At 40.6% G+C, this 57,671-nt stretch carries 39 protein-coding genes and 2 riboswitches; of the genes, 7 read left to right on the forward strand and 32 right to left on the reverse strand.

Going from position 1 to position 57,671, the window contains the following annotated elements; all coding sequences use genetic code 11:
- Positions 1-337 precede the first annotated feature (337 nt).
- From ptsG to J7I96_RS16385, 14 genes are all read right to left on the reverse strand, one after another.
- Positions 338-2,407 (reverse strand): glucose-specific PTS transporter subunit IIBC, encoded by a 2,070-nt coding sequence (gene ptsG / locus J7I96_RS16320; protein ID WP_214923962.1) that lies wholly within the window; start codon positions 2,405-2,407, stop codon positions 338-340.
- A gap of 213 nt (positions 2,408-2,620) precedes the next feature.
- Positions 2,621-3,463 (reverse strand): glucose PTS transporter transcription antiterminator GlcT, encoded by an 843-nt coding sequence (gene glcT / locus J7I96_RS16325; protein WP_034306152.1) that lies wholly within the window; start codon positions 3,461-3,463, stop codon positions 2,621-2,623.
- A 153-nt stretch (positions 3,464-3,616) separates the two neighbouring features.
- Positions 3,617-4,948, reverse strand: coding sequence for an NCS2 family permease (locus tag J7I96_RS16330; RefSeq protein ID WP_034306155.1), 1,332 nt, complete (start codon positions 4,946-4,948; stop codon positions 3,617-3,619).
- 106 nt (positions 4,949-5,054) lie between these two features.
- Positions 5,055-5,156: riboswitch (purine riboswitch) on the reverse strand.
- 224 nt (positions 5,157-5,380) lie between these two features.
- Positions 5,381-6,901, reverse strand: coding sequence for a glutamine-hydrolyzing GMP synthase (gene guaA / locus J7I96_RS16335; protein ID WP_164468792.1), 1,521 nt, complete (start codon positions 6,899-6,901; stop codon positions 5,381-5,383).
- A 177-nt stretch (positions 6,902-7,078) separates the two neighbouring features.
- Positions 7,079-7,180, reverse strand: a riboswitch (purine riboswitch).
- 36 nt (positions 7,181-7,216) lie between these two features.
- Positions 7,217-9,418: a DUF4129 domain-containing transglutaminase family protein gene (locus J7I96_RS16340; RefSeq protein ID WP_214771603.1), complete on the reverse strand. Its 2,202-nt coding sequence runs from the start codon at positions 9,416-9,418 to the stop codon at positions 7,217-7,219.
- Positions 9,415-10,575 (reverse strand): DUF58 domain-containing protein, encoded by a 1,161-nt coding sequence (locus tag J7I96_RS16345; RefSeq protein WP_214771600.1) that lies wholly within the window; start codon positions 10,573-10,575, stop codon positions 9,415-9,417. Before J7I96_RS16345 ends, J7I96_RS16340 begins: the two co-directional genes overlap by 4 nt.
- A 32-nt stretch (positions 10,576-10,607) precedes the next feature.
- Entirely contained in the window at positions 10,608-11,564 is a 957-nt protein-coding gene (locus J7I96_RS16350) for an AAA family ATPase (RefSeq protein ID WP_214771597.1), read from the reverse strand.
- 569 nt (positions 11,565-12,133) lie between these two features.
- Positions 12,134-12,616, reverse strand: coding sequence for a type VII secretion protein EssA (gene essA / locus J7I96_RS16355; protein WP_214771594.1), 483 nt, complete (start codon positions 12,614-12,616; stop codon positions 12,134-12,136).
- Positions 12,603-15,530, reverse strand: a complete 2,928-nt coding sequence (gene esaA / locus J7I96_RS16360; RefSeq protein WP_214771591.1) for a type VII secretion protein EsaA — start codon at positions 15,528-15,530, stop codon at positions 12,603-12,605. Before esaA ends, essA begins: the two co-directional genes overlap by 14 nt.
- Positions 15,523-20,004, reverse strand: a complete 4,482-nt coding sequence (essC, locus tag J7I96_RS16365; RefSeq protein ID WP_214923965.1) for a type VII secretion protein EssC — start codon at positions 20,002-20,004, stop codon at positions 15,523-15,525. The genes esaA and essC overlap by 8 nt, the downstream gene beginning before the upstream one ends.
- A 30-nt stretch (positions 20,005-20,034) precedes the next feature.
- A complete protein-coding gene (gene essB, locus J7I96_RS16370; RefSeq protein ID WP_214771586.1) occupies positions 20,035-21,378 on the reverse strand; it encodes a type VII secretion protein EssB in 1,344 nt (447 codons plus the stop codon).
- Positions 21,379-21,448: 70 nt separating this feature from the next.
- The gene (gene yukD / locus J7I96_RS16375; RefSeq protein WP_053537134.1) at positions 21,449-21,688 is read right to left on the reverse strand and encodes an ESX secretion system protein YukD; all 240 of its coding nucleotides are present in this window, start codon (positions 21,686-21,688) and stop codon (positions 21,449-21,451) included.
- Between the two features lie 95 nt (positions 21,689-21,783).
- Positions 21,784-22,074: a WXG100 family type VII secretion target gene (locus J7I96_RS16380; protein WP_034306171.1), complete on the reverse strand. Its 291-nt coding sequence runs from the start codon at positions 22,072-22,074 to the stop codon at positions 21,784-21,786.
- A gap of 523 nt (positions 22,075-22,597) precedes the next feature.
- On the reverse strand, positions 22,598-23,512 hold the full coding sequence (locus tag J7I96_RS16385) for a nucleoside hydrolase (protein ID WP_214771616.1): 915 nt from the start codon (positions 23,510-23,512) through the stop codon (positions 22,598-22,600).
- Positions 23,513-23,823: 311 nt separating this feature from the next.
- Here J7I96_RS16385 and J7I96_RS16390 point away from each other — a divergent pair, with 311 nt between their 5' ends.
- Positions 23,824-24,006 carry a hypothetical protein gene (locus tag J7I96_RS16390; RefSeq protein ID WP_034306173.1) on the forward strand — a complete coding sequence of 61 codons (183 nt, stop codon included), beginning with the start codon at positions 23,824-23,826 and terminating at the stop codon, positions 24,004-24,006.
- 82 nt (positions 24,007-24,088) lie between these two features.
- Here J7I96_RS16390 and J7I96_RS28445 read toward each other — a convergent pair whose 3' ends face one another.
- The 7 genes from J7I96_RS28445 to J7I96_RS16425 all read right to left on the reverse strand — a co-directional run bounded on the left by J7I96_RS28445 (position 24,089) and on the right by J7I96_RS16425 (position 32,526).
- On the reverse strand, positions 24,089-25,816 hold the full coding sequence (locus J7I96_RS28445; RefSeq protein WP_214771584.1) for a glycine betaine ABC transporter substrate-binding protein: 1,728 nt from the start codon (positions 25,814-25,816) through the stop codon (positions 24,089-24,091).
- Between the two features lie 4 nt (positions 25,817-25,820).
- Positions 25,821-27,026 carry a quaternary amine ABC transporter ATP-binding protein gene (locus J7I96_RS16400; RefSeq protein WP_214771582.1) on the reverse strand — a complete coding sequence of 402 codons (1,206 nt, stop codon included), beginning with the start codon at positions 27,024-27,026 and terminating at the stop codon, positions 25,821-25,823.
- A 1,023-nt stretch (positions 27,027-28,049) separates the two neighbouring features.
- Positions 28,050-29,447 (reverse strand): amino acid permease, encoded by a 1,398-nt coding sequence (locus tag J7I96_RS16405; RefSeq protein ID WP_096340890.1) that lies wholly within the window; start codon positions 29,445-29,447, stop codon positions 28,050-28,052.
- 325 nt (positions 29,448-29,772) lie between these two features.
- A complete protein-coding gene (hutH, locus tag J7I96_RS16410) occupies positions 29,773-31,290 on the reverse strand; it encodes a histidine ammonia-lyase (protein WP_214771580.1) in 1,518 nt (505 codons plus the stop codon).
- A 114-nt stretch (positions 31,291-31,404) separates the two neighbouring features.
- The gene (gene hutP, locus J7I96_RS16415) at positions 31,405-31,854 is read right to left on the reverse strand and encodes a histidine utilization transcription antiterminator HutP (protein WP_214771578.1); all 450 of its coding nucleotides are present in this window, start codon (positions 31,852-31,854) and stop codon (positions 31,405-31,407) included.
- 227 nt (positions 31,855-32,081) lie between these two features.
- The gene (locus J7I96_RS28865) at positions 32,082-32,168 is read right to left on the reverse strand and encodes an iron chelate uptake ABC transporter family permease subunit (RefSeq protein WP_214771613.1); all 87 of its coding nucleotides are present in this window, start codon (positions 32,166-32,168) and stop codon (positions 32,082-32,084) included.
- Between the two features lie 49 nt (positions 32,169-32,217).
- On the reverse strand, positions 32,218-32,526 hold the full coding sequence (locus tag J7I96_RS16425) for an iron chelate uptake ABC transporter family permease subunit (protein WP_214923966.1): 309 nt from the start codon (positions 32,524-32,526) through the stop codon (positions 32,218-32,220).
- Between the two features lie 24 nt (positions 32,527-32,550).
- Between J7I96_RS16425 and J7I96_RS16430 the strand changes: the two genes are divergently transcribed.
- Positions 32,551-32,733 carry a hypothetical protein gene (locus J7I96_RS16430; RefSeq protein ID WP_214771575.1) on the forward strand — a complete coding sequence of 61 codons (183 nt, stop codon included), beginning with the start codon at positions 32,551-32,553 and terminating at the stop codon, positions 32,731-32,733.
- A 22-nt stretch (positions 32,734-32,755) separates the two neighbouring features.
- On the opposite strand, the gene pbp4b is transcribed toward J7I96_RS16430, so the two are convergent.
- Positions 32,756-34,129 (reverse strand): penicillin binding protein PBP4B, encoded by a 1,374-nt coding sequence (gene pbp4b, locus J7I96_RS16435; RefSeq protein ID WP_214771609.1) that lies wholly within the window; start codon positions 34,127-34,129, stop codon positions 32,756-32,758.
- Between the two features lie 647 nt (positions 34,130-34,776).
- Here pbp4b and J7I96_RS16440 point away from each other — a divergent pair.
- The 3 genes from J7I96_RS16440 to J7I96_RS16450 are packed head-to-tail and all read left to right on the forward strand — an operon-like array spanning position 34,777 to position 38,673.
- Positions 34,777-36,342 (forward strand): spore germination protein, encoded by a 1,566-nt coding sequence (locus tag J7I96_RS16440; RefSeq protein WP_396020113.1) that lies wholly within the window; start codon positions 34,777-34,779, stop codon positions 36,340-36,342.
- A 26-nt stretch (positions 36,343-36,368) separates the two neighbouring features.
- On the forward strand, positions 36,369-37,475 hold the full coding sequence (locus J7I96_RS16445; protein WP_214771569.1) for a spore germination protein: 1,107 nt from the start codon (positions 36,369-36,371) through the stop codon (positions 37,473-37,475).
- Positions 37,459-38,673 (forward strand): Ger(x)C family spore germination protein, encoded by a 1,215-nt coding sequence (locus J7I96_RS16450; protein ID WP_214771567.1) that lies wholly within the window; start codon positions 37,459-37,461, stop codon positions 38,671-38,673. The genes J7I96_RS16445 and J7I96_RS16450 overlap by 17 nt, the downstream gene beginning before the upstream one ends.
- A gap of 95 nt (positions 38,674-38,768) precedes the next feature.
- Here J7I96_RS16450 and J7I96_RS16455 read toward each other — a convergent pair whose 3' ends face one another.
- The 6 genes from J7I96_RS16455 to J7I96_RS16480 form a co-directional block, all read right to left on the reverse strand.
- Positions 38,769-41,954: a biotin/lipoyl-containing protein gene (locus J7I96_RS16455; RefSeq protein WP_214771565.1), complete on the reverse strand. Its 3,186-nt coding sequence runs from the start codon at positions 41,952-41,954 to the stop codon at positions 38,769-38,771.
- Positions 41,955-41,991: 37 nt separating this feature from the next.
- Complete coding sequence (locus tag J7I96_RS16460) at positions 41,992-42,684, reverse strand: hypothetical protein (RefSeq protein ID WP_214771563.1); 693 nt, start codon at positions 42,682-42,684, stop codon at positions 41,992-41,994.
- 1,327 nt (positions 42,685-44,011) lie between these two features.
- On the reverse strand, positions 44,012-45,415 hold the full coding sequence (gene gnd / locus J7I96_RS16465; protein WP_214923968.1) for a decarboxylating NADP(+)-dependent phosphogluconate dehydrogenase: 1,404 nt from the start codon (positions 45,413-45,415) through the stop codon (positions 44,012-44,014).
- Between the two features lie 77 nt (positions 45,416-45,492).
- Positions 45,493-46,839, reverse strand: a complete 1,347-nt coding sequence (locus J7I96_RS16470) for a GntP family permease (RefSeq protein WP_214771559.1) — start codon at positions 46,837-46,839, stop codon at positions 45,493-45,495.
- An 18-nt stretch (positions 46,840-46,857) separates the two neighbouring features.
- Positions 46,858-48,402 (reverse strand): gluconokinase, encoded by a 1,545-nt coding sequence (gntK, locus tag J7I96_RS16475; protein WP_214771557.1) that lies wholly within the window; start codon positions 48,400-48,402, stop codon positions 46,858-46,860.
- A complete protein-coding gene (locus J7I96_RS16480; RefSeq protein ID WP_048687535.1) occupies positions 48,395-49,126 on the reverse strand; it encodes a GntR family transcriptional regulator in 732 nt (243 codons plus the stop codon). Before J7I96_RS16480 ends, gntK begins: the two co-directional genes overlap by 8 nt.
- Before the next feature lie 1,275 nt (positions 49,127-50,401).
- Between J7I96_RS16480 and J7I96_RS16485 the strand changes: the two genes are divergently transcribed.
- Complete coding sequence (locus J7I96_RS16485; RefSeq protein ID WP_214771555.1) at positions 50,402-51,328, forward strand: cation diffusion facilitator family transporter; 927 nt, start codon at positions 50,402-50,404, stop codon at positions 51,326-51,328.
- 795 nt (positions 51,329-52,123) lie between these two features.
- Here J7I96_RS16485 and J7I96_RS16490 read toward each other — a convergent pair.
- Together J7I96_RS16490 and J7I96_RS16495 are read right to left on the reverse strand one after the other, a co-directional pair.
- Complete coding sequence (locus J7I96_RS16490) at positions 52,124-52,273, reverse strand: hypothetical protein (protein ID WP_048680414.1); 150 nt, start codon at positions 52,271-52,273, stop codon at positions 52,124-52,126.
- 237 nt (positions 52,274-52,510) lie between these two features.
- On the reverse strand, positions 52,511-53,047 hold the full coding sequence (locus J7I96_RS16495; protein WP_214771549.1) for a TetR/AcrR family transcriptional regulator: 537 nt from the start codon (positions 53,045-53,047) through the stop codon (positions 52,511-52,513).
- Between the two features lie 241 nt (positions 53,048-53,288).
- On the opposite strand from J7I96_RS16495, the gene J7I96_RS16500 reads away from it, so the two are divergent.
- Positions 53,289-55,469: an MMPL family transporter gene (locus J7I96_RS16500; protein ID WP_214923970.1), complete on the forward strand. Its 2,181-nt coding sequence runs from the start codon at positions 53,289-53,291 to the stop codon at positions 55,467-55,469.
- 293 nt (positions 55,470-55,762) lie between these two features.
- Here the strand turns inward: J7I96_RS16500 and J7I96_RS16505 are convergent, their stop codons facing one another.
- Complete coding sequence (locus J7I96_RS16505) at positions 55,763-55,930, reverse strand: hypothetical protein (protein WP_214771545.1); 168 nt, start codon at positions 55,928-55,930, stop codon at positions 55,763-55,765.
- Positions 55,931-56,223: 293 nt separating this feature from the next.
- A complete protein-coding gene (locus tag J7I96_RS16510) occupies positions 56,224-57,234 on the reverse strand; it encodes a Vgb family protein (RefSeq protein ID WP_214771543.1) in 1,011 nt (336 codons plus the stop codon).
- Positions 57,235-57,671 lie beyond the last annotated feature (437 nt).

Below are 57,671 nucleotides of genomic sequence, written 5' to 3' on the forward strand. Positions count from 1 at the left end.
TGTGCTCACTTAAAATTTAACATTGGCGCTTTGTTTTGTTCAGTTTTCAAAGAGCAATATTTTTCATCGCTTCGTTTAGCGACCTTATCAGTGTAACACCCTCCAAACACAAAGTCAACAACAAGTTTCATTTACTTGTTTGTCTTGTTTGTCTCAAGCGGTGTATTTAATATACTAGCACTTGCATATAGATAAGTCAATTTAATCTTTTAAAATTAAACTTCATTTTTTTCGCTGAACCACTTTCCTTCTATTAGAAGCCGGTCCATGCCAAATAATCATCAAAAAAAACAGGAGGGCAGCTGATTATAGCCACCCTCCCGTTATTTATTAATGATTATTTATTGATGGAGATTACGTCCGCTTCTTCCCTATCTACATTTCCAGCCTTTTCAATCTTGACGCTTTCACCTTCGGAAAGGTTAGTAAAGACGATCGGCGTAATGATAGAGCTAGCATTGTTTTTGACATACTCTATATCAACTTTAAGCAATGGCTGCCCGCTTGTCACTTTATCTCCTTGAGCGACAAGTGCTTCGAAACCTTTGCCTTCCAATTTAACTGTATCGATCCCGACATGTATCAAGATTTCACGTCCAGCTTCGGAAACGATCCCTATTGCATGTTTAGTCGGGAATAAATTAACGATCGTACCGTCCACAGGAGAAACAACCAACCCTTCCTCGGGTACAATTGCAAATCCATCACCCATCATTTTTTCAGCAAAAACTGCATCAGGCACTTCCGTGATTGGTTTTAATTCCCCTTTAATAGGAGAAACAAAGCGCTCGGAAACTTCATCCGTCCTTAAAGGTTTCGGGACGACATCCTCGATTTGCTTTTCCACACCTACTTCAGGAGACACCTCTACTTTACGAGGCCTTTTTCCATCAATGATATCTTTCATTTGCCCCTTGATCGTTTCTGAACGAGGTCCGAAGATAGCCTGGATGTTATTGCCCACTTCCAGAACTCCAGCGGCACCAAGTTTCTTCAGCCTATTTTTATCAACGTTACCGATGTCATTAACCGATACACGAAGACGGGTAATGCAAGCATCCAAGTGAGAAATATTTTCTTTTCCGCCCATGGCATCCAAGATATCCCCAGGAAGACTTCCAGCTGTACTTGCAGATCCTTCCGCTTCCTCATCCTCTTCCACTTCACGACCAGGAGTTTTAAGGTTAAACTTCCTTATCGCAAATCGGAATCCAAAGTAATAGATAACCGCAAGGACTAAACCAACCGGAATAACAATCCATGCATTGGTTTGCGGATTGATTAAACCAAACAGTACGTAATCGATCAAACCACCCGAGAACGTCATCCCGATTTTCACGTCCAGTAAATGCATGGTCATGAATGATAGACCGGCAAACAGACAGTGAATCCCGAAAAGTACCGGTGCAACAAATAAGAATGCAAATTCAAGCGGCTCAGTAATCCCAGTCAGGAATGATGTAAGTGCTGCAGAAGCCATCAATCCTCCGACTATTTTCTTTCTTTCCGGTCTTGCTTCATGATAAATGGCCAAAGCTGCAGCTGGTAACCCGAACATCATGAATGGATATTTACCAGTCATGAAGGTACCGGCCGTTAAATTCTGTACGCCATCTTTAATTTGTGCCATGAAGATGGCCTGGTCTCCTCTGACTGGAGTTCCCCCTCCTTGAGGGATATAGCTACCAAATTCGAACCAGAATGGAGAATAGAAGATATGGTGCAATCCAAAAGGAATCAGCGCACGTTCTACAACCCCAAACACGAAAGCTCCAAGTGTCAGATTGGCACCCAACATATTTTCGGAAAATGAATTTAACCCCGATTGAATCGTCGGCCAAATCAAAATCATCAGCAACCCAAGAATAACTGCGCTTGCAGCTGTTACAATGGGTACAAAACGTTTACCTGCAAAGAATCCTAAATAAGAAGGCAGTTCAATTTCATAAAACTTATTATACATAACAGCAGCCATGACACCGACGATAATACCGCCGAACACACCTGTTCCCAACGTCGGGATTCCCAGAACATTGGTATACACCGCACTATTGTTCTCAATGTCGGCAGCGTCAATGCCAAGAACAGTTCCCATCGTTACATTCATAATCAAGAAACCGATAATCGCCGCAAGGCCGGCAACACCATCTCCACCAGCTAACCCAATTGCGACCCCCACAGCAAACAACAAAGGAAGATTCCCAAAAATAATATTTCCGGCATTCTCCATTACCGATGCGACCATTTCCACTCCGCCACTCGCAAGAAACGGGGCGATATCCAACAAAGTTTCGTTTTGCAACGCATTACCAAACGCAAGCAAAATTCCGGCCGCTGGTAAAATGGCTACAGGAAGCATCAAAGCTTTACCGATTTTTTGCAAAACACCAAACAACTTCTTAAACATAGGTTTTCCTCCTCTTTACTGTTTTTCCATGCTAATAAAACGGTTACATTTACGATGGTATTCATCTTCCCACGCATCAGAATTCAAACACAAAAAAGGCATAAGCAAAGATAGGATTGAAATGAAAATTCAGGTATATAATACCCTCTTTCATAACAATCATTCTCCTCACTTATGCCTGATCGAATCAGTAACACGTAAGTTAATGTATGTTTATTTAATTTTCTTTTGTAATCGTTGGATATGCATCGTTAGATAGACAGCTTCCGCATCACAAACCGGCTTGCCTAATTTCTGCTGCATAATTTTTATTAGCTTCCAAGAGATATTGTAACACAAAGGATATTCTTCTTTCAATAGCATTGCTATTTTTTCAGGTTCCTCTACTTTTTCCCCAGCAAGCACCCTGTCTATCATGAATCTTAAATGACGGACCAAACGTGAATAGTCTATGCTATCCTTATTAATTTTCACATTGAGCTGTTCTTCAACAACTTGGATAAGGTGATAGATTAACTGCGAATGCTGATTGACTTCCGATAAGTCTTTATTTGATATTGCGCTATGAATATGAAGCGTAATAAAACCGATTTCCCCTTGGGGCAGGCCTATGCCTGTCTTATCTTGAATTAATTCTACTACATCGACAGCAATATCATGTTCAAAAGGATAAAGGGTTATCGTTTCTTTCAGGAATGGGTTTTTAATAGTCATTCCTTGGGAAACACGCTGAAGGGCGAACAATAAATGATCTGTTAAACCGACATGTATATGTTCATTTAGCTTTCCAGTTACCCGGTCATTAATGAGATGAATGGATTCTATTATGGCAGCTTGAAGATTTTGATCGATTTGCGGCAAAAGTTTTTTGTAACTTTCCTGTTCCTTAACATTTTTCAGGACAAACGTTTTCTCCGCTAGTTCCGGACTCAACTCTTCGCCTTTCTTCCGGTTGAAGCCTAAGCCCTTTCCAATAGTAACGACTTCTCCATACGACGGATGCGTGGCAATCACCACATTATTGTTCAAAACCTTTTCAACGATAAAACCATTCATTTTTCTCCCTCTTTTTTTCTCAAAGTCATCCCTATGCCCCATACAGGATAAAGTACTTAGTACTTAGTACTTTTACTATACACGATATGAGCTTTCTCTTACAACATGAAAGAAGAGCCCTGAAATCAGGACTCTCCTTACTTACTTGCATTATTACTTCAAGAAAATGAAATATAGCAGGAAGACGACTCCAAGACCCCACATGATCGGATGAACCTCTTTTGCTCTTCCTTTCATCGACATAGTGATTGGATAGAAGATGAATCCGCAAGCGATACCTGTCGCAATTGAATATGTCATGGGCATCATGATGACCGTAAAGAAGGCCGGAACCGCAATTTCGAACTTTTGCCAGTCAATATTTTTAAGTGATGATGCCATTAATACTCCGACTATAACCAATGCCGGCGCAGTCACAGCAGATGTCACCACTGATAGAAGCGGGAAGAAGAAAAGGGATAGGACAAACAGCAACCCTGTCACTACAGCCGCAAATCCGCTTCGAGCTCCAGCAGCAACACCTGATGTGGACTCTACATAAGATGTCGTGGTGGATGTACCAAGAATTGCACCTGAAACGATGGATAATGAATCAGCCAGCAATCCTTTACCCACTCTAGGAAGAACATTATCCTTCATCAATCCAGCTTGTTGTGCGACAGCCACCAGCGTACCGGCTGTATCAAAGAATGCTACGAACAAGAAGGTCAGTATAACGATTAACATTTGACCAGTGAAGAGATCACCGGGATTTCCAAAGGCATCGAACGCAACCCCGAATGTTGGCGCTATGCTAGGAACGGCACCGATTATTTTATCCGGCACCGGAACTTGTCCAAAGATCATTCCTGCAATGGCTGTAATGACCATTCCTATGAACACGCCGCTTTTGACGCCTCTCGTCATCAAAATGACGGTAACGACAATTCCAAACACAGCCAATAAAGTATTTCCTGATGTCAAATCGCCCAGTCCAACAAGAACGCTGTCATCATTCGTGATGATTCCAGCATTCTGAAACCCTACAAAAGTAATGAATAAACCGATACCGGCTCCAACTGCGTATTTCAATTCGACTGGAATTGCATTAATGATTTTTTCACGTATTCCCGATAGGGAAAGCAAAACGAAGATAATACCTGAAATCAATACTCCTGTTAAAGCCGTCTGCCAAGGAATTCCAAAGCCAAGCACAACGGTAAAAGCGAAGAAAGCATTCAATCCCATACCCGGCGCGAGCGAGATTGGATATCTGGCTATGAGTCCCATTAATATCGAGCCGATTGCGGCTGACAATGCGGTTGCGGCAAAAACCGCTCCGTAGTCCATTCTTAATTCATCCGGATAGTCCTCGATGCTTTGTAAAGTCAGCATTACAGGGTTTACAACCAGGATATATGCCATTGAAAGGAAAGTAGTTAGTCCACCAAGTATTTCACGGCGATAATTAGTTCCCAGCTCGTTAAACCGAAAATAATTTTTCATTATGAGTCTCCCCCATCATAAAATCGTGCCAACAGAAAATGCCCCATTCGATTACGAACGGGGCTTGACTGCGGTCATGTAAAGAAGTGGCGGTTTATTTTATAACACGCCAATCCTTCCACATCGTAGTCAAGCCGTTCACGGCAGCTTGGTAGAAACTTTTGGGCCATATCCCCAATATTATACGACAATTATGTTTTTTTATTATTATAGGTATAGTGTATCAGTCACTAAAATAATCGTCAATATACCAAACGAATATTTTTTATGTAATTTTAGGCAATGTTCGCGTTTCGCTATATATTCCTTAATTATCATGGCTATATCTTCGCCAACATACGTAAATGTAAGTAATCTACATATTTAAATACTATTTCAACAAAAAAAATCAGTGAAGGTTAATTCCTTCACTGATTGGATGGTTTCAATCTACTATTCCCACTCGATCGTTGCAGGCGGCTTAGACGTAATGTCATAAACGACGCGGTTTACATGGTTTACTTCATTAACGATTCTCGTTGAGATGATTTCAAGTACATCCCATGGGATTCTTGCCCAATCGGATGTCATTCCGTCAATGGACGTAACCGCACGGATTCCGATTGTATAGTCATACGTACGTGCATCGCCCATTACCCCTACGCTACGAATGTTAGGAAGCACCGTAAAGTACTGCCAAATTTCGCGTTCCAAACCATTTTTTCTAATTTCCTCACGTAAAATATGGTCAGACTCACGAACGATTTCAAGTTTTTCATCTGAAATTTCGCCTAATACACGAATACCTAAACCTGGACCAGGGAATGGTTGACGCCAAACGATTTCGTCCGGAATGCCCATTTCACTTCCAAGTGCACGCACTTCATCCTTGAATAGAGTGTTCAAAGGCTCAATCAATTTAAATTGCATATCTTCCGGCAGACCGCCAACATTGTGATGCGATTTAATTGTTTGTGCAGTGGCCGTACCACTTTCAATAATGTCTGTGTAAAGCGTACCCTGTGCAAGGAAATCAATTCCTTCGAGCTTCGTTGCTTCGTCATCGAATACGTAGATGAACTCGTTACCGATGATTTTCCGTTTTTGTTCCGGATCTGAAACGCCAGCAAGCTTCGATAGGAAACGTTCTTTTGCATCGACCTTGATTACGTTCATATTGAAACCTTCCCTGAATGTTTCCATTACACCTTCGGCTTCGCCTTTACGAAGTAATCCATGATCAACGAAAATACATGTCAGCTGATCGCCAATCGCTTTATGGATCAATACAGCAACAACGGATGAATCCACTCCGCCGCTTAAAGCGCATAACACTTTTTTATCTCCGACTGTTTGGCGGATTTTCTCCATCTCGATTTCAATGAAGTTCTCCATTGACCAGTCACCTTTACAGCCACAAACTCCGAATACGAAATTTTTCAGAATGTCATTACCGTATACGGAATGACGGACTTCTGGATGGAATTGCACGGCATACAATTTACGTGACTCGTCACTCATAGCCGATATTGGGCAAGACGGGTTCGTCCCGTCAATTTGGAAACCTTCAGGCGTTTCCACCACTAAATCACCATGGCTCATCCAGACGATTTGTTCTTTTGGCAGGTCACTGAATAACTTGGACTCATTTTGGATGGCAAGTGTCGCTTTTCCGTATTCACGGTTTTTCGCTGGCTCCACCTTACCGCCAAAATGTTTGGTCATAAGCTGCATGCCATAACAAATACCGAAAATCGGAAGACCCATTTCGAATATACGTTCATCACAACCAAATGCATTTGCATCATAAACACTGTTCGGGCCCCCTGAGAAGATGATTCCCGTTGGGTTCATTTTCTCAATTTCTTCTACAGTAATTGTATGAGGATGAAGCTCACTGTACACACCAAATTCACGGATACGACGAGTGATCAATTGATTATATTGGCTTCCGAAATCAAGTACTACGATCATTTCCTGGTTTTTTTGCAATTCTGTTTTCCCCGGCACAAACGTCACCTCTATCAATGTAATTCACTCATAAAATCGAGTGATAATTCTTATAAAAAATATTATCATAAAAAAAGAAAAACTAAAAATCCACCCTCAAAAATACAGAAAAAGTACAGACGAAGGCAGATTTTCAGCTTTCCTGTTAAAATCCGCCTTCATAGTCAAATCATTTACGGTGATTCGGTAGAAACTTTCGATCCATATTATCGAGGATATATGAAGGATATATTTGTTTAAGTTAGTTTTTGTTATTGTATCAATATAATAAAAACCTGGTCAAGAGCTAGTTTTTCTCATTAAGCTTTCCCAACCCTTTTGAAAGTGTTTCCATTCCCCATCTTCCGCATCTCCGCGATATATCATTAACTCGTATCCAGCCGTCAATTCACTCATCTCATCTGTAGCGTACACTGCATCCACATAGGCGGCGTACTCCCTTAAGGTTTGCCCCTCCGGCCGAACTAAACCAGCCCGTTTTAATTGTTTCAATAATATTAAATAAGCTGTCGAGAAATGAGCACCGGTTTTCTTTCTATAACGAAGAATCTGCAGAAGAGGAATCCACTTCCTTCTGAGGAAATAACCGAGAGAAGCAAAAATCAATCCACTTGATAATGTGATTGCAGACCATTTTAAGAACCCTTCCATGTTCCCAAAACCCGTTTTCACGGAGGATTGAGTTTCCCTATCAGGTGTATCTTGGCGTTCCCTGGCCTCTTTCTTTGTTTGCTCTTCATTAGTCGGGGTTTCTTCCGAGTTCTTGATTGCTTCCTGTTTCAATTCCGAATCGTAAAATTCAACTTCCCCATCGAAACCCTTTGTCGGCTCGAAGGGAATCCAGCCTATCCCTGAAAAATAAACCTCGACCCAGGAATGTGCATTATTATTGGTCACCTTATAAACGGATTCACCATCAAGGATTGATTTTTCCCCTTCGGTATAGCCCTTTACCCATCTTGCAGGTATATTGGCGGCCCTTAGTAATACGACCATGGCAGTTGAAAAATTATCGCAATACCCTATCTGTGTCTCGAATAAAAATTGATCGACATAATCTTGATTGCTCTCTGGATACGGAATATCGTCCTTGGAGTAAATGAATTCAGCTCCGTCAAAATAATCCTCAATGGCTTTTGCTTTATCGTACCAATTCGTTTCATTCCTTGTAAGCCGGGAGGCCAATTCAAATATCCGGTTTGGCAACCCTTCTGGAAGCTGAGTGTTTTTTTCCATTAATAAATCCATGGAATCGTCGGGTTCCGTCACCTTCCTTAAACCAGCTATATCAAAACTCGGCATATCATAAACCAGTTCATACTCTTTCAAGGAAAGTCGTTCGCCATTACCCTGTTCGGAAATAAATTTGTCCATACCCTGATAATACTTGAAATCCTGCCCATTTTTGCCCTCAATCTTTTTTACATACCCGGACTGCGGATGAAGGATATGTGAATATGATTCCGTCATGGATACTTTTGCGGTCATTTCTTCAGTCCTCACCAATTCAGGAACGTCGTAAATATCTAACGTTGCCGTATCCTGCCCGTTGGAAAAAGTGTGAAATTCCGTTTCCGGTATGGAAACCCACCCTTTACCGGTATAAATATTCTTGTTCTCGACTTTCCAGTAATGTCCTGCAGGAGCATTATTATAAAAAACGATCGAGCTATCCGGCTCTATCGAACCGCCAAGATCCGAATCGTCTTCATCATATCCGACACTTTTACGCTTCGAATCACCGTCTTCTTTCACAGCTTTATCAGAATAGGAAGAAATATAAGGCACCGGGTCCGGCCACTGCGGAGAGAGCTTTGGGGCAGCAAAACCGACAAGGACACTTACCAATATCATGCCGGTCAGCATCAAGATCCACTTATTGATGGAAGCCATCGGAAAATCAATCCTCTCCTGTATCGTTAGCCGCAGCAGGGAAAGCAAGCCGAGCATCAAAAACCCGACGATGATGATTCTTATCATTGCACTATCCCCCGCATAAGGAGTGAATGTGTCGAGTACAGATATAAAAATCACCGTTAACATAAAAAAGAAAAAGATGCTTTGCCTCACCATCACCCAGTAATGGATCAAATATGTCACAAGCCAAAGAAGGATAAAAAATAGAAACGTTCGAAATGGATTCGTGATCAACTCCCAATTCCCATCATATATAAAACCAAGATTGCCCTTAAAATCCGCTAGAAACCCTTTCAGCCATGACAATTGATATAAAGCCTCTTTTGAATGGAGGAACTGTAATGAAATCATTATATATGCACTAATGAGAATAAATCGGATCGACCAATGTATGCGGAAATAATGCAGTAGCAGGGAGTAGAGCAAAAATAAGATAAAAATGATGATATTACCTGTATCGGTAAGTCTATCGACAGGCCTTAACCATTCAGTAATCAACAACAGACCAAATACATACATGAGGACGTGCATGAACTTTTCCAATTTTTCGGTAGTGACATTCACTTCGCCATCACCTCCGATCTGTCAAACTTTAGTTGGCCATGTTCAAAAAAGCTAACCTTTATCCCCCTCGAAACAGCTGTAGAAATTGAAAACCTTTCCTCATCAGTAAGATCTGCCTGTTTCTTCACGCATAACATCAATCCCTGATTAGGCCGGAAAGCACTCAATAAGTCCACCTTTTCTAAGGTTAAGTCTGAAACGATGAATATCACGGCAGCGTTTGCCGGAAGAATTCCCTTCCTGACATTTTCGTTCAACGCGTTTATAACACCCGGCTCTTCTTTAGCAAGCCGGTAAAAAATCTTTCGTTTCTGTTTGTTGCCTGCTGCTGCCGGTATGATTAACCTCGACCCCATACTCACATACCCAATTTCCATGCCTTTCTTTAACATGGCATGGGCAATGGAAGCTGCCATTTCAATAGATTCTTCGAATAAATCAGAAGGCCTTTCATCAAGCATGATGAATACATCCCGGTTTTTCTGCACCTCGAATTCCTTCGTCATGATTTCACTCGTCCTGGCAGTCGCCTTCCAGTTAATCCAAGACAATTGATCGCCTGGCTGATATTCCCTTACACCGGAGACCACAGAATGTTCCCGTTGTGTTTTCTTTGTTGAAACCACTGCCCCCTGATTGAACACTCGATCAAGATCACTGTAGGAAAGCTCGTGATATCGAGGAAAAACGGTTATTTTCAAAGGTGAACTATATATCGCTTCCTTTTCGACCAGCCCGAAAAAGTCCCCAATCCAAAAGCGGATCGATTGAAACGAATGCTCTCCCCGCTGCAAGTTTTCCAAGGTATATGACATGCTGAAGGTACGCTTGAATCCCGGAAAGATAATTATTTTCCTTTGTAGTCCCCTATCTTCCATCTCCTGAGGCAATTCCTCCTCTACCACCATAAATAATAGGGGCAGCCTGTTTTTACGCGTAAACGTCAATGCTATCTCAACGGATTCACCAACCTGGCATTCCCGTTTATTGACCTTTCTCTCAACCGTAAAATCATGGAGCGGATAAAACAGCAGGATCGAAGCGTACACAGAAAACGGCAAAAATGAATAAAAAATGAACCAACTGACAAAACCGCCTTGAAACATTGCATAGCAAAAGGAAACGGTCATGAGCAATACAAGTCCGATCACACTCATATTTCCCCTTAGAATATTGATGAATCTTCGCATTAGGTTACAGCCCGCTTCACAGGCACTTTTGTTGTCGCGACAATTTCATGTATCACCATTCCAGCATCGAAGCCCTCATAATTCGCTTCTGGCTTCAAAATAAGCCGATGGGAAAATACGAATGGCACTAAATATTGAACATCGTCAGGCAGGACATAGTCCCTGCCCTTGATCAGCGCGTAAGCCTGGGCTGCCTTCATCAATGCTATCGATCCACGGGGACTCACACCTAAGTAGACCCATTCATGTGAACGTGTTTGATTCGCCAATTCAACAATGTATCGTTTTATTGTGTCATCCACTATCACCGCTTTTATCTCAGCCTGTAATTCTATCAATTCATCCAAGGTGATGACGGATTCCAATTCCTCTAGCGGTGCCGTGTATTGGGCCCTATGAAGAACCTCTATCTCTTCTTCCACACCTGGATAGCCCATTTTCATTTTTAATAGGAATCTATCCAATTGAGCCTCCGGCAGCGGATATGTTCCCTCGTATTCGATTGGATTTTGTGTCGCCATTACGAAAAAGGGCTTCTCCAATCCTCTTGTGACACCATCAATCGTCACACTTGCCTCTTCCATCGCTTCAAGCAATGCAGACTGGGTTTTCGGCGAGGTCCGGTTTATTTCATCGGCTAAAATAATATGGCCCATTATCGGACCTGGCCTAAAGATGAATTCTTGTTCCTTAGGATTGAAGATCGAAACGCCAGTAACATCCGAAGGAAGTAAATCGGGCGTGAATTGAATTCGCTTGAAGCTTGCACCTATTGATTTTGCCAATGCCCTTACCATGACTGTCTTTCCCACACCCGGAACATCCTCCAATAAGACATGTCCGCCGGAAAGGAGTGCTACGATGCTTAGTTCTGCTATATCCCGTTTTCCGATAATCACCTTTTCGATATTCCCTAGAACCATTTCCAGTTTTTGATTGACCTGCTTATAAATCATTCTCTACCTCCCGGGATTCACATTATCACTATTATTTCATGTCTTCTCTATATCACGCATTTTACATTAAGACCCAATTGAACCTTACATTGTAAGTTTACTAGATAACCGGAAAACCATAAACGAATTTGTCTAAAAATATTATAGCGGCTTACTGAAAAAGGCAGGGTTAACTGTTTGCTTAGTGAATATGAACCTTGCAGAAAAAGGTCAGCCTTTCAGCTTAATAGGGATTTCGGTTTAATACCGAAGCTGTTGAACTCGCAGCAAAGACTGTTTATCCTGATTTGGTTAAATGACACGAAAGGGGGATTCCTCTTCCTTTTTCCCGCTCCTGTCATTGGCAATGAAGCCACGCCCTTCCGATCTGTATATTCTTAAGTAAACTTCTTTTCCGCCTTGTTTATGCTAAAATGAATGCAATCCACTCCTAAGATATAAGAGGTACTGATCATGTATAAAAAATTCTTCATTTTGATCTTCGCAGCCGCCCTTCTTTTAGGGCTTATTAAAACCGTTATGGATATGTAGTCAAAACAGCCCGATTCCTGAGGGGAATCGGGCTGTTTTCATTTTCGTTTAACCTCTCCATTCAGCTTCCCCATTTTCGGGATAAGGATAAAAAACAAACAACCGACCAAAAGTGCCAAAACGATGCCTAACAATACAGTCAGGTCAAAATTAAGCGAAGGCTCTGTTTCTTCTTCGTTTCTCGTTGGAATGCGGACCTCCGAGAATAATCCAAGCTGTTCTGATTTTGAAGCGATGGTATTATTTTGATTCTCCATTACAGGAGACTGAAACAGTGAGTCCTTCACCGAGTCAATGGCATCATATTTCCCTCTTTCAAAAGTGAGGTCCTTTTGTTCTTCAGGCAGTTTCCGCTTCTGTTCCAACAATCCTTCTTCATGGAAATACTCCGTTTGAATATCAATATCGTTTTCTTGATATTCATTGGGCTCCACGATCGGTTCCTCTTCCGCCCCGCCATGAGGTGCATGGCTGAAAAACAGGATGAGCAAGACAGGCATTACGTATTTATTCCACTTCATGGGCCATTGCTCTTCTTTCTGCAAGACGCTTCACTATATATGGAATGACCGTTGCGATAAGCGTCAGTACAATCAAGATGATACTAGCCGGAATGAATGCCGACTGATTACCGAATTGAATGGACATGTATACGTCCGCAACAGGGTGGTCTACATTGAAATTAGGCATGATTAAATCCAATAATGGAATGGTAAAGAAACTGATCAACCCAATCACCAGGATAGCACCGACAAACGGCCCAATCGAGAAGGCAAATCTGGTAAACGCTGAACAGAAGAATAAAAGCAGGACGGTGAAGACGGTCCATTTAATCTCCTGCATATCTCCCAGTGGATAGATCTTCAAGCCATACATGCTGATGATTAAACCTACGATCAGATTCAATAAGGTAAACAAGGCCGCATGGACCATCATTGGAATGGTTTCATAATGATGCAAGAAGAAACCGATCAATATCCCAGAAATGAGTATGATCACCAACATGACGATCGGCGGGATATTAACCTTTTCCTGATGAAGGACTTCCCCGCTGATCTGTACGGGATTCGCTAAATATTCGTATACATACCCGTTCTCCTGATCATCAACTAGGGTGTTGTTCAAGACGCTATATACGTCCGTCTTGATTTTTTCGGTTGAGTCTACATTTTGGGACCAATTATCATTAAGCTGATCGGCCCTTTCCTGCACGGATCCCACTTTCGCTTGCAGGTCTGCTGTATCCTTCGTGACCGTTTCCTGTCTTTCCGCTACAGAATTGACAAGCTCGGAAATGAAGCCGACAGTTGTTGCCGTATTGTCTTGAAGTGATACAAACATTTCTCCATCAAGGTTAACTGGCGGTTCGGCCTCCATCTCAGGAACTTCCATATCATCCGACAAATTGGCAGACACCTCTTGAGCCTTGCCGGTAATTGCCGCCAATTCAGCTAAAGTGGCTTTCTGCCCCTTTTCAACGTTAGCATCATATTCTTTCATATAACCCATAATGGATTCCGAGAACATCCCGAAGTTCTCATTGACTCCTGCTAAACTGGCTTTAACGAGTTTCGCTTCTTCATCTACATTTCCGGAAACCCCATTTTTCAAGTTTTCCAATTCTTTTATATTGGCTGCAAATATCTTATCTACATTTGCTTCGGTGACTCTTTCAGCCAATTCACCATAAGATGAGAGTGAACCGTAATAGGCAAGGAGGGTAGTTGAATCCCGATTGGTGATAGGATTCTCGAAGGCCTTCACAAGCACCGCTCGCCTTTCTCCCCCCACTTTTTCTAAAAGTGACTGTTCGAGAGTCTTGATTTCTGCGATGGCCTCTTCGATTGTCATACTCTGGATGTCCTGTAATTTTTGAATATCTTCCTGTGACTTTTTCCATTGGTCACCTAAATCCTTATAATTCGTGCCGAGTTCATTATAATCAGCTTGTAATTGCGTAAACTGCGCCAGCAGGTCATTATATGAATCTACCAGTGTATTAAACTCCGTTATCACTTGGTTATAATTACCCGTTCTGCCGCTTACAGTTCCGCTGAGATTATTGATTTCCGTTTGGAGTTCCGCTGTAAGGATGTTGACTTGTTCAGCAGCTCCTTCGCTTCCTTCTGCCGGCACCAAGCTTTCAAGTGCCGTGTTGATCCCATTGATTTGATCCAGCAGTACCTGGAGGGACAGTTCATCAATCGGGTCCTTCTTGTCAGGTGCAGCAGCTGATTCACCTTTTCCCGTTTCCGTTTCAATATCCTCTATAGGCGTCGTTCCTTCACCTATATCCTCCCCATCACCAGAGCTGCTTGCAAGATTTCCTCTTTGCATAAGCAAGGTTGACTGAAGGTTATCAAGACCCGCCTCTTCCGATTGTTTCAATTGTTCAATCGAGCTTTGTTGATCTTGAGTGATTTTCGTAATTTGTTCTACTTGTTTGTCTTTCATGCTTGTTGAAAATTGTTCCAATTCATTACTGCTGGAATCAAGTTTCTGCTGCATGATTCCAACATTTTCTCTAATGCTTTGATCATTAAGGCTGTATTTCGTATTCATCCCTTGCTGAATCTCTGGTATAGTTTGATTCCCCTCATTCAGCACCTTGTCGTATGACTGCACACTCTCCATGACAAGCTGCTGATTTTGGGCAGAGGCCTTCTCAAAAAGGATGCTTTGAGCTTTTTGATATTCCTCAAAAGAAACAACATCTTTCACAAATGAAGCCATTTGAGTCTTCGTGTTCCCTATTTCATCCATTGTTTCAGTACTTGTTTTGCCAGCATCTTTCGTCTCGGCAAAAATTCCTTCAAGCATGTCCTTATGCTGCTTGATTTCGCCTGCAAGACTTTCCGAGCTTGGAGTATAGAACTCATACATCGTGTTTTGAAAAGCGATTTCTTTAGCAAGGACATTATCGAACTTCTTACGGATGTCCTCGACCGATTGGGAAACATAGCTCCAATACTGTGTTGAAATATGCTTATTCATTTTGCTCTTTGTTTTCTCTAATTCCTTTTGTACCTTTTCCATGTTCTCTGCATTCAAACTAGGTTGTACCTTGTACTTTATCCCCGCCTTTACAGGCTGTTCATCATCAAACGTATAAATATTCTCTGAAAAATCGGATGGAAAATATATGACTGCATCGTACTTTTCATTTGCAAGTCCACTTTCCGCCGTACTTCTATTTACCACAAACCACTCATATTCAGAATCCTTGTCCAGTGTAGTAACAAGTTCTGAGCCCATGTAAATGGGGTTATTGTTAAATTCGGTCCCATTATCTTCATTTACAATGGCGATTTCACGGGAAGCCGTTTCTGTCTTTTTCATTGGATTTTGGCCAATATAAGAAAAAAACAAGATGGGCAGCGCTAAGATCACCAGTATTTTACCGATTAACAGCATCGGTTTTATTTTTTCAGACACTCTCTTGCACTCTCCTTCTTTCTTCACTTAGTGGAATTTGGATTTTACTCTCCTGGCCATTCAGCACAAAGTATCCGTAACCCGGCTGTATTTCTTCTTCTTTTCTGGAATAGGAGAGGGTGTACAAGCTTTGGTCCGATTTTTTAAGAAGTAAAACAGCCTGTCTGACTTGTTTCAGTTCGGTTGTCAACGAATCATACCCCTTCGTGAAGTCGTTGGCATTTCCAGCGACAATCAGACTAAACCCGAGATGGCTGTATTGTTTCATCAAACTGCTGATCCTGTCCTGAATCCTGCCGTCTATCGTTTGTTGGATTCTTGAAATGCTATCTATGACAAATATGACCGGTGGGAATTCCAGTTGCTTCATCGGTTTCGATTCCAATGCAGCAAGATAACTTCGCTCACGTTCTTCAAATATTCCAGTGATATGATCAAGCCATTCGGTTATCCGCTCTTTTGTTTCCACATAGCTCACCTTCTCCTCAAAAGCATAAGAAGATAGGCCGCGATCCACTCCGTCAAATAATCCAATTTCGCCGACCGCCTGTGTAAGCAACGATTCCAGCAGCACTTTAAGGACATTCGTTTTCCCTTTACGTGACTGTCCTACGACAAGCAGGAATGGATTGGCATTCAACTCCACGAATACAGGTGTAACGCTTTCCTCTGAAAGCCCGATTGGAATGGTATCCTTCTTAATGGTTTGTGGGCAGTAACTCTTGAAGCTGCTGGAATCAAGTCGTGCCGGTAACATCCTGATCGCCGGCGGTTTGTCCATTTCCTTATACTTAATCTTATGTTCTGCCACAGCTTGTTTCATTTCTTCCAAAACGGCTATATCATCCGCTCCATCGGCTGGTAAGTAAATCTGGGTGAGATAGGTTTGGTCCTTTTTCACCAACGCCCTGCCAGGAACAGGTTCATTTTCATAAGGGGTTCTCCCCAAAACAGAATATTTTTCCGAACTGTCCATTAAGTAATGGACGACCTTCGTCTTAAGGCTATTCATTAACGGCTGGCGAATCGCATTGATTCTCGTTGCCGTTAAAATCATGAAGATTCCAAGTGATTGTCCATCACGTGCAAACTGAACGAATTGGGCTTCCTGATCCTGCATCTCATCCTTCACTATGTCAAAATTGTCGACCACAATATAAATAATCGGCAATTTATCCTCCACTAATGCATTATAAAGCTTTATGTTACTAAGCTCCTTTTCTGAAAAAAGCTGCTTACGCCTTTCCATCTCCGCCTTCATGAATAACATGAATTTTTCGATTTTCCTTAACTCATCGAACCTAAAGTATTCCCCAGTATGAGGCAGCTGGCGCATTGGCAGTAAAGCGCTATTCCCGAAGTCGAAAATATAATAATGCAGTTCTTCAGGAGTGAATTGATCTGCAAAACTAAAGAGAAGTGTCAAAACGGTGGTTGACTTGCCGTACCCGGAAGAACCAAAAACCCCAATATTCCCATCTTCAATCCAGTTATAGACATAATTGGTCTGGCTTTGCAATTCGGGCTCATCCTTCATTCCCAGGTGGAATCGATTCATCGTCAGGCTTCTCTCAGGGTTTCTTGATAAACGATCTGAAAGAGGCGGCAGCCAGGGGCTTGCCAACTTCTTAATCTCCATTTCTTCCTGTATCGCCACAATTCGATCCGCCACGGCTTCAATTTCACTAATCTTTTCTTTCCTCTTATTAGTGACCTGTTCCGATACATTTGAGATTTGAACAAGACCGAGGTCCGTGACAAGTGCCACTTCATCCTCAGATCCAACCGTATCCTCTAAGTATGGGGCACCGCTCCACGCCGACTGGAACAATTCATAAACCTCGTTATTTCCTACCTGCAAATATCCCCGTCCGGTGACAGTAATATTTGCCGCATCGCTATTTTTAAGAATTTCCTTACTATCACTGGCATCCTGCACTTTCAAGGAAATTTTAAAACGAGCATTGCTCCAAATCTGGTTATCAATTACACCGCCCGGCTTTTGTGTAGCAAGAATTAAATGAACTCCCAAGCTCCGTCCAATTCGCGCCGTACTCACTAATTCGCGGATGAAATCGGGTTCTTCGTTTTTAAGTTCCGCAAACTCATCTGATATCAAAAATAGGTGCGGTAACGGTTCATCCGCTTTGCCTTCTTTGTATAAGTCCGTGTAATCGTTAATATGATTGACTTCGTATCGATCGAACATGCGCTGGCGTTTCTTCAATTCACTATTGATGGATGCTAGTGCCCTGGCACTGAAGTTCTTGCTTCCCTCAATATTCGTAATGACTCCCAGCAGATGCGGAATCTGCCTGAATGGCTGTGCCATTCCACCGCCTTTATAATCAATGAGCAAAAAGGCAACTTCATGTGGATGATAATGAACGGCTAATGATAGGATGTAAGTTTGCAGTAATTCACTTTTCCCCGATCCTGTCGTTCCGGCAACCAATCCATGGGGGCCATGCGCCTTTTCATGCAAGTTCAATTCAACCCTATCCGTTTTCCCTTTCAACCCAATCGGAACTGCCAAGGATTTGGAAGACGGATTGGTCCGCCAGTTTTGTCTGATAGGCAGATCTTCCACTTCACGAGCTTTCAATAATTCAAGGAATGAAACCGTTTCTGGTATGGAATTGTTCATGCCTTTTTGATGATCTAATGAACGGAGCGTACGTGCATAACGCTCATTTCCTTCTTTTGAATGTGCATCAAGTTTAAAAGGAGTATGAACGGCCTTCATTTGCTGGATGAGAATCTCACCTTCAAAATCATTGATATACTTAACAAGCGTATGGACATTTTCCGTCAAACTTTCTTTTGCATCCGCTGCAAAAATCGTCGAGATGCCTAAATCGTCCGTTTTGCCTTCTAAATATTCCAATATGACATGCTCTGCAATTAAATTACGATCCGTGACAATAAAGACAAAGTGGGGAGTGAATCTCACTTTCCCTTTGTTCTCATCCAAATCTCTTTCCCTCAATAACTGATAAATAGAGGTCAGCAGCTGATCACGTGATTGCTCATTATATATGAATCCTTTTGCATAGACATGCGGCAATTGAAAATGAGGGAGCCATTTCATCCATTCCCATTCCTGATAATCCTTTTCCGGAAAGATGGCGACAAATCGAACATCATGATAACTATGAAAAAAGGCCAGTTGCCCAATCAATTGCTGCAGCTCTCGTTTTACAATCGATTCCTTTCCGACCAGGCCCATCGATCCGCTTGATAAATCGATCGATAATGGAAGATCTTCCAGGTTTTTGTACACATCCACAAGTTCCTGCGACTGCTCAAGTAAATCATCTATATCCCGATTGGACATATCGCTGCTATTTACCGACACCTGATAACTTGAGGGTATGGTCGCCGTTCCGATCTTAAAGTGCAGAGCATCTTCACTTTCCAGAGTTCGTTCCCATATACGATCGCTAATACTATCAGTTAGAAGCTTCATCCTTTCAAAGGAAGGGTAATGATAGAACAGCACATACTTTTGTTTTTCAGACAGCTCTTGCAGTTCTTCCCTCTTCTGCTCTAGATACCTGGTATATACACGTTGGCGTTTTTCTTCTCTGAATTTTTGCTTCTTTTTGTCTTTAAAGTATTGTACCGTCGAGGTAACTAAAGTCGTCGTGAACATCACAATCGATATGATGATGAAAATGCCCCGCGGCTGAATGACCGTGATGACCCCCATGACGATCAGCATCATTAAAGGCGGCATAAGGATTAACCATAACCCTCTATTATTATCTTCCGCTTCTTGGCTCGGAAAAGAAATCGTCACTTTCTCATCCGGCAATTCGTAGATCATCCTTGGTGTCCGGCGATACTGTGGATAGTTTTTTTTCATTTCAGAGATTGGCTTCTTCATCTTAGCTAATGATGTTTCATAACTTTCGGCGCTATGAATCATCAATAAGTCGCCTTCAATCAACCTCAGCACCATATGCGGCCAGCAAACCAAATCACCATTTTGAATGGGAACAGCCTTCGTTACCCTTTCACCGTTCAGGAATATCCTGCTATTTCCCCCTGGCATGATGTGCCACTGCCCTTTATGCAGCACAAGGGAAAAGTCATTGCCGGAAACGGGTCCTTCTTTACGGATGGTCGCTCCCGCCTTGGCCGATAAAGTGATTTCTTTCAAGTTGCCTATATAATAGAGGCTTTCTTCCAATTCGTCTGACGTATAAAAAATTTCGACCGTTTCTTCTCCTTCTTGAAAGGTGAAGCCATGGAATGGCTTTACATCGCCAAGCTTCTTGTCCTCTCTAAACACCTCATATTCATCAAGTCCATCATTTTTTTTCAGCTTGATAGAACCTTGTTCAAAAGGAATGGAATAAACGGTGATTGTATCCTGTTTTGATGACCCAATCGAAATTGGACCGTTATGATTATCCTTGATCTTAAAGGATTGATAGGTCCCACTAGAATAAATCCATAATAAACTCATTAAATCTCACCTCCGCAAAAGGCCCATTGCTCACTCTTTGCTTTTCTCTTTTTCTTCAGTTGATTTTTTGGAGGAATCCTTACTTTCTTCTTTTCCCCCAGAAGCAGGTTCGCTTTCCGCTTCTTCTTTTACAGCAGGTTTTGCTTCCGCTGCGCCTTTATCCTCCATATTCGAATCTGTTGCAGCAGGGTTCTGATCTTGCTGTTCCTCCATTTGCTTATCCAATTCCTTTTTTTCCTTTTCATATTGGGACAGCTCAGTATCGACTTCTTTAATTTGCGTTTCCTTTTCTTCCCCAGATAGGCTATCGTCCAACTTAATCTGTTCTTTCTGGTTTACCAGCCCATACATAATCAATTCGCGATCCTCCATGATTCTCGCCAAATCGATTGCTTCCTCGCTCATGCCCCTGCCTATATAAATCCAATATAGGAGATACTGACTATCCGTTTGCAACGTGATTGCATTTTCCACATTCTTCCTGGCTATCCCCTCCAACGGTTCATAAGTGACGTAGGACTTCGCCAGTTCATATTGAACGACGTACGGCATCTTTTTCGGATCGTAGTTTTCCAACCGGTCAATGACTTCACTGTATTTTTGTTTTAAGAAGCTTTCACCGCTTTCTACATATGCATCCTGCTTAGGTTGAGAGAAAAATAGTGTGTAAATCGTAAACAATAGCAGTGGCACTAGAACGATCACCGTACCCCAAAGTGTATAACGGCCCGTTTTCCATTTCTTTTCAGGGATATGTACAAATGCTTTTTCTTCCTTCTCTAAAGCTTCTATCCGGTTTTGAATGACCGTGGAAAGTTCATCCCAAGTCCCCGATGACAATATACTTTGTGTTTCGTTCGATAGTTTCAGTGTTTTATGGTAAAGCAGATACTCTTCGTATGTATGCTGCCCATCCACAAGCGCCGAAATCGTTGCCTTCGTTTCTTTAAATAACTCATCTTGATTATGCTCATAAGGAGGCAAACTGTCTTTTACGCCATAATGCAGGAAATATGGGGTCAAGCTTGAATCAAAAACGATATTTTCCGGACAGACGACTAGTTGCAGGCGATTCAATTCATGATTCCTTATTTTCTTCAGGATTTGATAAGACGATAACCATTTACTCAATGGATTTTTATCTTTAGCTTTGGAAAAAACAAAAAAAGAGGCTGGTGGATTTACTCTGATCTTCACCTCGTCCTCTGTCACTTCTATATGTTTCTGAAGAACATCATCCGCTTCATGAATAAGCTGTAATTCCAGTGGGTCCTGCATCGATAGTTTTGCCCGTTGGAAAACGAACGAATGCCCCTTATCATCCTTCATAATTGCAGCTTCTGTTTTTTTCTCCAGATATGGTTTATTATCCATTTTATGTAACTCCTTTACCCCTGCTAAAGGGCTTTAGACTTTTTTCCTATAAAGAGTCCACACCTATCCATTAGAGGATCTCAAGGCGGTCCCCCGTCGTAATTCCGCTATCAAGCAGGGTTTCATAACCTGAACATACGAACTCTTTATTCTGGACCCGCACCCAATAGCCTTCTTTAGGTGCACTGGCAATATCCTTTACCTGCCATATTATCTCCACAACTTTCTTGATGGAGCGGTAATTCGACACTTGCAAATCAAATACTTCCCCTGTATACCTGTTTAAATCGATCGTTAGTTGAATATATATGGAAACCACCTCTTTTAAAGCAAAAAAGCACCACGATCTTCAAAAAGAGTCGCGGCGCTTTTTCCTAGAAATTCTTTTTCTCATTTACCTAATGATTATCCGCGAATTTGACTAGCAATCTGATTATCTGTGTCTTCAAGGATTTGAGCTGATTTATTCAATTGTTGAGAAACTTCATTCAACAAGCGAGCCATATCCATGAATGAGGGCTTTAATTCTTCGTACTGACCTACGAAAGCCTCACTGGAGGAACCTTCCCAAATACCAGTTAAATGATCTCTCATTCTATCTAAACGACCAATCATATCCGTTACTTGTTGGCTCTCATTATCATATTGTCTAGCTACATCTTTCAGTTCCGAAGGTGTTACGCGAATTTGTGACATAGAAAAAATCCTCCTTTTATCTTATATAGTACATTTTAATAGAACCATACATTTTCTGCCATATAAATAAGCGCAAAGTCGAAAAATGGTAAATTATAATTATGCAAAAAAACCTAAATATGGCATTACGAAAGTCTATGTACCTGTTTTCCCAAACCTTTAAACCCATTTTTAAATTAATTTTTAATATTTTACTTTTTTATGATAAAAAAAGTACCTTATACCCAATATTTCTGCACTGTTATCCGTTAATATAGTTTTCACCATAATAATAGTGACTTTCGACTTTCTTTTCTACGAAATTAATCAAACGTTTGATTAAAGTCTGATAAGCATTTTTATGATTGATCAATATAAACCATTTACAAAAGGACATCAGAATAAATGGAAGACCTTTTTTACCATGCTACTTTCAACTTTATTCTGACAGGTATCCTTGTCATATGGCGAGAATCGATATATCCAACAAAAACAGTCCAGCACTTCCCAATGTTTTTTTGGAAGAGTGGCAGCCTTCAGGTAGTCATATAACCCGTTCCAAAAAATGTTTTAAAAACCTCTCACTTTCCACATTCGTACAGACACGGATTCTAGGTTCACCATCCTTTTGGCCGATTGTCCTGCCTGCTTCTTCACCCTCGGTCACCACCTTGACGTTCATCCATTCTGTCCTGACAAAACTTGAATCAATCGCAACCCCGACTGCAAGCGGATCATGAAGAGCGCAACCACCCAAACCTGGATGGGAGTTTTCATATGCTTTCATATAATAATCGGTCATTTCCGCTAAAAATTCGGCGCTTTCCTTACCAGTGGCACGCCAATCATCAAGCTTCGATTTCAGTAGATATGTTTGCAGCGTCACATCAAGCCCCACTAGGGTGATTGGCAGTCCTGAAGTCAATACCTGATGTGCCGCTTCAGGATCTGATATTATGTTCGCTTCAGCATAAGGGGTTACATTTCCTGGTACGTTTACGGCACCGCCCATAATTACGACCTCGTTTACAAGCGACATGATCATCGGCGCTTTATTGATCGCCAAAGCGATGTTAGTCAATGGTCCAACTGCAATGATCGTAATTTCATGCGGTCGGCTTTGCACTTGATCGATAATGAAATCTGCTGCATTTCCTTGTGATGCTTTGATGGTTGGTTCAAACCGAAGGGTATTTCCTAACCCGTCTTCCCCATGAACATGCTTGGGATACCGCTTCTTCCTTCCGCGTACCAAAGTTTGGTCAGCACCTTCATATACCGGTATGCGGCTATTTAATTTCTCCAAGACGGCAAGTGTATTACGGGTCGAATCAACAACGGGCACGTTACCAAAGCAAGTGGTGAATCCGAGCACTTCCAACTCAGGGGAATTTAAAGCATATGCCATCGCCATGGCATCATCTATCCCCGTATCTACATCAAATATGATTGGTTTCAATATTTCCACACCTTCCAAAATCACTTTTTGCTTTATCAACTCATCGCTTCTCTTTTCTCTTTCTTTTGTATAAAGAAACACTGTTTTCCAACTGAATTTTAACATTCAACGATAGCCCAGTTCCACAGAAAGTTAGGAATACTCATAATTCACAAACAAATGGCAAGTACAGGCGGTACTTGTAACTACCAGTAAAAATAGTTGACCGCCCATAAATATCAATGATATAAAAAGTGAAAAGAAGAAGTTGTGCCACGAATTAGTTATGAGTACATGCGTTACGAATTTATGATATCCAAGGTGGAAAAAGGATGAAAATGTTTAAGTTGATTGAAGATGTTCCATCTGCGTATAAAAAAGGAACAAAATTCTTTTTAATCTCGCATTCTGAATTCATTGGTGTGAAAAGTTATGTATTACTGGCAGAAGATTTGAAAGGAAAGATCGAAGTAACGGAAGAGGAATTGAGGAGTAAATTCGTTACCATCCATTGATGTTAAGTATTTAAAAAGCTCATCACCCCATTAAAATAAAAAAAGCGGGAATTTCATTTCTGAAATTCCCGCTTTTTTCTTATTATTTTAAGTCTTCAATTGAATCAATATCGACGTAATCCGGTACGACCAGACCAAGTTTTGTTCCTTTTAAGTTTGGTCCAAGGTCAACCATGTCATCTTTATACTTATTATAGTATTCAAGATGTGTTCCCGGAAGCCATGCAGCCACCATTGCGTCCGCACTTCCGTTTGCAACGCCAGCAAACATTGGCCCCACTTCAACCTGGCTTAATGTTACATCATAACCATTCTGCTCCAGTACCTTGCTAATCACATTTGTACTGGCAATTTCAGTGTCCCAGGCAACATAAACCAGTTTGATCTTTTCACCATTTCCTGATTGTGCTCCTTGGGTCCATTTGGACACTTTGTCCTGATTTTTCTTTATCCATTCTTCTGCTGCTTCTGAAGGAGACATCCCATCAGCAACCTTGACCATTACATCTTCCATATCTTTTGTTTCCCAGTAGAATTGATCAAGAATTTTATAGGCACCTGGCGCATCCTGTTCAAGTCCTTTTCTGGCAATGGAATTGATGTTTTCAGCCTTGCCGAAGGATCCATTCGGATCTTCGAGATATTTCAAGTCATATGTCGAGAACATCCAATGCGGTGACCAGCCAGTAACGACGATTGGTTCTTCTTTATCAATTGCTTTTTTCAATTCTGCAACCATCGCTGCCGATGACCCTTCAACCACATTCCAATCATCTAGCTTATAATCATCTATAGCCGATTTAGTCAGCTTCATTATTCCTGCTCCAGGTTCAATTCCGATGATTTCAAAATTGGCTTTGGCAGCAAAACTGTTTTGATCCTCGTCCACGGCTTTTTCTTTTGTAAAAGTACCGAATAGTGCAGTACCCACAACTAGTAAGGCCAATATTGTAAAAATGATTTTCCTGCTAACGATATGCTCGTAAGCTGGTTTACGAAGGTTTTGAGTGATACGATCGAGTATGATTGCAATGATTACGATGGATAATCCTGCTTCAAATCCTTGCCCCACATTAATTTGGCTGACTGCCCTGTAGACATCCGCCCCAAGTCCGGGTGCTCCAACCAATGAAGCTGTAACTACCATGGATAGTGCCAGCATGATGCTTTGGTTAACTCCTGCCATAATCGTTGGAGTAGCCAACGGTATTTGTACTTTGAATAACTTTTGGCTGGTGGTTGAACCAAAAGCATCCGATGCTTCGATCAGATCATTAGGCACTTCCTGAATCCCAAGATTGGTCATACGGATTGTCGGTGCAATCGCGAAAATGAATGACGCGATGATTCCAGGCACTACCCCTATTCCAAAGAATAAAATCGAAGGAATCAAATAAACGAAGGCAGGCATCGTTTGCATGAAATCCAAGATCGGGGTAACGATATTGCGCACGGTTTTATTTTGGGCACACCATATTCCGATTGGTATCCCGATCAATATGGTGAGGAATCCTGACAAAATAACGATCGCCAGTGTTTGGATGCTTGATTCCCAATAACCAAGATTATTAATCAATAGTAAGCTGATTAATGTAAATAATCCCAATGTCCATTTGCTTGTATAGGTAACCAGAAGGGTCAGGACGATGATTAAAATTATCGAAGGTCCTGCACTCATTACATCGACCAGGATATCCAGTAGTCCCTCGATCACATTCGTAATAAGTGTAAATAATCCAGCAAATACAATGGTAATCCAATCCACTAAAGAATCGACCCATGCTCCTAGTGGGATTTTCGGCATATTCATTGAATTATTCACTCTCCATTTCATTCAAGGAATCTTTATTTCCGGCCAAAGCACCGATGACGGCACCGCGAAGAAGAATTCCTTTAATTCTGTTCTGATCATCGATCACTGAGATCGGCAAGCTTGAAGTCGCCATAACATCCATGAGGTTTCCAAGTAATTCATCCTCTTTTACAGTTGGGATATCAGTTGTCATCACTTCAGAAATCGATTGATCATTGCTCATTGCCTGACGTGCCTGTTCAGCAGTCACGGCCCCCAATAACTTCTGCTTCCTATCCACAACGAAAATGCTTGAATACCCTTGTTTGCGCATGATTTCCAAGGCAACCCTCGGGCCTCTGTCCACCGCAATCTTCTCTGGGCGTATCATCACATGAGACGCTGTCAATACTTTTGACAGATCAACATCTTCCACAAACTTCTCGACGAATTCATTGGCTGGATTCATCATGATTTGTTCAGGGGTACCCAATTGAATGACACTTCCATCTTTCATTAGGGCAATTCTATCCCCGATTCTTAATGCTTCATCAAGATCATGGGTAATGAAAATGATTGTTTTTTTGTACTGATCTTGGATTTGAATCAGTTCATCCTGCATATCCTTACGAATCAATGGATCAAGGGCACTGAAGGCTTCATCCATCAATAGGATATCCGTATCACTTGCGAGTGCCCGGGCTAAGCCAACCCTTTGCTGCATACCGCCGCTAAGCTGTGATGGCATCTGGTTTTCGTAGCCCTTCAATCCAACGGCCTCAAGAGCCCTCATCGCATTTTCATGACGTTTTGCTGGATCAACTTTTTGAATTTCGAGCCCAAATTCAGCGTTTTCAAGTATCGTTTTATGCGGAAATAAAGCAAAGTTCTGAAAGACCATGCTTATTTTCTTTTGTCTGACTTCCCTTAACCGGGCCGCGTTCATCTTCACGATATCTTCATCATCAATTAAGATTTCACCCAAAGTGGGATCGATCAAACGATTGAACATGCGGATCAATGTGGATTTCCCGCTTCCTGATAGGCCCATGATGACAAAAATCTCGCCGGGATAAATCTCGAAATTAACATTATTCACTCCGACCGTTTGTCCCGTTTCTTTCAAGATTTCTTTTTTCGTTTTGCCTTGCTTCAATAAGTCTGTTGCTGCTTTTGGAGATTTGCCAAAAATTTTCGAGACATTTCTGACTTCTACATTCGGCTTCATCAAGTCACCTCATTCTAATAGTTGCCCATATGATATTCAGTTTTGCTGAATTCCCCCGTTTTATGCGAGTGATGATTATTAATGCACAAGTATCTTGAAATAACCGAAATTCTACCCTAATGCTTTTTCTTCAAAAAAAGCTGAAGTGACACTTATTCAGTGCACAGGGCATAACGTGCATAGAAAAATAATCTATAGTTATTATTCCCAAGAAGTACTTCTTTACTTGGATTATAGTATGTGTGATAAATTGAGCATTTCAAGTAGGAAAAAAGAGGTGCAATCACAACTGAGGAAACAAGCAGGCACAACATATACCAACTGTAACTAATATAAACGATTTCCACTTAGAGTTTTGTCCAGATGGACTTACGACTACCCTCTAATGTATTTCATTTCCTTAACCAGGTGGAATGATACTTGCAGTGCAGTATAACACCAAAACGCATAGAAATATGATTATGGGATTCCCAATGTCTAATTTGAGCTTTGCAGGGAAAAGCGGTGCAATACAAGTGAGGAAACTAACAGGCACAGCATATACCAACTGAAATATAATGGTTTTTTATTTTAGAGTTTTGTTCAGTCCCAATACACGGGATGAACCTGTATCCCTAAAGTACTTCATTACCTTAACAAAGAATGAATATAAGTTCAAATGATGTGGGACGGAATTCTTGCCTAAAAAGCCCATTTAAGCCATCGATTCTAAAGGTTACGGAAGACTCTAAAAACCTTGATATACCAACACTTTGGCTTCCTATAATCATTAACGCCCATCATCCGCTACAAATTTTTTTCAGTTTTTTTAAAATCAGAAATGATCCAAAAAACGAAAAAAACGATTTTCAGTCATAAATCACGGGCAAAATTAGCGATTCCAGATCTGGCAAGATTGGAATTTAATACCTTTTTTATAGGTTATAGTTTAATGCAGACACACATGGGAATGTGTCACATATACAGAAAAAAACCTTGAAACAACAATTCCATTTCAAGGCTGATGCATTTTATCAATACATACTAATTGGCATTCCTATGTTCATCAAAATCGATTTTGCATTCCTCTAGCGGAACTACTTTTGTTTTCTTAATGAACTTATAACCAAGCCACATTATCAAAAAGAATGGGATGCCAAGATAGGCAGCGATCACACTTGCCCAGTTAATGTCATCGCCAATGAAGGCCTGATAGTTTTGCGCCAATAAAACGAAAAAACAAAGAGCAAAGGAAAATATCGGGCCGAAAGGAAACCATTTTGACTTATAGGGAAGGTCGTCCAGTGAATGCCCTTGAGCAATATAAGCCTTTCTAAACCTGTAATGGCTTGCCGCTATACCGAGCCAAAATATAAATCCAGTGACTCCAACCGCATTCATCAGCCAAATATAAATGACTCCATCACCGAAAATGGAAGCAAAAAAGGCCAACATCCCTACGAGTGAAGTGACAACCAGTCCCCAAATGGGAACGCCGCGCTTGTTGAGCTTCCCGAAAATACGCGGTGCCAGCCCTTCTTTTGCCATGGAGTACAACATTCGGCTTGTCACGTAAAGACTCGAATTACCAGCAGATAATACGGCTGTCAAAATGATGGCATTCATCACGGAAGCAGCGAATGCCAGTCCCACTTTTTCAAACACCATCGTAAACGGGCTAACCATGATCGTGTGTCCCTGCAGATTGCCATTCGTATAAGGAACGATCAATCCGATAACAACTATGGCCAGGATGTAAAAGAGGAAGATTCTCCAAAAAATGCTGCGAACTGCACGAGGTACATTTTTTGCCGGGTCTTCACTTTCACCAGCTGCAACACCGACTATTTCTGTACCTTGAAAAGAAAATCCAGCAGCAATGAAGATACCCAATGTTGCCAAAAAGCCACCGGCAAACGGAGCGTCACCAACTGTGAAGTTTTTAAAACCAATCGCTTCTCCGTTCATAATTCCGAATATCATCAATATTCCGACAACGATAAATATGATGATGGTTGCGACTTTAATGAGGGAAAACCAATATTCCCCTTCGCCATACCCTTTAACGGATACGTAATTCAATAAGAATATCAAAACGAGAAACAAAGAACTCCATAAAAAAGACGAGCTGTCAGGAAACCAAAACTTCATAACCATCGTTGCGGCAGATAGTTCTGCGGCAAGGGTCATCGCCCAAGTGAACCAATAGTTCCAACCAAGCGCAAACCCTAATGCTGGGTCGATGAAACGCGAAGCATAGGTACTGAAAGCGCCGCTGACCGGCATAAATGATGCCAGTTCTCCAAGGCTTGTCATAATAAAATAAACCATTATGCCAATTACGGTGTAAGCGACCAGAGCACCGCCTGGCCCCGCAGAGTGAATGGCTGGCCCGCTTCCGAGAAACAGCCCTGTTCCAATTGCACCGCCCAGCGAAATCATCGTAAGGTGGCGTGCTTTTAGCTTCCTTTGTAAAGTATTTGACGGCTGGTTTTGTTCATTTATGACAGGTGGTTGCAATTGCCGATTTTCCAAATTAGATTCCCCTCCAAAAATGCATGTTTAATCTAGCACGAATAGGTAAAGTCGATCATTCCATCAATAGTCATTTCCTGCATTTATTACTATTTCAAGGTCATTTTCTCTAATGCTTAGACCTTTTTTGGATTTCTGGGATCTTTGTAGCATTTACATAAAGGTGTTAGGCTTAAAACCCAGGTCAAAGGGCTATAAGCCTAACGTTCATTCGGATATTCCGGGCTTCATATTATGTTGTAGGTAAACTCCTATGAATAAATGAATTCCAGTCAATTTGCAGTAACCAGCTTGCCGTTGCTTCAATATCCTTTGAAAAGATACGATCTTGCGTAATGCTTGGAATGAGCTTTCTTGCTTCCGTATAAAACTCTTTTGTAAACGGGGCCATCTTCTCTATTCCACGGTATTCAACCGCTTGTAAGGCACAAATGAGCTCAATCGCCAATACGCGGCGAACGTTTTGGATGATCTGATGTGCATGCCGGGAGCCGATCGTTCCCATGCTTACATGATCTTCCTGGTTCGCTGAAGATGGAATGGAATCAACACTTGCAGGATGTGCCAGTGTTTTATTCTCAGAGACGAGTGAAGCTGCACAATATTGCATGATCATCGCTCCCGATTGTAAGCCAGGTGAAGGGCTCAAGAATGGCGGTAAATCATTGAGCTGAGGATTGACGAGTCGCTCAATCCGGCGCTCTGAAATATTTGCAAGCTCGGCAACAGCGATTTTCATGAAGTCCATCGCAAATGCAATCGGCTGTCCATGGAAGTTCCCTCCTGAAATAACCTTTTCCCCATCGTCAAAAATAAGCGGATTATCCGTCGCTGCATTCATTTCAATTTCCAATTTTTCTTTTACATAATCAAGAGTTTGCCATGATGCCCCATGCACTTGCGGGATGCAGCGGAGGGAATAAGCATCCTGAACCCGCAGTTCCCCTTGCTTGGTGATCAGCTGGCTGCCGCTGATCATGCGGCTAATCCGTTCAGCGACCTCAGTTTGCTGGCGGTAACCGCGTGCTAGATGAACATCCGGATCAAAGGCATCTTCAATGCCGCGTAATCCCTCTAAAGTCAGTGAAGCAATCGCTTCAGTTTGATGGGCCAGCTGTTCGGCTTCAATGTAATTTACGAGGCCCATCCCCGTCATGGCCTGTGTTCCGTTAATTAATGCAAGACCTTCTTTTGCTTTAAGTGTCACTGGAAGAATGCCTTCTTTCGATAAAGCTTCGATGGCCTCCATTCGCTCTCCTTTATAAAACACTTCCCCTTCTCCCATCAATACTAGCGCCAAATGCGAAAGCGGCGCCAAGTCCCCGCTTGCCCCAAGAGAACCTTGCTGAGGGATGACCGGGTGGATATGAGCATTCAAAAGATCGATCAAACGTTCAATGACGATAGGACGGACGCCGGAAAACCCTTTTAATAGAGCGTTGGCACGGAGAAGGACCATAGCTCTCGAAACCACCTCTGGAAATGGTTCCCCGACTCCGCACGCATGGGAATGAATCAAATTCCACTGTAGCTGCTCAGCGTCCTCTGCATCAATCAAAACATCACTGAACTTTCCAAAACCTGTTGTGATTCCATAGACGACTTTCTTTTGTTTCACGATATTTTCAACCGCTTCACGGCTTTTTTCCACTTTCTTAACACTCTCGGCTGAAGCAGAGACAAATGCTTCTCCATACAATACTTTTTTCGCTTCTTCAATCGTTAAAGTTTGGCCCGTTAACATAATCATTTCCTGCACCCCTATTCTTTTTTTAAACACACAAAAGGAGGCCATATTGACAGACTTATCCAGTCTATCAATACAGCCCCCTATTTCACTAAATAACTATAGGCTTTTAATTATTTAAATGTGGTTAATTCCCAAACCGACGGCTTCATGTTCAAATCCCCGAACCGGTGCTCCAATCGTTCCATACACGGCGACAGCAATCCATTCACCTTCGGCCCCGTTTTTAAACGGCCTGCCCCGAACGATTGCAAACCGAAGGCCCGCAGTCCTCAAAAGACCGCCAAGCTCGACTTGGCCGCGTGTCACTCCTTGGAGTGATTCGATGATCGCATGATACAGCGCATGCATTTCACGATACATATCGGGATTGACCAATCCAAGTCTTTTCGCAGATGTCTCAATGGCCGCAACTATTTTCTGCAGCTCCATTGAACCGACTTTACCTTTTCCATAAAGCCAATCCATCCGCTTAAGTTCATTCGTCAATATGACTTCTTCCTCTTCGTCCGCAAATGCGTACATGATTGCATGGCGCCCAATTCTTCTGTCGAATTCCTTTGTCATGCAGGTACCTCTTTTACAATTTTCTAAATACACTAATAACTAAATATTATTGTAAGCGGATACAGGCTGTTCGGTCAACATATTTTTTAAAATAGTTCTTTTAGGGGGATGATTCATCACTCCCGAAAGCAGTCGAACAACCATCATCTATATCCTTTCTAGAAAACGACCATGCCTGCAAAAAAGCCCATCTTCACTAGTGTCCTTGAAAATGGGCTTTTTTCTGATTAAATGTTTTTCACGAGTAAGTAGATAAAATACGGCGCGCCTATTATCGAAAGGATAATCCCCACCGGCAATTCTATCGGTGCCATGATGACCCTTCCTAATTATTGGAAGATAACAGCAATAAGGAACCTAAGATTAGTTTGCACGTCTCCCCCCCACTAATCTACTGGCTATATGCGGGGCGATCAGCCTAAGAATGTAAGGCCTCCGCCCACCGAAACGCATACACCTGCCAATGCGACTGAATTCAGCAATAAAAGCCTGCGTTCCTTTTCTCTGTACACCAACTCCAATGGCAATCGGGTCACCCAAGCGCAAAACATCCAATACTTTGGATTTATAAATCGCTAAAGTAATCAATACGACCAACCACGGCAATAACGCCCATACAAAGGTCCAATTTCGTCCCCAGATCTTCCCGGATAACCAGATTAATGACTTCATGAAATTGTTCGGTTCCATAGATTAGTGACAATTAAACATGCCGATCGCACCATCGTTTTACAAAATGGGGAAATCATCGAACAAGGTGCCCATGATAATTTGCTCCATCAAGACGGAGCATATAAAAACCTGATCCTTGCCCAAACTGTATGGAATAAAGCTTCCAGACATTCTGATAGAACAAGAAAAAAGGCCTCCCGACATTAATGGGAGGTCTTAAGATATCCGTTTATTCATTCGTTTCCAATGCTTCATAAATTGCGGTTACAACACTTCCATAGCTTCCCGTTTTGAAGAGGTCGCCAAAAAACTGATTGGAATTGGCTACAGGATTGACGAGCGGGGAGTGCTTTTTATTAGTAAGTAAAACGATCCCTAAATCTATTTCCGGATCGATGATCGTGACCGTCCCGGTCCATCCAGTATGACCATAGGCACTGTCGCTTGCAAGAGGACTGAACATCCATTCCATGCTAGCATCGCCATTTCGTCTCCACCCAAGTCCATATGTAGGATTCATCTCGGAAGGTGCGACGAATTCATCGATTGTTCTTTGATCAAACAACGTATGTTTACCGTATCCCCCGCCATTCAGCATCACCTGCAGAAGGACGGCCATATCTTTCGTATTGGAGAAAAGGCCGGCATGCCCTGAAACGCCCCCCATCGAATAAAAGGCTTTTTCATCATGCACTTCCCCTTGAAGTGTGTATGTACGAATGTTAGGGAAATCTATCACGCCATCCCGGGTGTTGCCAAGCAATTCGGTTGCGGCAAAATCCCTTGGCTTAAAGCCCTTTCGCAGAGGATTGAACTTAGTATTTTTCAACCCAAGCGGCTTGTACAATTCATTTTCAACATAGACATCAAGCTGCTGACCCGTTATTTCTTCAACAATGGCACCAAGCAGCATATAATCCACATCACTGTAGACATTCTGTGTTCCAGGTACATATGTGAGCGGTGTCTTGGAAATGAATTTGATGGTTTTATCCCGCTCCTGGGAATAAAGTTCTTTCGAAACCTTTGGATTATGGTATTGCGGATCAGGTCTAAACCCTGCAGTATGATGTAGAACATCAATAACCCTAAGGTTGTCCTTTCCTATGATCACATCCCCCTCCGTGTCTTTGAATTCAGGAATGTATTGCTGCACTCTTGCCTGGATATCCAGCTTGCCTTCGCTGACTAATTTCTGAATGGCAAAATTGGTTGCATACATCTTCGTGTTTGAAGCAAGGTCAAATAACGTATCATTTCCCATTTTTTGAAACTTCTTAAGAGGTGTATGTTCATTAAACTTCTGTTTGTACCCGTAGCTTTCATTTTTGACGATCTTTCCGTCCTTTATGACAATCAAGGCAGCACCGGGGAAACCGGCCGCCACTTCCATTTCAATGAGGTGATCCACTTTTTCCAGCTTTTCAGACGAAAATCCCGCTTCTTCCGGTTTATTTACTTTCTTTAATATTGGATACTGACTGGCAGTTTCCATACTCACAGCGGCTTCATGATTTGGGTTTTCACTAGCAAAAGATACGGAAGGTGCTAATAAGGAAAGTGCCAGAATTGAACTCAGTGTGCAGCTTGTCCATATATTCATCATTTTCCACTCCTTTGAAATCACGTTGAAAAATAGAACAAATTTACCGAAAGATAATATTCTCATTCATTCCGTCCTTTTTTCACCAGGATTCACAATTCAATAATATGTTCCGGGTTCGATTCGGATCTCTTATTCCAAGTTGATTAATGTGGGCATTTCCCAAAATCAGTTAATTTTTACAAATAATTCTCAATTTTCAGTATATGTTATTTCGAACATCATTTCAATTTGATCTTGATATTTTTAAAATTATATTTCAAATCTTGAGCTTAAGCCTCCCCGTTCTAAGAAGAAAAGCCTATGATTCATTAAGCTCCCTATTATCCATGAGTCATCCGGATAAGTCCCAACCGTCGATTTCTCCTCTACTAAATTCAAAATCACTTTTTGAAGTATGGCAAGTTCGGCTAATGGCTTTTAAGTTCATTGCATAAGAAACACAGAAGATATTAATACTATTTGAGAAATAAAGCAATTTCAGCTGCTATCCGAGACAAGTATAGGGTGATGAAAATGTGGAAAACGATTGTTTCCTACCTTCCAGAATGGCAGGTTTTTATACAAGCTTTCATTGTATTTATTGTTCCGTATCTAATCAGCAAATTGTTTAAAGTGCTTCGCACCTCAAAGGATGGGTGATGATGATGAAAGAGTGGCTATCAAAGATTGGTAGTAAAGGAAAAGGTACCGATAAAGACAAACAAGCACCTGCCTCACAAGATACAACGTGTCCGTTTACAGATAATCTTCATTTTAATCTTGAATGCCTTAAGCAAGAAATCGGCCATAATTGGGATGTCCATTTCCGGGAATTTAATCTAGGGCGTACCGGTATACGCTCGGTTATCATTTATGCGGATGGACTATCGGATAAAGATCTCATTGATAAGCATATCATGCCATCATTGATGGTTGATTTTTCAGCAGAATATAAACATAACCTTCCCTACCTCAAAGGGAGCATTTCAAAAGACTTCATAAAAAATGAAGTGTTATCCATTAGTGAAATAGAAGCTGTCCGCTCCATTAAAGAATTAGGCTCTAAAGTGCTAACAGGTTCGACCGCCCTTTTAATTGATGGGTCTTTGGATGCACTGCTCCTTGGAACTACAAAACATAAAACAAGGGCAATTGAAGAGCCGGTATCAGAGGCACTCGTCAGAGGTCCCCGTATCGGTTTCACTGAATCATTGAGTGATAATACATCTTTTTTAAGGTGCAGTGGTGAAATCGAGAATTTATCGTTAGTAAAATTCCAAGTGGGAAAGCGTTCAAAAAAGGATTTGGTTGTCGCATACATAAAGGATATTGTTGATCCCGAATTAGTTCAAGAGGTGGAAAATCGAATTAAGAAAATTGATATTGATAGTGTTCCGGAATCAGGTTATGTAGAGCAGCTTATTGAAGATAATTACCTTAGTCCTTTTCCGCAGGTACAGAATACAGAGCGTCCTGATCGCGTGATCGCTGCTTTGATGGAAGGGCGAGTGGCCATCTTGTTAGATGGGACCCCTTTCGCTTTGATCGTTCCGGTTACATTGAGCATGATGTTACAATCACCGGAAGATTATTATGAAAGGTGGATTCCGGGAACATTCATCCGTATGCTTCGATACCTCGCAGCTATTCTGGCCCTTTTTACACCGTCGTTGTATATAGCTTTCATCTCATTTCATTCAGGATTGATTCCGACGAAGCTTGCCATCTCCATTATCGGAACCAGGTCCGGTGTTCCGTTTCCGGCACTTATCGAAGCATTATTCATGGAAATAGCCATCGAAATTTTGAGGGAAGCAGGATTGCGATTGCCTAAGCCAATCGGTCCCGCAATGGGAATAGTCGGTGGTTTAATCATTGGGGAAGCTGCTGTTCAGGCAGGGATCGTTAGTCCTGTTTTGGTGATTGTGGTAGCGTTAACCGCCATTTCATCATTTTCCATTCCGCACTATAGTATTGGGATTACATTACGGATGCTTCGTTTTCCCGCAATGCTATGTGCTGCCACATTCGGTTTATACGGGGTCATTCTCTTTTTTCTTTTAATGACCAGCCATTTAGTGAAATTAAAAAGCTTTGGTGTTCCTTATTTGAGTCCAGCCGTTCCTTATCGCTTAAGTGAGTGGAAAGACCTGATGGTCCGCATGCCGCTTATGATGATGAAACGCCGTCCAAAGATGTTGCATACAAAAAGCCCCATACGTAAAGGATAACCTGTCGATGAAAGGGTGGTTAAAGAATGGTTCTCAGTCCGAAAGACAAAATTACAACTCCTCAAGCAGCTGTCATTGTCATCAACTTCATACTCGGCACAGGATTGCTCACCCTACCCAGATCATCTACGGAGAAGGTACAAACACCAGATGCATGGATAAGCGTTATTTTAGGAGGAGTTATCACTATAACCGCGGGGCTGATCATGGTCAAGTTAAGCCAACGGTTTCCCGAAAAGACCTTCTATCAATACATCAATGATATTGTTGGAAAATGGGTGGGCGGGTTCCTAAGTTTAGTTGTAATCTGTTATTTTCTTACCACCTCCAGTTTTCAGCTCCGCGCAATGGCGGAAGTAATAAAGTATTTACTTCTTGAAAGTACGCCTACTTGGGCTATCACCATGATTTTCATGTGGGTAAGTCTTTATCTTATCATCGGCGGCATTAACCCGATCGCGCGCCTTTTTGAAATTATCTTACCTTTGACAGTTATCCTTTTTTTGGTTGTTGCCTTTATGAGCTTAAAAATATTTGAGATCGATAATCTCCGTCCAGTATTAGGAGAAGGAATCGTCCCTGTACTAAAAGGAGTAAAAACAACGGCTCTCGCTTTTTCAGGGCCTGAAATCATGCTACTGCTTATTCCATTTATGAATTCGCCAAAAAAAGCAGGAAAAGCCCTGCTTGTTGGAGTTTCCATTCCATTGATTTTTTACGTGATAACGGTCGTAATGGTTATCGGGGCATTATCTGTTGATGGAGTGGTCATGAGAACATGGCCAACACTTGATCTTATCCGAAGTTTTGAAGTCGCCGGGTTGATTTTTGAACGGTTTGAATCTTTATTGCTCGTTGTCTGGATCATGCAAATATTCGCCACATTTACGATCACATTTTTTGCAGCCGCTTTAGGGCTAGCTCAAATTACGAAAAAAAGCATTCACCCATTCATGTTTGGTTTGCTTCCGATTCTCTATATCCTTGCCATGATTCCGAAAAATATCAATGACCTATTTAAGCAAGGAGATTTCGTCGGCAATATCGCCATGTTTTTATTTGGTTTACTCCCCCTTCTACTGCTTATCATCTCAAGAATAAAGGGAGGGAAAAAACATGAAACAATCACATAGCAATACACGCCCACTCTTCATTTCCCTCTCCATTCTTTTGTTCTTATCCCTTACAGGATGCTGGAGCAGTCATGAAATTGAAGAGCAAAGTTTAGGTATAGGTATGGCATTTGATAAAGGCAAGAAGTCCTTCATTGAGAATGAATTAAATGAACAAGGGGAGGGGTATTTGAGAAAAGACCTGATTACTTCAACCTATCAACTTATCACTCCACAAGTAGCAAGTTCAACAACGAAACAGGCCGGCCCACAACAAAAATCTTATCTGAATGTTTCTGAAACGGGAGATTCTATCCTTCAGATGACTCGTGAATTATCATTGAGAAGCGAACAACCTTTAACTGCTCACCATATGAAAGTGATTGTCATCAGTGATAAGCTTGCAAAATCACATGGTTTGGAAAAATTACTTGATCTTAACTTTCGGGATAATGACTTTAGACCAAGCTGTATTGTGCTGATCAGTAATGGAAGAGCAAGCAATACACTTGAAACAAAGAAAGCAGGAGAAATTCCAGCATTTCGACTTATTGGCATTGTAGAAAATGCCTTTCGAACAACGAGGATTTTACCTCCTATGTCGCTTATTAAAATAGAGAGCAAGCTCAATTCAGAATCAAGTTTTCTTTTGCAAAATGTACTATCAGTGAAAGGGGAAGTCAAATTTGCCGGAGCTGCCGTAATCAAAGGAAAGACACACAAAATGGCTGGTACTTTGAATGAAGAGGAACTGGAGGGCGTAACTTGGATAACAGGCAAGGGAAAAGGCGGTGTGGTGAAAAGCTATGATAAAGAAACCGGCCAGCTGATCGTGTATGAAATAGAGTCCATGAAAAGCACTATCATACCACGAGTTAAAGGAGACAGCATTTCTTTTGATGTAAACATAGAATCAGTGGGAAGACTGTCTGAAAACTGGGTAGTTCCAGGAGATACTTTTAAAAATGAATTTCTCAAAAAAGCAGAAAAATCTTCTGAAAAAGAAGTGAAACGCCTGGTGGGGAATGTATTGGAAAAAATGCAAAAAGAATATCAAGTGGACGTCGCCGGCTTCGGAAATCGTTTGAGAATCGAGCATCCCAAAGTATGGAATAAGGTCAAAAAGGATTGGGACCAAACATTTAGTGAAGCTCCGATCAATTACGATGTAAACTTAACTATTAATGATTATGGAACAACAGGAGGACCCAAGAAGTGAATCCACAGGTTGAACACCTAGCTGTGAATAACGATGAGCATGAAAAGGCCCCCACAGTAAACTGCGAAGGGGCCTTTTCATTTTCCATCGAAAGATCAGCTTAATTCCACTTTAGTAATTTCACTTAAATAATTCCCACTTATAATCGAGCCTTCATCTGCAACAACATATTCGATGACAGTCGGGCTGATGGTCCGAATATAAACAAAAGCTGAATCATCTACATGTTCAATCCGAAGCTTCTTCCTCTGCGCTTGCTTAATATCAAGCTGATTGGTACTAGCTTCCGGCAGGCTTGTGTAATAAATTTCAAAATCTTCTTCTGACGCATCAATGAAAAGATGCCAAATGTTATACCCTTCTTCTTGATCAATCATTGTTTTTAATTTCCCTTTTCTCCCGATGCCAAGAAAATACTTGAACTTAGATTCCCCATTCACCATATCACGGTCAATAACTTTTATACTTCCGCCTTTTCTGCTTTGTACAAGCCCAAAGGCAACCCCTGTTTTCCCTGTAGGGGCGGTTATCATATCCCGGTTAACCACTCTGTTTCTCTCTTCTTGCTTTAAATAAGCGCCTTCTGTCCCCAGTGGCGGGAGAATCTCAAAAAGATCACCAGACACCTCTCCCCAGTTTTGAGTGTTCTTCACTTCCCTATCAATCCATTTATTAAATAGATTCAAGACGACCGGGGATTTACTTGAATTACCCGCAAGCAATATATTCACTTTATTAATTTTGCTGTGTTCTGACCGGGCAAAAGCGCGCCGTAACGACTCAAAGAAATTTTTAATGCCTTTGTCGATTCTTTTCTCAATCTGTTGTTCCATTTCATCTTGATCGATCAAAAGTTCCACATTGAGTTTAGCGTGGCCGGCTTTGTCAAACAAATCTGCCCGGATCATGCCTTTTCCAAACTGTTCTTCATACCGTTCATGTCTTTCCCAAAGCGGCCTTAATTTTTCCACCAATTGTTTGGTATTTAAATAGGCTTCCTGTGACTCATTAATCAGTGTTTCACTTCCGGGAAATTTCACACATTCCGCTGGGAGGGTAAAAGGAATGTTTAGCCCACGCATTGTTCTTTGGTTGTTTTTAAACACTTGGAACGCCAAAAGCTCCAGCATGTTCTCACCGCCTAAATACCGGTCCCCGCCCGCTGCAAAATGCTCAATGACATAATCATATCTGCTTTCTTTCAAACCAGCTTCACGCCAAATCCCAAAATCAAAATCTGTCGTTCCTCCACCAAAATCAAACACACCATAGTACGTTTTTTCATCCTCTTCCGGTTCAAACCCGTATTCCTGTAACGCACAAACGGCATAGGCAGCAGGTTCACTCGCCCCAGCGGTGACACGAAACTTTTTCATTAATTCTTCATCCTGCTGAATCGGCATAGGCAGCGTCTTTTTTAATCCACTTTCAAAACACTTTAGAATTTTTTCCCTTACCTCTTTTTCATACGTCACTGGGAAAGAAAGGGTGTAATCGAGGTAAATCCCATTGTTCTGGTTATTGATATACAAACCGAGGTAGTAGGCGTATAACTCGATTGGGTTGATTTCCTGATCGGTTAAGTCCAAAAAGGAACGCAGTACAACGGCATATCCCTTCTTGTCTTTTAATCGGAGTTCGTTATTCTTTTCTCCAGCCCACTGCTTTAGATTATTCAATATGGAATAATAATGGTCACTCCTTCCATTCATCAAGTTGTTAAGGGCATTGTGGGAAACCGTCACATCCTGCCACCTTGTATCTGGTCTTCCTTCTTTTTCTTGATAAAGCTCCAGGAAATGTTCTAAATCAATAAATTCTATCACGGTTGGATTTTCATAATGCCAGTCTTGTACTTCCGTGTTATGGTAGCCAACCCCAATACGCATGGGAAGAGTAAAATCACTTTCTTCTTGATGAACGACCACTGTACTTTTCGTTCCAAAATCAATGCCAATTATGCCGTCCTCCCTAATATCCACTTTAGGGTTTCTGGCCATTATTTCTTCGTTCAGTTTTATCGTTAAAGGTTTTTCATCAGAGGCGACAGGCCATAAATCCCAATGTCCCCTGTTTGGATCTGTTAACATCTTTTCATCATATGTATCAATATCAGCTCTTACTTTTTCAGAGTTTAAAAGCTTCTCATAAAACGTGTTGGAATCGATAGCGATCGAAGGCAATTCCTTAAGAAAACTTTCATGATCTAATTCCTTTAATTGATACAATTCCAGCAAATAATCATACTCCTTCTGGCGTTCTGCGCTTAATCCGCTTGGAACTAACCGGTTTTCCAGCCAGAGATGGAGAGCCTTTCGGTCATTGATTTCAAAAGCATTTTCCCCATTTAATCGGAAAACGGGAACGAAAAATCCCTTTCCCAGCAAATTGTTTTTTTGATTTACTACATCGTAGCTTTGAATGTCGTACCCGTTGGATTTAAACGCTATCGATTTAGAAGAGTTAGCCGTTTGATTGGCAAATATCCTTGAAATGGAAGGATTTTTACTCGCGGAATAATCGTCCAAAGTGAGTATTCTCTTATATACAGGGTGATCGGTTGTATTGAAGCTTTTCGCGGCCTCTTCCCGTGTCATGACATCACCTTTAAAGCCGGAAACATCCAGATGCTTTTTGTAGTCAAAATCCTCGTCCATTAATTCATAGTATTTTCTATAAGGAAATACCGCTGCGATGTTGTGATCATATATAATATTCCCATTATTCATGTAAACCCATCTGGAACGGAGCATTTTTTTAATGTCTTCAAAGAAGCTCGCTTCATCCTTGAAGAAGGTTTCTTCTGCACTCTGATATAAATGGCTGATTAACGATCTCACTTCTTTATACGTCATTGAAATGGCAGAGACCGGAACGGTTTGGGAATCAGGTGAGAATAGGACCTGCTCCTCGTTCTTATTCATTAAGTATATGGAACTGTCTATGTTATTTTTTTCAGCTAAGCTTGTTACGTTCTCAATCTGCTCTTTATCTTCCATCGTTTCTTGTTTTTCAACTTCTTTTAATAATTCTTCAGAAATTGCATCACCAGAATCCAAATAACATATCAGGTCACCAATCTTGACTAAAGTGTCCTCCGCTACGTTCAATTCTTTAAGGGTACCTTCTTTTTCTGAAAAGAGGTCAAATTCGATGCCCTCACAGCTGAATTTGGCTAAGCTTTCGCCCACCGTAATATAATCGCCTGGCTGTTTATACCATTGCACAAGAAGGATTTTTTCAATGCCTTCTTCTATCTCTGGGATGATAATCGATGTCATTGTATTTCTCCTTTACTATCATTCTCTTTTTCGCCTGCTAGATTCTCACAACGGATTTTTTAATGGTTTTACCATTAATGCTTATATATCCTGGCAGCAGGACGTCCATGATGTTCCCGGATATTTTGCTATTGAGGGCCCTTATGTACAAGTCCTCTCTGAAGACCTCATTCATTTTCACTTCCTGTATTTTATATAAAGGGGTATCGTACGTTTTACTGTACTCTTGAAAGAAATACAGAAAAAGGGCGAGCAAAGTCTCTCTTTCCTGCTCCCGTCCATCCATAATCTCGTTTTTGATAAAATCCCACAAAGATGAAATGTTTTCATATTGCACGCCACAGACTATAAATTCCTGCACGGAACCGCCCTTGAAGATTCCTTTCAAGGAACTTTTAGTGGTTTCGGATAATTTTTGAACTGCTTCGTAAAGTTTTTCTGCTTCCCGATAGTCCGCTCTTCTCTTTTGCAATTCATTATAATAGGATTCCATTTTCTCATTTAGATGGTGCATCATTATTTGATACTCACTAATTTCTGCTTTTTTCGAGGCAAGCTCTTGTTGAAGTTTTGCTATTTCATTTTCCTTTTCTTTCAGCAGCCCCTTATGCTCCCCCAATTGAATATACGGGCCCGATTCTGCTATTGCTTGTATCTTTTCAATGACTCTTTCGTCTTGTAGGGAAACCATCAATGCCTCAATAAAACCATCATCCCGTTCCTTATTCATCTTTACACTCCTTTCAAAAGTGTTAACCAACCATACTCGCTCTGTATATATATGAAAAGGTTTGCCCTTTTTCGCCATAGAAAAATCCCCTCCCAGATAGACTGTTAGGAGAATGCAACCATAACTTATATTCCAAGATATCAGTAGTGAGATTACTTATTCCTTATCAAAAATACGTATATAACGTATTAAAGATGAATGAATAATATGATGCTTACTTTCACTTTTCACTATAAAATACTCACAGTGTTCCATCCTTTTTAAGACTTCTTGTAAAACATCCTCTTTTTTACTACTCAAACCTTTTTTTATTTTCTCCCACTTAACATCAGCGTCAAGAGTATAACAAACATAGAATTCCTTTAACAGGTTAATCTTCCCCTTAAATGCTTAGTTTCTTTAACTGTTTTATTGTTTATATCTAATCCAATTCATATTTTTCCTCAATCCGATATACTACCTTATGAGTACCACTTAATAATATTCGGTATGACCATGTTGTTTAAGTGGGTTGAAATAACTAGGGTTAAACCTCCGGATTACTTGATAAGAAAAGGCCTCCCATCAGTAAACTGTGGGAGGCCTTAACCTTTTAAGATATTCACATGTTTGGTGAGCACCGATGATTACATATGCTTCCCGTTCATATTTCAAAAACAAAAAAAGCCCTTCTCGTTTGAGATGGCCTTTAGTTATGCTGTTCCGGCACACTCGCTTAACTATTAAATCGCATATCTTGATGCTAGTGGATTCTCGATGGTTCGCATGCATGTTTGTATGGGAGTTTAAACAAATTATCCATAACAGCATTAACACAATCTTCACAATAATAATTGACGAACTCTCTACCTTGTTCAAAAATTGGTGTCATCGTATCTATGTCAGCCCATTTAAAACAGTAAATACACATTTGCCTCATGATATACCACTCCTTTTCCACGCGGAAATAATTAGAAATATCCAAAAGAAGAATATGTGCCACTTGCCGACATTTTTCAAGAAACGATACTCTTTCATAGTGAACCCTGATTATAAGATTAAGGTAGCAGAGGGGTAAAATGCTATAAACCGATATCATTTATATACCACTTAAACTGAGTATTAAACCTCCCCAGAAAATATTATTCGTTCCCGTCAATCTTTCTCTATTTTGAAGTTCACCCAGAGTTCGAAATAACGTGCCCTAACTAAAATTCCTTTATCAACCACCTGTACCTTTTGTTACATAAGAAAAAAGAGCTGCCAAAGCAACTCTTTTTTGAAGTAAAGTACCTGTTTCAACTTCATAAACGTTAGTAAAAATGACTAATTCCTTTGTCACTTTCCATCACTGCCAGTTCGTGTGAAAAACCCCAGCTAAATCACGTCGCTCATAGGTATGCGCACCAAAATAATCACGTTGTGCTTGCAGGAGGTTAGCATTTGAAATGCCTGTACGATAACTATCGTAATAAGTAAGTGAAGAGCCTAAACATGGAAACGAGATCCCGGAATTTATTCCCTCACAGACAACCTTTCGCAATCCTGCCTGGTAATTTGCAACCTTTTCAGCGAAATATGGTGAAATCAATAAATTGGCCAGATTCGGCTGCTCTTGATAGGCTTCGCTAATGACATTTAAAAACTCTGCCCGAATGATGCAGCCGCCGCGGAAAATAAGCGCAATATCCTTTAAAGGCAAATCCCAGCCGTTAAGTTCAGAACTCATTTTATATTGAGTGAAACCTTGCGCGTATGCACAAACCTTTCCCATATATAATGCTTGCCTAATATAGTCAATCCACTCATTTTTATCTAATTTTTGCTCAACGTTTTCAGGCCCTGTTAGAATGTTTTCTGCATGAACCCGCTCTTCTTTTAAAGCTGAAATGTAGCGCGCAAACAAAGACTCTGTAATGATCGATGCTGGTATTCCGTTATCAATTGCTTGCATGCTGGTCCATTTTCCGGTGCCTTTTTGTCCTGCTTTATCAAGAATCACATCGATCAAGGGTAAGCCCGTGACTTCATCTTTCTTCCTTAATATTTCTGCTGTGATTTCGATTAAATAACTTTTCAGTTCGCCTTGATTCCATGTTTCAAAGATGTCAGCAATTTCATTAACTTCTAAATGCAGTTTTTCTCTTAAAAACGTATAAGCTTCGGCGATTAATTGCATATCCGCATACTCAATACCGTTATGTACCATTTTCACAAAATGACCTGCCCCTTTTGGACCGATATAGGTACAGCAAGGAGCATCATTTACTTTGGCTGCGATTTTTGTCAGGATCGGAGCTACTTTTTCATAGGCGTCCTTATCTCCGCCTGGCATGATTGAAGGTCCTTTTAACGCACCGACTTCCCCACCGGAAATACCAATTCCTACATAACTGAATCCTTTAGATTTCAATTCATCATATCTGCGTTCAGTATCTTCGTAATGGGAGTTACCGCCGTCCATGATGATATCACCCGAATCAAGATGAGGCAGTAATGAAGTGATCACCGAGTCGATCGCTTTACCCGCAGTCACCATCAGAAAAATCTTTCTTGGCGTTTCCAGTGACTGAACAAATTCTTGGATTTCGTAATACGGATGGATTGACTGACCGTCCAATTCAGCAACAAGCTGATCCGTTAAATCTCTTGTGTAATTATAGACGGCTACTTTTTCTCCTTTATTAGCCATATTTAACGCGATATTACTGCCCATTACCCCTAAACCAATGACACCAATTGTATTGAACATTTTTTCTGCTCCTTCTTATGTAAGAATAATAGGCAGTAAATCCCTGCCATAAGTCGGGGATTTACTGCCGGGAAAGCCTATACAAATAAGCTTAGTAATAGAATGAATCCTAATCCAGCTACTGATATGATCGTCTCAAGCAAAGTCCATGTTGCGAATGTTTCTTTCATGCTTAAGCCAAAATACTCTTTAAACATCCAAAAACCAGCATCGTTAACGTGGGAAGCGATTAAACTTCCCGCTCCTGTAGCAAGTACGACCAGAGCAAGGTTAACGTCCGTCTGACCTAACATCGGAATAACCAAACCAGCTGTCGTCAAGGCAGCAACTGTAGCAGATCCCAATGAAATACGCAGGATTGCAGCGATGATCCAGGCAAGCAGGATTGGTGATAATGATGTTCCCTTGAATAATTCAGCTACATAGTCACCTACACCGCCATCGATCAATACTTGTTTGAAGGCTCCGCCCCCCCCAATGATCAAGAGCATCATTCCGATATGCAGGATCGCTGATGTACATGATTCCATAATATCCTTCATTGGAATCTTTCTTGCCACTCCCATTGAATAGACCGCAAATAATAAGGAAAGCAACATGGCAGTACCGGCTTCACCAATAAAACGGATAGCTGCCAGTAAACCATTATCTTCAAATCCCATCGTTTTTTGCATCAAAGTGATGATCGTAGCAATTGACATTAATATAACCGGAAGTAATGCAGTAAATACACTGATTCCAAATCCAGGTGTTTCTTCAAGTTTAAAAGATTTTTGTTCCCCTAATGAGGCAATGCTGCCTGTTTTCGTAAATGATTCAGGTACTAATCTTTTCGCTATCTTCGTAAATACTGGTCCAGCTAAAATAACGGTTGGAACCGCAATAATGAAGCCGTAAAGTAAAACCTGGCCGATGTCTGCGCCGTATTCACCAGCGATGACGGTTGGTCCTGGGTGCGGCGGTAAGAAACCGTGTGTCACGGATAATGCCGCCACCATTGGAATGCCAAGATACAATATCGAAACTTTTAATTCTCTTGAAATCGCAAATACGATTGGAATCAATAATACTAATCCCACTTCAAAAAATAATGCGATACCGATAATGAATGATGCTGCCACGACTGCCCATTGAATATTCTTTTCACCGAATTTCTTAACAAGGGTCATGGCAATGCGTTGCGCTCCGCCTGAATCTGCGATCAACTTACCCAACATCGCCCCAAGTCCAAAGATTAACGCTAAGTGGCCAAGTGTTCCGCCTAATCCAGCTTCAATGGTTTTGACAATTCCGTCAAGCGGCATCCCAAGGGCTAAAGCCACTCCAAACGATACGATGATCAAGGAAATAAAGGTGTTTAATTTTAAGCCCATTATTAAAATTAATAAAGCGACAATTCCTAAAGCGACAATGACTAATGGCATTGTAATCCCCCCATGTCTTTACTTTGCAGCATTTATTAAGTTTCTTTGATAATTCGCAATCTGTGTATATTCGTTTTCCAATACCCTTGATAGGTTAATGAAAATCGGCAGCAGCTGCCTGTATTCATTTACAGAATCAGCTTTCGGTGTGTGCTTGTGGGTATTGCCTATCATTTCAGAAACCACTTCGAAGGAATCAATTTCCCCAGTTGCATATAACCCTAATATACAAGCACCAAGGCACGAACTTTCGTAGCTTTCTGGAACCACGACTTCCGATTCGAAGATATCGGACATCATTTGCCGCCAAACAGCCGACCTTGCGAAGCCTCCCGTAGCTTGAATTCGGGTCACGGGACCGTCCATGCATTCGGTTAAGGCCAAAAATACGGTGTATAAATTGTAAATGACTCCCTCCAGAGCCGCTCGAATCATATGTTCTTTCTTATGCGACAGCGTTAATCCGAAAAACGAACCCCTTACGTCCGGATTCCATAATGGTGCACGTTCACCTGCAAGATATGGATGGAATAACAATCCATCAGCGCCCGGTCTTACCCGTTCGGCAATCTTGGTCAAGACTTCATAAGCGTCGATTCCGAGTCTTTTAGCTGTTTCCACCTCGGAAGAAGCAAATTCATCGCGAATCCAGCGAAGGACCATCCCGCCATTGTTTACCGGCCCGCCAATCACCCAATGCTTTTCCGTTAAGGCATAGCAAAAGATTCTTCCTTTTTCGTCTGTTTTCGGTTCGTCAATAATTGTCCGAATCGCACCGCTTGTCCCAATCGTGACAGCGATTTCACCTTTCCGGATAGCGTTTACACCTAGATTTGAAAGGACACCATCACTTGCCCCAATGACAAATGGGGTTTGTGGGTCAATCCCGATCTGTTTGGCTAAATCCGCGTCACAGTCGTTAAAGGTCTTTGTTGTCGGTACGAGTTCAGATAATTGATCACGCGTAACTCCAGCAATTCTTAGGGCTTCCTCATCCCAATCCAAGTTTTTGAGATTCAACATGCCCATGGCTGAAGCAAGGGAATAATCGACAACGTATTGGCCAAAGAACTTTTTAAAGATATATTCTTTAATCCCGATATACTTTTTAACATTGGTTGCGATCTCCGGGCGATCATTCACGATCCAGGCGATTTTGGATAATGGTGACATCGGGTGAATCGGTGTTCCGGTTCGCTTGTAAACTTCATGCCCATCTAATTCATCCTTTATTTTATGGGCCCAAGCTTCACTGCGATTATCTGCCCAAGTGATGCAAGCGGTTAGCGGCTGGTCATTTTCATCCATAGCTATAACACTATGCATCGCACTGCTAAATGAAATAAATGTTGGTTTTTTATCTGGATGCTGCTTCGTTATATTTGAAAAGGCTTTCAGAACAGCCTGAAAAATCTCCTCAGGGTCTTGTTCCGCCGTTGTCATATCCGGTGTGTAAAGGGGATAGCCAATATTCTCTTGCTGGATGACATCGCCTTTTTTCGTGAATAATACAGCTTTTGTACTTGTTGTACCGATGTCTACTCCTAACATATAGCTAGTCATTTTCTTGTTCGACTCCTTTTGAAAGCATCTGTTGAGCCATCCATAAGTCTTCAACTTTTCCTTGAACATCATCAAAGTTTTCATGTAACGACTTAATCATGATGTCTCGATCTTTTGTTTTGATCGCATCAATATAAAGTTGATGATTATTTATGATCCGTGTAAAGTCTTCATACTTTTCTTTAAAACGACTGCGCATGGATAGAAGAATCAAACTTTCCATTACAGGTTTTAAATTATCCCAGATCATCAGGATGTAGGAATGATCGATGGAGCGAATGATCGTTTCGTGGAATAGAACATCCTGATAGGAAAACTCATCCGCATCCAAGTATTTTATGGACACCTTCATCATTTCCAATATTTTACTAAGTTCCATTACTAATTCATTCGTGTTCATCCTCACTAGACGTTCAAATACAAACGTTTCAATGAGAATACGTACATCATAAATTTCTGCATACTTTTTTTCTGTTAAACCAATGACAACCGCACCCATTCTTTCTAATCGGATGATATTTTCAGAGGCCAGTATCTTTAACGCTTCACGAACGGGTGAGCGGCTTACACCGAAATCAGCAGCTAATTTGTTTTCAGAAAGGATGGCACCGCTTTCAATCATCCCCGAAATAATACGCATTCTAAGCTCGGATGTAACGCGATCACCAGCTGAAGCTTTTGAAAGCCATTTTACAGGATAAAGAAATTCCTTTGATTCAGCCATAAATTCACCTTCTTATAGAGTTCAAGTACACTTGTATACAAGTATTTTATAATAATGATAATAAATAATGCAAGCTTTTTGAATTCTACCGGATTTTCGCCAATATAATCAAAGTCGAACGTTTTAGAAGTATTTGACTTTAGCGAACGTTGAAATAAAACCCTTATACTCCCCGTTCATAAACGTGTACTTTTACGAATAGTCAATTCAGATTCTCCAACTAAGTAGTCGACTATTGAAATGAACTAAACAAGACATAGATTAACCCCCTATTATAAAAAAACACCACTTTTCCTTAACAAGGTTTGTACATTTTATTTTATCCTCTCAAAAACTTACACAATATAGTTCTATTTTTATTTAAGAGTGGCGTCAGGTACATATCCTACATGATGTACCGCCAGCATTATACAGAACAACGCCATTAATTATCTATATGGTCAATCTACTTTCTGGTGGCGCCCCATACCTGTCACATCTTATTCCGATTAAAAGGTACGTTGTACATAGGAGATTATAAAATTAATAACCTGATACTCGGAATATACTCTTTGCATCCACTCCCACATAGTTTTTCACAAAGATTCAAACTCTTGTTTTAACCTGACCCGTTATTGCCATATGAAAAGAAAAAGGCTGTCTCAGCAACCTCTGTCATTAATCACCGCTAATTTGAACAGATAGTAACATGAAGTTTTTTCACTAAAGAATCGAGGAAACACGCGCCAACTTAGCTTTAATTAAGGTATTTTAATTTCATTGCCAACTTCAAGATTGCAATCTTGACGATCCTTAATTGGAGCTGGAGCTTGAGTTAAATCCGACTCCATACATGATACCTTAACTCCTTTTTATTAATTCGTCTTTTAATTTCATAGGCTCATCTAACTCAATGCTGTAAGGCACTTTTTGCATACAATGTACCTTTTAGTTAACCAACTCTTCAACTCTATGTCCATTTATGTAATAATTTGTATATGCCATCACTGTTAAATCAATGTTTGCAAATTATAATATTTAAAGTAGTTTTAAGTTGTTTAATTATCTTGTTCTAGGCAAATTAGACTAATCGATTTTTATAAACCATAAACCAGTCAAGAACACGAAAGTTTTAGGGTGTATAAACTCTGAACCTTAAGACAAAAATGATACTTGAAAGGTTGGGAGATTATTATGATGTTAAAGAGCAGATAATGGCGATGTTTTCACTTAAAGTAGTCCAGTAGGGGAAACGCTACTATGGCTATTCTAGCTGCAATCCTAGGGGGAAAAAAATTGAATACCGAACAAAGAATACTTCGCGTCTCCATTGGCGTTACCATCTTCGTTGCTTGCTTTGGGATCATTTTCGGCTTGCTATCAGGGTCGTTCTCTATCACCTTTGATGGGTTCTATTCTCTGACCGATGCAATCATGAGTGTCTTGGCGCTCATTGTCTCTAAGTTGATTACCTCGTCCACCGCACCGAATAGGCAGAATGGTAAATTGAGTGAACGCTTCACAATGGGATTTTGGCACTTGGAGCCAATCGTCCTTGGTCTCAACGGTGTCATGCTCATGGGGGCGGCCGTTTACGCTTTGATTAATGCAATTGGTAGTCTTATGACGGGCGGCCGCAATCTCGAGTTCGGATTCGCCATCGTCTATGCCGTTGTGACGATGATCGCTTGCTGTTCTATGGCGATTTTCGAAACACGCGTAAACAAGACACTTAGCTCGGATTTTGTTGCCCTTGACGCTAAGGCCTGGATGATGACCGGTGGCATCACCGCTGCGCTCTTGATTGCGTTTTGCATCGGATACGCTTTTGAAGGAACGAATTTGGAATGGCTTTCACCCTATATTGATCCTGCAGTACTTGTGCTGATCTGTTTGGTGATTATTCCGCTGCCGATTTCAACGGTAAAGCGGGCCTTGGCGGATGTCCTGCTGATCACCCCTCAATCACTCAAGCAGCATGTGGACGAGGTCGCACGGGACTTTGTGAAGCGCTACGGCTTCGTTTCTTACCGAGCTTACGTCGCAAAGGTTGGTCGGGGAAAGCAAATTGAACTATACTTTATTGTGCCTGGCGGGTGGCCGGCAAAATGCCTTGAAGATTGGGACGCAATCCGTGATGAAATCGGTAATGCCATCGGCGAGGAAAGTACTGATAGATGGTTAACAATTGTGTTCACGACCGATGTTGAATGGGCGGACTAAAAACAGGGTAGTGAGCAGGCTTGACCAGGCCAGATCCCATCGGCGGCCTGGTCGAGCCTGGCGATATGCTCGTACGGTGGCAGTATGTTTGTTTAAAGAGCCACGGACCTCATGGGCATTAGGGCTAACCACCACTATCTGCCCACGGTGTTTACTTTAATTGTCACTTGTACGAAGACACAAAGCTAAGTACATTGGGGACATGAATTTGAGTACATAGAGTTATTAATCCACTCCAAACCGCACCAATTCAATCTATAAATGTTTGGAGATACAAATTTATCTGTAAACACAAAGGGGAAGGCAATATCTATATCCTCCCCTTTTTCGAACAACATATATTTTTAATCTTCTTGGTTATTTTACAAAAAAGATTGATTATTTTTGTGATCCTTAATGAACTAACACACCCGTTAGTTCATTAAGAAAAGGTTGCTTCTACAACCTTCCTTATTTATGTAAAGCACGTATTCCCTGATTTTCTTTGAGTGTGGGGTGTTGAGAAAGTATCTCGCTGAAAAGAACGAGACTTATCTTTTTATTCAGCTACCAAAGCCAAGTGAGTATCCAAGTGTTTTAAAAATTTCTGCTGGAGATTACTGGTGTATCCAAAATAACGGCTGGTCTATTGATTCTGCTACTGAAATTTTCAGTGAGGAATGGATATCTGATGACTAGTTTTTTGTTACCGAATCTGAAATTCATGGCAATAATACATTCTATCATCAATTGAAAAAAGAACTTCGAATAAAAAAAACATAGGGAGATTTTAGTCTTCCTATGTTTTCATTCATATTATTTATCTGTTTGTTTTTGCTTCTTTTTCAAATACTCCGCACGTATTTTTTCAAGTTGCTGCTTTTTATCAAATTTGGCAGGCTTCTGTTTTTCATGAAACTTTGTCACAGCTACCTTACCTTTGGTATCCAATTGATATTTCCCCACTTTGTTCACCCACTTTTCTTGTCATTAAAGAGAATCTATTCAACAAATATAATATACCTTATTTTACTGAAGTATACCTTATTACTTTATTGGTGTACTGCTAACTTTGCACATATCAGTAAAAACATTTAGCATAATTTTAAGCAAATTACTCAATGATAATGGTCTTTTTTTATAGTGAATCTCTGTACCCATTAAGGACAATTATTCATAATATTAAGTTACTTTTTAATAAAATTAGGTGACGTTCATACTTTCTAAGATTTGTACAACTTCTTCAGTTGGAATTTTCATATCATCATTTATCCATTTTCGAATTACTTCAATGATCCCTCCTGTCGAATAAGTGAAAAAATATTCTAAATGAGTCTCATTAGCATTTGGTAACTGTTTTTTTATTTCTGCAATTGTTATATCATGAGCAGAATTCAAAACTGTGTTTAGTACATGAGAGCTATTTTTTTCATTAAAAATGATTTTACAGAGCTCCTTATTAATAAGTATCAAATTTAAAAGTTCATTTAGTATATTTTGTTCTCCTGAATTATTAATTGCACTCATCATTTTCTCTATCATTTCTTCTTCAATACTTCTCATTAAATCAAACGGATCATTGTAATAAGAATAAAAAGTGCCGCGATTAATATCTGCTTCTTTGCAAATTTCCGTAACAGTAATTTTATTTAAATTTTTTTCTTGTAGGAGCAGTAAAAAAGCCTCTATAATTACCTTTTTACTATACAATGTTCTTCGGTTTCCTGGTGTACCAACCACGTTTTTCCCTCCTACTTATTAACCAAATCACTTCAATATGTTTTTAAATGAACAAAAAATTAATAAATGACTATTTAATAACAAGTGTTTTCATTTTGCTTATTGTTACCTTCAATTAGCTTGAATATACTATGTCCATGCCATTAAATCAACAAAGTGTTTAATTAATAACTTACCGTTTAAATAATAACTAGTTGTTTTAATGTGTTGTATGTAATATTAGGATGAAAGGAAGCTGTTGATGGCAAAGTATCTTTATAAATTAGGAGAATGGGCGGCAAACAATAGTAAAAAAATAATTGGAGGCTCATTAACAGTTCTCCTTGCGATAGCAATTATTGCAATGAATCTGGGACCAAATTTTTCTGAAGACATGTCTATACCTGGATCAGAATCAGAAAAAGCCCTTCAACTCATTAAAAAGGAATTTCCCTCTAATACCGGAGGCCAAGTACAGTTAGTATTAAAAGCACCTGAAAATAAAACCTTAGATTCTGAAGAGATTAATAAAGTAATTACAGATACATTGAGAGTGATAAAAGAAAAAGATGGACATATTGTTTCTGTAGCAAGCCCATTAGAGTTAGGGAATTTAAGTAAAGATAAGAAAATAGGGTATGCAATTGTTACTTATTATGTAGCAGCAGACAAGGTATCGGAAAAATCAAAGGAAAATATTATTGAAAACATTGAAAATACACGTGATGCAGGTATTCAAACAGAATTAGCTGGTGATGTTTTATTTTCTGAAATGGAAATTGGAGGAATCACAGAAGTAATTGGGGTAATTGTTGCTTATGTTATATTGGCAATTACTTTTATCTCCTTCTTAGCGTCCGGGTTGCCAATTATTACGGCGGTTATTGGACTAGCTATAGGAATTTTACTAATTGTGATTGGAACAAATTATTTGGAAATTACCTCTGTTTCGATAACGTTAGCAGCAATGTTGGGACTGGCAGTAGGCATTGATTATGCTCTCTTTATTATGACTCGTTTTAGACACCAAAGAAAAGAAGGATATTCTGTCCAAGAGTCTGTAGCAATTGCAAATGGAACAGCCGGGAGTGCTGTAGTGTTTGCTGGCATAACAGTCATCATTGCGCTCTTAGGTTTATCTGTTGCAAAAATACCATTTTTAACAATGATGGGTCTATCTGCTGCTCTATGCGTATTATTAGCAATATTTATTGCAATAATTGTGGTTCCGGCTTTTTTAGGTCTGATGGGACATAAAGTGGGACCAGATAGAAAAAATACTTTTTTAAGTAAAATTATTAAAAGCGATAAAAAACAGACCATTTCCGAAAGATGGGGAAATTTTATAGCAAAACGCCCGTGGAGGGTAGCAGTTATTGGAATTATACTTCTTTCTATAATTGCTATCCCTATTTCCCATATGGAACTCGCATTACCAGATAACGGTTCAAAAAATGAAGAGACAACAGAAAGAAAAGCATATGATTTACTTAGCAAAGCTTATGGCCCAGGCCATCATGCAACATTAATTGTAGCCGCTAAAACATCAAGCGAAACAACCAATCCACAAGTAGCATTAAGTGATACTATAGAAGAGTTAAGTGGATTATCAAATGTAAAAAATGTTAGTCCAGCAATTTCTGGACCTTCAGGAGAATGGTATCTTATTTCTATAACTCCAGAGACAGGAGCATCTGATTCAGAAACAAAAGATCTTGTAGACGATATTAGAGAAAAGGCAAAGACCTTGGAAAAATCCGAACAGTTAAAATTAATGGTTACAGGTACTACGGCGGTAAACATTGATATATCACAGAAATTGAGTGATGCATTGCCAATATTCGCTTTATTAATTATTGGATTTTCATTCATTTTATTAGTACTAGTATTCAGGTCTATTCTAGTTCCATTAAAAGCAGTTCTAGGATTTTTACTTTCATTAGGTGCAACATTAGGATTCACTGTATTTGTTATACAAGATGGAAATTTGATTGATTTATTTGGATTTCCCATTGTTAATCCTGTATTAAGCTTCTTACCAGTCATTGTGATAGGGATTTTATTTGGGTTAGCAATGGATTATGAGGTCTTTCTAGTTAGTAGAATGCGTGAAGTATTTACACATACCGGGGATGCACGCGAAGCTGTTCTAGCAGGAATGAGAGATAGTGGTGGAGTAGTAACAGCTGCTGGGTTGATTATGATTTCAGTATTTACTGGATTCATGTTAGCTCCAGATCCAATAATTAAAGCAATGGGCTTTTCTCTCACATTTGGCGTTCTATTTGATGCTTTTGTAGTAAGAATGGCTATTTTACCAGCAGTAATGATCATAATGGGAGAAGCTTCTTGGTACTTGCCAAAGTGGTTAGATAAACTACTACCAAATTTAGATATTGAAGGAGAATCATTTATAAAAGAAATAGAAAGAAAAAGGAAATAAAAGGAGAAAGATGTTACGTTCGAATAAGCATAAATATTATTAACTAATGGGGCTGAAGGAAGTCGATTCTTGTTATTCTTCAGTCCTTTTTCTACATTAAAAGGATAGAATTTGGTTTTATAATTTGTAATTATTGTGAAATAAGTTGCTTAAACTGGATTTATTAGCGAAATGGCTCTTTTAGTATATTATTTTCTTAATGAACTACCCTGCCCCGTTAGTTCATTAAGAAAAAATCTGCCTTAAAGACAGCTCCAATTACCACCTAACGAATAAGAAAAATTCTTATGTGTTTATTTTCCACCTAAATCTTTGAGTTGATTTTTTATTTCTTTAAGTTCGGACCTTAAAGCCTTAACTTCTTTAGAATTGTCAATCCCAATACTTATGGCATATTGAACAATAAAAAATAGAATAACTAAACCAACAAAGCCGTAAAAAATTGAAAGTATAATATCCATAATTTAGCTCTCCTAATAAAATTCATTAATTTAATGTTACCATAAATTAGTAAACGTGATTGTACTTTTAACATAGCTCTTCTTCAAGTAACCTGCCCCGATAGTTGCATAAAGAAAAAGCTGCCTTAAAGGACGGGCAGCTCCGATCTTCAGCTAAAGCACCCGTTAGCTAAATAAGGAATATTGTTTAAAAAATCACAGAAATGGTAAATATAACCTTTCAGAAGGGTTACACCTTGCCCAAAAAAGACCGGTCTAAATGTTAGAACATTCGTTCCTTATATATTCAAATATTAACTACTCTCGTCAACATGATGGTGATGATGGTCACTGCTCTCTTCCTGGTCATGCTGGTAAGCTAGTGTACCGGGGTTTGTATTGCCAAATGTTAGATACCACGGCATCCCTAACGGTCCACCCGCTGAAGCCGGTGGCACGAACACATCGAACGTTTTATGATGATGATGGAGGTTGTATCGCCGCACCGAACCTGTGTCGGGACCGTCACCATTAATTGGCACAAACAGTTTTCCATCAGGACCAAATAGAATTGCCTGCGCAAAGGCTCGTGGCTGCCCGACGAAATCAAGGTTAATCTTGTCGAGAAACTTGCCCGTTTCACCGTCGAAAATCAGAATTTTGTCCGTGTCACTCGCGTCCCTTCTGAAACTGGTGATATAGAGGTTGTCGTCGGGACCGAAGACTAAGCCTTCTGGACGGTTGAGGTCGTTAACAGTGTTGCTCTCAATGAATACTCCAAGGAACTTCCCAGTTTTCGGATTAAATCGCAGAACAGCGCCACCTTCCGGCTGTGGCAGATTGCGTACGGATACATACAGCACGCCGTCGGGACCAATGACCAAAGCACGAGGATGGAACTGTCCAGTGAAGCCGGAGTGGTCGAGGTTTCCAAGAAACACCCCTGTGGTGCCATTATACAACCGTACTTCTCCCGGCACGTCTACGTCACCCATGTCCGCCACAAACAGGACATTTTTCTTCGACAGAACGATGCCGCGCGGTGCAAACGGGGCGCCTGGTGCATTCGATTTGACAAGTTCCCCCAGAAACGCACCGGTCTGTCCATTATACTTCAAAACGTCACCATTCTGAGGTTGTCCAACGTTTTGGTTCGTGACTAGGAGATTACCCACATGGTCGAAAATCAGTCCTCGAGGACCGCTTAAGCCATTGCTGCCGGATGCAACAAAACTGCCAAGAAACCTCCCCGTTTCTGCATCGAAAGTCTTCACGGTGTTGTCTGAGCCGTCACCAATGTAGAGAAAGTCATTTCGTAATTTCATTACCGAAAAAAACTCCCTTCTATTAAAATTTTTTAGATTAAAAAAGTAATTTTAATCTTATTTTAATATATTCGTTTGAGAGCTTTTTGTATGGGATAAACTCGCTGATAAAACAACACAATTTTAACTTTACGTAGTACACACCAATGGTCAGCTACTTCTCTCCTTACTACTTTCATCGTAAATGGGATGGGTTACGTGTGGGATGTTGCCTTCGCCTACGATTAAGTCGGCAATACCCAAGAACATAGTCGTCTCTGATCCTTGTAGTAACTGATACTTATTGTTCTTCAACTAAACTGCCCTTTAGTTTAAGTACATTCTTTCACAATCTCAATAGTGTAGAGCCTTTTTAGACACAATCCAATCCCTACAAAATAAAGTTCATAATTTCCATATGACTTGTATCAAAATGATTATCGTTGTAAATACTCATT

The sequence above is a fragment of the Bacillus sp. ISL-78 genome, assembly GCF_018613455.1.
In the GTDB taxonomy this organism is placed as follows: Bacteria; Bacillota; Bacilli; order Bacillales; family DSM-1321; genus Peribacillus; species Peribacillus frigoritolerans.

Coding starts and splice junctions, on each gene's coding strand:
- ptsG (WP_214923962.1), bottom strand. CDS start 2,407: ATGTTTAAGAAGTTGTTTGGTGTTTTGCAAAAAATCGGTAAAGCTTTG.
- glcT (WP_034306152.1), bottom strand. CDS start 3,463: ATGAATGGTTTTATCGTTGAAAAGGTTTTGAACAATAATGTGGTGATT.
- J7I96_RS16330 (WP_034306155.1), bottom strand. CDS start 4,948: ATGAAAAATTATTTTCGGTTTAACGAGCTGGGAACTAATTATCGCCGT.
- guaA (WP_164468792.1), bottom strand. CDS start 6,901: ATGATCGTAGTACTTGATTTCGGAAGCCAATATAATCAATTGATCACT.
- J7I96_RS16345 (WP_214771600.1), bottom strand. CDS start 10,575: ATGAGTGTGATCGGACTTGTATTGCTCATGACCGTTTCCTTTTGCTAT.
- J7I96_RS16350 (WP_214771597.1), bottom strand. CDS start 11,564: ATGATTTATAAGCAGGTCAATCAAAAACTGGAAATGGTTCTAGGGAAT.
- essA (WP_214771594.1), bottom strand. CDS start 12,616: ATGAAGTGGAATAAATACGTAATGCCTGTCTTGCTCATCCTGTTTTTC.
- essC (WP_214923965.1), bottom strand. CDS start 20,004: ATGAGTTTATTATGGATTTATTCTAGTGGGACCTATCAATCCTTTAAG.
- essB (WP_214771586.1), bottom strand. CDS start 21,378: ATGGATAATAAACCATATCTGGAGAAAAAAACAGAAGCTGCAATTATG.
- J7I96_RS16380 (WP_034306171.1), bottom strand. CDS start 22,074: ATGTCACAAATTCGCGTAACACCTTCGGAACTGAAAGATGTAGCTAGA.
- J7I96_RS16390 (WP_034306173.1), top strand. CDS start 23,824: ATGAAAATGTTTAAGTTGATTGAAGATGTTCCATCTGCGTATAAAAAA.
- J7I96_RS28445 (WP_214771584.1), bottom strand. CDS start 25,816: ATGAATATGCCGAAAATCCCACTAGGAGCATGGGTCGATTCTTTAGTG.
- J7I96_RS16400 (WP_214771582.1), bottom strand. CDS start 27,026: ATGAAGCCGAATGTAGAAGTCAGAAATGTCTCGAAAATTTTTGGCAAA.
- J7I96_RS16405 (WP_096340890.1), bottom strand. CDS start 29,447: ATGATTTCGCTGGGCGGTGCAATTGGAACAGGGCTGTTTCTCGGAAGC.
- hutH (WP_214771580.1), bottom strand. CDS start 31,290: ATGATTATGTTAACGGGCCAAACTTTAACGATTGAAGAAGCGAAAAAA.
- hutP (WP_214771578.1), bottom strand. CDS start 31,854: ATGACAAAGGAATTCGACAGAAGAATTGGGCGCCATGCAATCATGTAC.
- J7I96_RS28865 (WP_214771613.1), bottom strand. CDS start 32,168: ATGGCACCGATAGAATTGCCGGTGGGGATTATCCTTTCGATAATAGGC.
- J7I96_RS16425 (WP_214923966.1), bottom strand. CDS start 32,526: ATGAAGTCATTAATCTGGTTATCCGGGAAGATCTGGGGACGAAATTGG.
- pbp4b (WP_214771609.1), bottom strand. CDS start 34,129: ATGAATATATGGACAAGCTGCACACTGAGTTCAATTCTGGCACTTTCC.
- J7I96_RS16440 (WP_396020113.1), top strand. CDS start 34,777: ATGAAAGAGTGGCTATCAAAGATTGGTAGTAAAGGAAAAGGTACCGAT.
- J7I96_RS16445 (WP_214771569.1), top strand. CDS start 36,369: ATGGTTCTCAGTCCGAAAGACAAAATTACAACTCCTCAAGCAGCTGTC.
- J7I96_RS16450 (WP_214771567.1), top strand. CDS start 37,459: ATGAAACAATCACATAGCAATACACGCCCACTCTTCATTTCCCTCTCC.
- J7I96_RS16455 (WP_214771565.1), bottom strand. CDS start 41,954: ATGACATCGATTATCATCCCAGAGATAGAAGAAGGCATTGAAAAAATC.
- J7I96_RS16460 (WP_214771563.1), bottom strand. CDS start 42,684: ATGAATAAGGAACGGGATGATGGTTTTATTGAGGCATTGATGGTTTCC.
- gnd (WP_214923968.1), bottom strand. CDS start 45,415: ATGTTCAATACAATTGGTGTCATTGGTTTAGGGGTAATGGGCAGTAAT.
- J7I96_RS16470 (WP_214771559.1), bottom strand. CDS start 46,839: ATGCCATTAGTCATTGTCGCTTTAGGAATTGTCGCTTTATTAATTTTA.
- gntK (WP_214771557.1), bottom strand. CDS start 48,402: ATGACTAGCTATATGTTAGGAGTAGACATCGGTACAACAAGTACAAAA.
- J7I96_RS16480 (WP_048687535.1), bottom strand. CDS start 49,126: ATGGCTGAATCAAAGGAATTTCTTTATCCTGTAAAATGGCTTTCAAAA.
- J7I96_RS16500 (WP_214923970.1), top strand. CDS start 53,289: ATGGCAAAGTATCTTTATAAATTAGGAGAATGGGCGGCAAACAATAGT.
- J7I96_RS16505 (WP_214771545.1), bottom strand. CDS start 55,930: ATGGATATTATACTTTCAATTTTTTACGGCTTTGTTGGTTTAGTTATT.
- J7I96_RS16510 (WP_214771543.1), bottom strand. CDS start 57,234: ATGAAATTACGAAATGACTTTCTCTACATTGGTGACGGCTCAGACAAC.